This window comes from Hungatella sp. SB206 (genome assembly GCF_051132295.1).
In the GTDB taxonomy this organism is placed as follows: Bacteria; Bacillota; Clostridia; order Lachnospirales; family Lachnospiraceae; genus Hungatella; species Hungatella effluvii.
In genome coordinates this window covers 6457030-6514700 of the sequence record NZ_CP096603.1, presented here as the reverse complement: position 1 = coordinate 6514700, position 57671 = coordinate 6457030, and the positions used below count along the sequence as shown (strand labels likewise).

Genomic DNA, 57671 nt, shown 5'->3' with positions numbered 1-57671 from the left:
TCGGCGTCCCCGTCTATCACACGGACGGCATGGAGTATTATCCCGTGGAGATACAGCTTCGGACCATGTCCATGGACTTGTGGGCGAGCATGGAACACCGCATCTGCTATAAAGGCAGCCAGAAGCTGGAAGAGAAGGCGGCTCAGGAATTCAAGGAGTATGCAGAATATTTAAAGAACATGGAAGAAGAGATGGAAGCGTACTTATAAGGAGAGTCCCAGGACTTAAGTTCACAGTCATAACCCCCGCCGGCGGTGTACTGCCGGCGGGGGTTATGAAGTATATAGATAATATGAGGGAAAGCGTGATTATTTATCGATCCGGAATCCGGAGTATGCGGTCATGCCGTGCTCATGCATATCCAGTCCGTCCAGCTGTTCCTGATCGGATACCCGCAGGCCGATGGTCAGGCGGATCACTGTGAAGATAAGGAATGCCAGCACCGCCGCGTACACAAGCACGGATACGACTCCGGTCAGCTGTGTGACGAAGCTGCAGCCTTCGCCGAATACACCAGTCAGCAGAGTTCCCACCAGACCGCAGCAGCCATGTACGCCTACGGCGCCTACCGGATCATCCACACGGACCACCTTGTCGATGAACTCGATGGCGAGTACGACGACAAATCCGGCGATGACGCCGATGATGATGGCCTCATAGGGAGTGACGACATCGCAGCCGGCGGTGATGGCCACGAGACCGGCCAGCGCTCCGTTCAGAGTCATGGAGACATCGGGCTTGCCGTAACGGGCCCAGGTGAATAAAAGGGTAACGAGAGTGGAGGCGGCAGCCGCCAGATTCGTAGTTATGGCGATATCTCCCAGGGAGGTGGAGGCGGCGGTGGTGGAACCGCAGTTGAATCCGAACCAGCAGAACCAGAGGATGAACACGCCCAGGAAGCCCAGGGGAATGTTATGGCCGGGAATTGCGTTCGGTGTCCCGTCACTGTTGTATTTCCCGAGCCGGGGACCGACGATTTTTGCTCCGACAAATGCACATACGCCGCCAACCATGTGAACGGCCGTGGAACCGGCAAAATCGTGAAAGCCTATCTCTGCCAGCCATCCGCCGCCCCAGATCCAATGGCCGGTCACCGGATAGATGAAGATACTGATCGCTGCCGAATAGACGAGGTAGGAAGAGAATTTCGTCCGTTCCGCCATGGCGCCAGAGACGATGGTCGCGGCAGTGGCACAGAACACCGTATGGAAAATCATGAATACGCCGATGGGGAGTCCGTTGATCATCCCGTTTGCATCCGCCAGGGAATAGGGATTTAGAAAACCGGATCCGCCGATGATGCCGGCGATATTCTTTCCGAACATGAGAGGGAAGCCGAGAATGAAGAAAAAGAGGGAGCCGAGAACGAAGTCCATCATATTCTTCATACAGATGTTTCCCGCGTTTTTTGCCCTGGTGAAGCCCGTTTCCACCATGGCAAAGCCTGCCTGCATGAAATAAACGAGAAAAGCGCCGAGCATGGTCCACATAATATTCATCAATAAGGTTGTTTCTTCCATAATTTTACTCCTCCTGAACTGTTTTGGTAAACGCCGCCAGAATCCCGGGAATGGATGCAGGAAGGGGATAACCGCTTACCGGCCGGTAAGCAATTATCCCCTTTGATAATTTTATATGTTGGATTCTGTATGGAGTTTAAAGTGGTACGGTTAAACCGCGGCCGCATGGCCGGTGATACGGGATAGCAGGGGGCTAAAGAGCCTCGCGTCCGTGCTCTCCGGTACGGATCCGGATGGCGTCCTGAACGTCGTAGACGAAGATCTTTCCGTCACCGTAATTTCCCGTGTTGATCTCATCGACGACCGCATCGATGATGGGATCCGCCAGTTCCTTTGGAATCACGGTTTCCACCTTTACCTTTGGAAGCAGGTTCACATTGTATTTGGTACCCCGGTACATCTGCGTATACCCCTTCTGATTGCCGTAGCCCATGACATTGCTGATCATGATGCCGTTGACCTTGCAGCCTTCCAGAATCGCTTTTAAATTCTCCAGCTTTTCCGGTCTGATGATGATTTCCAGCTTTTTCATACCGCATATCCTCCTTGTTATGAGCACTTAGAGACCGTATTTTGGTCTCTTACGTGCGATACATGTCATCTCCACTTAGTGAGGTCTTCCACGAACTTAGTGGAGTGACTTTATGGTGTTGACAACAAAAACGAGGGCCATTCCTTAAGTGGAACGCCCTCGTTCGATATTAAACATTATACATTTCTGAAAATAAATGTCAAATACATTTTGTAACGGAATAATTAGAAAAAATTGTGAAATATTGACAAAAATGAGCGGCCACAAAACGTAGAAAAGACTTGTGCTTTTTCCTCTTTCGTACTATACTTAATACTGTATACAAAATAACGAAAAAGTACAATCTGAAGAGATTAAGAAAATGCGAGGTATTTATGCCTATGATAAGACATCTTGGACTTAAGGCCTATGGGAAGATTAATCTGGGGCTCGACGTTCTTAAGAAGAGAGAGGATGGATACCATGAGGTCCGTATGATTATGCAGACAGTCGGACTTTATGATAAGATTGATCTTTACTTAAAGGAGACGCCGGGGATTACCGTCCAGACCAATTTATACTATCTTCCGGTAAACGAGAATAACCTGGTGTACAAGGCGGCGAAGCTTTTGATGGATGAGTTCCACATCAACCACGGAGTCACCATTCATTTAAAGAAGTTTATTCCGGTATCCGCCGGGATGGCGGGGGGCAGCAGCGATGCCGCGGCCGTGCTGTTCGGAGTGAACAAGATGTTTAACTTAGGGCTTTCCATGGAATCGTTAATGGAACGCGGCGTGAAGATCGGGGCCGATGTTCCCTACTGCGTGATGCGGGGGACGGCGCTATCGGAGGGAATCGGTGAGATTTTAACGCCTCTGCCGCCTATTCCCCAGTGCCAGGTTCTGATTGCTAAACCGGGCATCAGCGTCTCCACTAAATTCGTATATGAGCATCTGGATGCCGCGTCCCTGCGTCCGTCGGACCATCCGGACATTGACGGCATGATAGCAGCTATCCGGGAACGCGACATTTACGGGGCTGCCTCCCTGCTGGGCAATGTGCTGGAGACGGTCACAATACCGGAATACCCTGTGATTGCGGAGATCAAGGACCGGTTAAAATCACTGGGAGCCGTAAATGCCCTGATGAGCGGAAGCGGACCCACGGTTTTTGGAATATTTACAAGCCCGAAGGCGGCGGAAGAGGCCTACGAGGAAATGCGTTACGGCAAGTCGGCCAATCTGGCGAAATCTGTATATCTGACTAATTTTTACAATACAAAGGAGGTTTCCCATGGGAAATGATCTGAAGGTGAACATGAATGAATATCTGCCGCTGCGCGATGTGGTTTTCAATACGCTGCGCCAGGCTATCTTAAAAGGAGAACTGGCTCCGGGCGAACGTTTAATGGAGATTCAGCTGGCGGAGCGTCTGGGTGTTTCCAGAACACCGATCCGTGAGGCGATCAGAAAGCTGGAGCTGGAAGGTCTGGTGCTGATGATTCCGAGAAAGGGCGCCGAGGTCGCGAAGATCTCCGAGAAGAGCCTTCGTGATGTCCTGGAGGTGAGACGTTCCCTGGAGGAACTGGCGATAGAACTGGCCTGTCAGAGAATGACTGAGGAAGAGGTAGATGCCCTGGAACAGACCCAGGAGGAATTTAAGGCTGCGGTGGCCTGCGGAGATGCCATGAAGATCGCGGAGAACGATGAGACGTATCACGATGTCATCTATAAAGGCACCGGCAACGACAGGCTTGTACAGATTCTCAACAATCTAAGGGAGCAGATGTACCGTTACCGTCTGGAATACATTAAGGACGAGGATAAGCGTCAGATTCTCCTTCTTGAGCACGACAAGATCTTAAAGGCTGTGAAGCTGCGCCGGGTGGAGGAAGCCAAGGAGGCCATGAGGGAGCACATCGATAACCAGGAAATCACGGTTTCCAGAAATATAAAGGAGCAGGAGGGCTAAAGATATATGATGACGTTTAAGGACCGGTATTTGGCAGGTGAAGTCGAATTTGAGGCGATTGACGATTACGTGGAAGAGTGGAACGGCAGCGACGATCCCCGTACTCTGGCCCGGTTTCTGGGGCTTAATGAGGAAGAAGAAGACATCTGGATTGAGGAAAGTGATGAAGCTCTGAAAGAGCTTCTTGACAGCAAAAAATAAATGAGCATAAAATTTATAAAAAAAGTATAACCTTTATTGACAAGGTGACAACATGTCATTATAATAAGTGACAGGTTGTCACCTTTTGCGCTTAAAATTATGGCTGGCCGGAAAAAGGGTGAGAACGGATAAAGAGGGGTGAGAATATGCCGACAGAACGATTTAATAAGTTGCCGGAGGAGAAGAAAAAAGCGATACGTGACGCGGCCATGGAAGAATGCATCCGGGTTCCTTTTGAAAAGGTCTCCATCAATAAAATAATTCAGAATGCAGGAATATCCAGAGGAAGCTTTTACACTTATTTTGAAGATAAGCGGGATTTGGTGAGATACATATTCAGCGACACTGCGGATAAGCTGAAATTCTTCTGGACGAAGTCCGTGGTCACACACGGCGGGAACCTGTGGATTGCCTCGGAGGAACTGCTGGATCAGGCGATTATCTTTGCACAGAGGGGGAAGATGTTCCAGATGATGCAGAGCATCGTTCTCTACCAGGACTTCGACAAGCTTTTTGCGGAAATCCATGGAAGCAATGGTGTGGGTGAAGAAAAGGGCAACGAAATCTTAGAGGCACTGTACGAGGTGACGGACAAGGAGAAGTTCTGCAAGAACGATATGGATTCCTTTGCAATTCTCGTGTCCATGATCATGGGATGTGTAATGGAAAGCATATGCTGGTATAACCGGCATATGGAGAGTGAGGAAAATATTAAGAAAATTTTCCGTGAAAAATTAGAAATACTGCAACATGGAATTTGTAAACAGTAACTAGAATAATCTTTGTAACGAAGTGAGGAGTTCAGCATGAGTAAGAAGAAAGTAATTACAATCGCAGTCAGCGTAGTGTTGGTGGCTGCTGTGGCAACCTTAATCGTAACCAATGTTGCCGGAGGAAAGAAAGAGGAGGTCGTGGCGGAGGTGCCGCCGGTGGTAGCCGCAGAGAATCCGGAACTTCGTTCGATCGAGGTGAGCACAGAGCTGATCGGTACGATTGAACCGGACAGCATCGTGTATGTAACACCGAAGGGAGCCGGAGAAATCATAAGCGTCAACGTGCAGACCGGCGATCAGGTGACGGCGGGCCAGCTGTTATGCGAGATTGATACGAAGCAGGTGGAAGCGGCAAGACTTACCATGGAGACGGCCCGGGTATCGTATGAGGATGCGAAGAGCAATCTGGACCGCTATTCCGTGCTGCATGCGGCAGGGGATATGGCTGAAGCTGATTTCCAGAAGCTGGCCGATAATGTAGAACTGGCAAGACTGCAGTATGAGAGTGCAAAACTGGGGTATAACCTTCAGCTTGAGAGCAGCCAGGTTACATCCCCGATCGCAGGACGTGTGGAGAGCTATAATGTAAAGCTTCACGATATGGTTTCCCAGCAGAGCCAGATCTGTGTCATCGCCGGAGCGGGCGACGGCAAGGCGGTTACCTTCTACGCTTCAGAACGGATCGTAGGGGGCCTGAAGGCTGGAGATCCTGTCACAGTTGAGAAAAATGGAACAGACCATGTGGCGTCGATCATGGAGGTGAGTTCCATGGTTGATCCGCAGAGCGGCTTATTTAAAGTAAAGGCATCCATTCCGGATGGAGGCGCCCTGGCTACAGGAACCTCCGTAAAGCTTCGTGTGATTTCCGAGAAGGCCGAAAATGTGCTCACTGTGCCGGTTGACGCAGTCTACTATGAAGGCGGCAGTCCCTATATTTACACATACGGAGACGGTGTTCTCCACAAAAATGCGGTTACGGTTGGAATTGCTGATAACAGCTTCATCGAAATAAAAGATGGAATTAACGCAGGCGATCTGGTTGTTACCACATGGACAACAGAGTTTTATGACGGATCCAAAGTCACCTTAAGTGAAAATCAGACATCAGAAGACGGGACACCTGACGCTCAGACCGAAAGTTTCAGTCAGACAGAGCCGGCTGATGCGAATCAGTAAGGGGGCGGAAGAATGGGAATTACAAAAAGTGTTTTAAAGAGACCCATCACCACCGTTTTGGCCGTTCTATGCCTTCTGGTCTTCGGTTTGTCTTCCGTGTTCTCCTCCAAGATGGAGCTGACACCGGAGATGAATTTCCCGATGATGATGATCACCGCCGTATACGCGGGAGCCAGCCCGGATGATGTCAATGAGCTGATTACAAAGCCCATCGAGGAATCAGTTGGAACCCTGTCCGGCATTAAGAATATTCAGTCCATGTCCCAGGAAAATATCTCTATTGTCATGATGGAGTATGAATACGGCACGGACATGGATAAAGCGTATTCCGATTTGAAGAAAAAGATGGACAGCATCACCATGCCGGATGATGTGGATTCGCCAAGTATCTTCGAATTTAACATGAATGACATGCCGAGTATCACACTGTCAGTCAATGATCCCTCGGCGGATAACTTATACAATTACGTGAGCGATGAGATCGTTCCGGAATTTGAGAAAATATCATCCGTAGCCAGCGTGGATTTAAGCGGCGGCCAGGAGGGCTATATCAGAGTCCGCCTGATCCCTGAGAAGATGAATCAGTATCATCTGAATATGAATTCCATCAGCCAGGCCATTAAAAGCGCGGATTTCACCTACCCGGCAGGAAGCACAGGGGTAGGCAAACAGGATTTATCGGTCAGCACCTCCGTGAAATTCGATACAGTGGAGAGCTTAAAGAGAATTCCGATCGTAGCCGGAAGCGGAAAGACCATCTATTTAGAGGATGTGGCTGATGTGTCCGAGACAACCGGAAAAGATACCAGTATCGGCCGTTATAACGGAGAAGATACCGTGTCCCTGTCCATCAACAAGCAGCAGAAGAGCAGTGCGGTAGACGTATCGAAGTCGGTAAAACGGACGATCGAGACGCTGAAGGCAGAGCATCCGCAGCTGGAGATGATCGTTGTCAATGATACCAGCGAGCAGATTACCTCCGCGCTGAGTTCTGTGACGACCACCATGGTTATGGCGGTTATCATTTCCATGGTTATCATCTTCCTGTTCTTCGGAGATATCAAGGCGTCCCTGATCGTCGGAAGCTCCATTCCGGTATCGATCCTGGCGGCTCTGATCCTGATGTCGGTTATGGGATTTTCCCTGAACGTTGTTACTATGGGAAGCCTGGTTCTCGGCGTCGGTATGATGGTCGATAACTCCATCGTTGTGCTGGAAAGCTGTTTCCGTTCCCACAAGGGGCAGGGCTTCCGGGAATACATGGAGGCGGCGTTGGAAGGAACCGGTAAGGTTATCCAGTCGATCTTCGGCGGAACCGTTACCACCTGTGTCGTATTTATCCCGCTTGCACTCTTAAAGGGTATGTCGGGACAGATGTTCGCACCGCTTGGTTTCACCATCGTATTCTGTATGGCGGCCTCACTGATCTCCGCTATGACCATTGTTCCGCTGTGCTACAGCCGGTTCCGTCCGGTGGAGAAGAAGAATTCTCCAGCCTCCGGTATGGTTCGCTGGCTGCAGGAGGGCTACCGGAATATCATCGGAAAGCTGCTGAATAAGAAAAAGACGGTTATGGCGGTTTCCGTACTGCTTCTGGTGGTATCCTTTGTGATCGCCGGCCGGCTGGGATTCGCCCTGATGCCTGATGTAGACCAGGGAACCGTAGCAGTGACGGTAGAGGTTCGCCCCGGTCTCAAGATAGAAGAGGTAGATAAGATTTTAAGCAAGGTGGAGGCGATTGTCAAAGCCGAGCCTGACAGGAAGTCCTACATGGTTACATACGGCGGCAGCGGATTGTCCCTGGGCGGAAGCAGCGCTTCTCTGACCGCATATTTGAAGGATGACAGAGAACTCACCACAAAACAGGTCGTGGATAAATGGAAGAAAGAGATGCGGGATATCCCGGACTGCAACATAACCGTGGAATCCAGCTCCATGATGAGCTCCTTCAGCAGTTCCAACGATTTACAGGTTATTTTACAAAGTTCCCAGTTAGATGACTTGAAAGAGGCCTCCGACAATCTGGTCGATGAGCTCACACAGTATCCGGGCCTTATCAAGGTGCATTCCGATCTGGAAAACGCAGCTCCGGTAATTAAGGTTCATGTGGACCCGATTGAAGCTGCTGCGGACGGCGTCGCTCCGGCCTCTGTCGGAGGATTGCTTAACAACATGTTAAGCGGTGTGAAGGCGATGACCATGGACGTGGACGGCAACAACGTGGACGTTAAGGTCGAATATCCGGATGGCGAGTATGATACGCTGGATAAGGTAAAGGGAATCACGATTCCGACACAGACAGGCGGTTCTGTGGCGCTTACCGATATCGCTGATATCGTTTATGAAGACAGCCCGGCCGGAATCACACGTAAGAATAAACAGTACCAGGCGACCATCACGGGCTCCTTTACCGACGAGGTGTCCAGCGACAAGGAAAAGACGGAAGCCCTGAAGAAGATCAATGAACAGGTGGTAAACAAATACTTGAACAGCTCGGTTACAAGAGCGAAAAACAGCGTTGACGAGTCCATGTATGAGGAATTCAGCGCCCTGTTTAAGGCCATTGCCATCGCAATCTTCCTGGTATTCGTGGTTATGGCGGCTCAGTTCGAGTCACCGAAGTTCTCACTGATGGTCATGACGACCATTCCGTTCAGCCTGATCGGTTCCTTCGGTCTGTTGGCGGCAGCGGATGTCATGATTACCATGCCTTCCTTATTAGGCTTCCTGATGTTAATCGGTACGGTTGTGAACGCCGGTATTCTTTATGTCGATACAGTCAACCAGTACCGCTCCACAATGGATAAGCGAACGGCCATGATAGAGGCGGGCGCGACGAGACTTCGTCCTATCCTCATGACGACTCTGACCACCATCGTGTCCATGATCCCGATGGCGATCGGATACGGAAGCAACGGAGAACTGATGCAGGGGCTTGCCCTTGTCAACGTCGGCGGCCTGACGGCTTCGACCATTCTGTCCCTCCTGATGCTGCCGGTTTACTACTCGATCATGAGCGGAAAAGTGGATACGGAGCCAATGCCGGACTAAGTTATATGAAAACTGGAATAATGTGTCTTTGAACTTATTGCAGTTATATGGTAAGATAAGGATACGAAAAAAGAGCAGAGGATTCAGACTGTAACATAAAATCCATCCGGTACAAGGTTAGGAGGACCAATTGATGAAAAAATGGAAACAGATTAGTGCCTGCTGTCTGGCAGCAGTTCTGGCGGCTGCGGCTCCGACAGGGACTGCCTGGGCCGGAAGCCCGGAATTCGCCAGAAGCGCCGAGGAGTGGGCAAAGCTTCGCGATAATGTTATGGAGTATGACGAACTGGCGGGGCTGATACATGAATATAATGTGACGGTACAGAATAATCAGCGTGATTATAACGAGAAAAAGAATAAAACAAGCGATGAAATCGCACAGGATTACCGGGATGCGGCTGACGCGGTCCGGAGCAGCATGTCTGGGGACGACAGTCCCCAGGCTATCATGCAGGACAGCATGGCGGAAGCGCAGGCTTTAAGCCTGGAGCAGCAGGCCGATGACAATGTGGAGGACAGCGAGATTTTCAAGATGACCTATGATCAGACAGAGGCCACGCTTGTATCCAACGCTCAGACCAATATGATCTCCTACCACCAGAAGGCCCGGGACCTGGATTTGAAGAAAAAGAACAGGGAACTGCTGGCCGCGACCTATGACTCAGTGGTGCTTAAGATGAATCACGGCATGGCCACGCAGATGGAAGTGCTGACTGCCCAGGAGAATTTACAGAACGCGGATGCGGCGATCTTAACCGCCGAGTCCGATCTGGAGAATACACGGCAGAAGCTCTGTGTTATGCTGGGCTGGAGATACGACGCTTCCCCGGAGATTCGGGAGATCCCAGCCGTGGATTTAAACAGAATCCAGTCCATGGATCCGGCGGCAGACAAGGCCAAGGCCCTGGAGAACAACTACACGCTTCGCATCAACAAAAAGAAACTGGCAAACTCCTCGAATAATTCGAAAAAAGAGAGCCTTCAGATGACCATAGACGATAACATCCAGAGAATCGGATCGTCCGTGGATTCGGCATATAAGAATGTCATTCAGAGCCAGACCGCCTATCAGCAGGCAGCGGTATCCTTAGAGGTGGCCTCCAAGAACATGGAAGCGGCTGAGAGGAAGATGCAGATCGGTACGCTCAGCCGGCTGGATTACTTAACCCAGCAGTATGCGTATCTCCAGGCTCAGGCAGCCATGGAAGACGCGAGTATGGCGCTGTTCCAGGCTGTGGAATCTTATGACTGGAACATTAATGGCCTGGCGAGTGCCAGCGCAGGCATGTAACCGGTGGAGGGGATAGCTTACAGCCGGAAGGAGTAAAGGCATGAAAAAATGGAAAATGATAATGTGTATGGTTCTGGCCGGTACACTTTTAGCCGGAGGAAGTTTCTCTTCCTGGGCAAAGCTGTCGGATTACGATGCGGAGACGGCGGCGCGGCTTCAGGACGATAAAATGGAGTACGACGAACTGGAGAATCTGATCAGGGAGTACAATCCCGAGATCAGCTACGCGTATAAGCAGCTGGATTTCTCGGATGATGATACGGCTTCGACAGTCAGAAATCTGAAAGATTCGATAGAGAAAAATGATTATAAAGATACGGCTAAGGCGCTGAAGGAACAGAAGAAACAGCTGGAAGCGATGCCGGATTTCGAGGGCAAGGATGCCGCCCTACAGGAATTGAAGACGACAATTATGGGGCTGGAGTCCATGCTGGACGCCCCGTCGACCACGACGAAAGCAACGGATAAACAGCTGGACAAGGCGAGAAAACAGATTGACACGGGAGTGAGATCTGCGTTAAAGGGCATACAGACCCTGATGATCACGTATGACAATCTCCGCGCCCAGGTGCAGACCCTGGAAAAGGTGGAAGAGCTTCAGAAGGAAGCGCTGGAAGCCGCGAAGCTGCAGGCAGGGCTGGGGATGGCCACGGACACTGGCGTATTGCAGGCCCAGAGCGATCTGCTGTCCAGTCAGTCCCAGCTTGACAATCTGCGCAATCTCTCTAATAATCTGCGCAGCCAGCTCTGCCTTTTAACGGGCTGGAAGGTGGACGCCACACCGGACATCGGTACGGTTCCCGCTGCGGACCCATCGAAGATCGACACCATCGATCTGACGGCCGATATTTTAAAGGCCATCGGTAATAACCAGACCCTGATATCACAGCGTCATGCGTCATCTACAAAGTCCACGGCCGCCATCGACAACCGTCTGAAGAATATCGACGTGTCGGAACAGCAGCTGACGGTGGAAATGCAGCGACTGTATTCGGTCATGCAGCAGAAAAAGGTGCTCTACGACGCGGCCAACACGGCGTATCAGAAGGCTCTTCTGGCCAAGGGCGCCGCAGAACGCCAGTATAACTTGAAGATGCTGAGCAGACTGCAGTATCTCGGTGCAGAGGCCCAGTTTTACCAGGCGGAAGGCGCGAGAAAATCGGCTGACACCGCGCTGCTTCAGGCTATGCTTGACTATGACTGGGCAGTTCAGGGATATGTGTCCATACCACAGTAGGATTACAGAGCAGGGCGCGCATTTATGCCCAACAGTAGGATTACAGAGCAGTGGACGCATTTAAGCTCAGCAGTATTAATTATCCAGCAGCTCTAGGAATTTTGAACGAATCCGGATATGGACCTCCGGCTGCTTCTTAAGAAGCGCCTGATAGTCCGCGGCATCGAGGGATTCTCTTAATATTTCACGGGAAGAATCGGGAACGACCGCGTAGGTCGAATCAACAAAACAAAGCGGAGGATAGAGGACACACCACCAGTTGTGTCCTTTTCCTTTGCCTATTTCCACCCGCACCGCGTCGTAGGTACCACAGGGAAATACCATGTCGCCGTAGGTTTTTGTGGGGAAATAGCATTCTGTTACTTCCATATGTGCAGGATAATCATATCCTTCCGCTTTCATGTAATCTTCTGCCTCCTGCTCCAGGCTGTCCTTATTGGCAAGGACATACTCTTTCGTATCATCCAGTGATGCATTTTCCCCCAGTTTCTCATATATTGAATCGAGGAGCAGGGTTCGCACGCGCAGCTTCAGCTGCTGGTCTTCGTCGGAATCGCTGTTGGCCAGAACGTGGAAACGCAGAATTTCCGGGGCGATCCGGGCGGCCATGGCTTCGTCGCTCTGGCGCTGGCCGGCCATGGTGAATAAGAATGCCAGAAGAAGGCAGGTTAAGCACAGGAATAAATCACGTCTATATTTCATAAGGGACCTCCATTTTACAGTCAGGAATTATCTATTTGTTGTAATTGTAACCATATGTGCTATAATATAAACACTGTAAAAAGGAAATTCCTGCAGCAGCAATCCCGCGGGAAAAGGAAAGTATGAGGAGAAAGTAAAATGAACAGGAAAACAGCGGTTGTCTTATTTGGCGGCCAGTCATCTGAGCATGTGGTATCCTGCATGTCTGTGGTCAACGTCATCAATCATATGAATAGAGAGAAATACGACCTTCTTTTCATTGGAATCACGGAAGAGGGCCATTGGATCAAAGTGGAATCCGTGGAGGCGATCGAGTCAGGCAGCTGGAGAGAGGGGACGGTAAATGCAGTCATATCCCCCGATGCCACGAAGCAGTGCGTCATATTAACAGAGGGAGACCGTGTGGAGTTTGTGAAGGCGGATGTGGTATTTCCGGTGCTTCATGGGCTGTATGGGGAGGATGGCACCGTTCAGGGACTTCTGGAGTTGGCCAGAATCCCGTACGTGGGCTGCGGCGTGCTGGCATCTGCCGTATCCATGGATAAGTTGTATACAAAGATCGTGGTAGACGATTTAGGAGTGCGCCAGGCCGCCTACGTCCCTGTCATGCGGTCTGACTTAAACGATATGGCCTCCGTAGTCGGCAGAGTGGAAGCGAAGTTCTCCTACCCCGTATTCGTAAAGCCGTCGAATGCCGGTTCGTCGAAGGGCGTGGCACGTGCGGACGGCAGGGAGGAGCTGGAGGCAGCGCTTCGCGAGGCGGCAAACCACGACCGCAAGATTCTTGTGGAGGAAATGATCAAGGGCCGGGAGATCGAGTGCGCGGTATTTGGCGGCGGACTGATTCCGGTGGAAGCCTCCGGAGTCGGAGAGATTCTGGCGGCCGCGGAGTTCTACGATTTTGACGCGAAATATTACAATTCCGATTCCAGAACGGTTGTGAATCCGGACCTTCCGGGAGACGCAGTGAATCAGGTTCGGGAAGCGGCAAAGGCCATCTTCCAGGCGGTGGACGGCTACGGCCTCGCCCGTGTGGATTTCTTCGTTAAGGATGACGGAACCGTGGTATTTAATGAGATCAACACACTGCCTGGCTTCACGGCCATCAGCATGTATCCTATGCTCTGGGAAGCCGCAGGAGTCACCAAGGATCAGCTGGTAGACCGCCTGACGGAGCACGCATTTGACCGCTTCCGGCTTTAGAAAACGGATCAAAACTTAAGGAGAGACACTATGGCAGACAGGAATTCACCCATAGGGGTATTTGACTCCGGCGTCGGTGGTCTGACCGTTGCGCGGGAGATTATGAGACAGATGCCGACAGAGCGGATCGTCTATTTCGGCGATACCGCCAGAGTTCCATACGGCAACAAGTCCGGTAATACGGTAATCCGTTTCACGAGACAGATTATCCGCTTTCTTCTGACTCAGGATGTAAAAGCCATCGTTATCGCATGCAACACCGCGACAGCCTACGCGCTGGAAGCGGTGGAGGGGGAGTTGGATATTCCCATCATCGGTGTAATCCACGCCGGCGCCAGGACGGCGACCCAGGCCACGAAAAATGGAAAGATTGGCATTATCGGCACGGAAGGAACGATCCGCAGCGGCGTCTACACAAAGGTGATGAAGGGGATGCGCTCCGATATCGAGGTGACCGGCAAGTCCTGTCCCCTCCTGGTCCCGCTGGTAGAGGAAGGGCTGCTTCACGATTCCGTGACAGATGAGATTGCGTCCCGTTACTTAAGCGAACTGAAGGGCAAATATATAGACACTCTGGTTTTGGGCTGCACCCATTATCCGCTGCTGCGTTCGACGGTAGGGCGTCTGATGGGACCCGGGGTGACACTGGTGAATCCGGCGTATGAGACGGCCCTGGAACTGAAACAGGTTCTGGAGGATGCGGATCTATTATGCGGAGGTCCCCAGGACGGCCAGGAGCAGTATCGCTTTTATGTCAGCGATCTGGCAGAAAAATTCACCAGCTTTGCGGCGTCGATTCTTCCCGGAGAGGTGAAGGAAACGAGACAGATAAACATAGAGGAGTTTTGAGATGACAAGAGATGTACTGATTACCATAAGCGGCATTCAGCTGGCGGACGGTGACAGCAATGAAGTCGAGATGATCACCGCCGGCGATTATTTCCAGAAAAACGGCAGCCATTACATTCTGTATGATGAGGTAATGGAAGGCCAGAATGATATTATCAAAAACACAATCAAGATCCGTCCCGAGGGTCTTGACATCATAAAACGCGGAAGCTCCAGCGTCCACATGACATTTGAAAAGGACAAGAAAAACCTTTCCTGTTATGCGACGCCCTTCGGAGAGATGATGATCGGCATCAACACCAACGACATTCTTATCGCCGAGGACGAGGACAGCTTAAAGGTCCGCGTATCCTATTCGCTGGATATTAACTACCAGCATGTTTCTGAATGCAATATTAATCTGGATATTCACTCAAAATCTACCGCCAGTATTCATTTATAAGGTGCGTGACGCCCCATGCCTTCCGTGCGGTCCGGGGAACTGGGAGGGGAGGGGGCTGTGTACTGGCTGTGTGAGAAAAGCAAAACAAACCCCATCCCCAAAAAACTGATTTATAAATCCAATCAGAAAGCAACCGCTGTCTGAATATTACTATAGATTTACCAATTTCAATTCATATCTATTCACAGATGATGTCGCGTTGCGTTCATATCCACTAGCGGAGCCAATACACAGCCCCAGTACTTGCGGAGAGGCGGAGCCTGGCGGGGGAGGGATCGTGAACGGTTTCCTTTTCTGAGGTTCGCAGGAACTTAAGTGGGAAGAGATGAAAATGAGGGGGTGAAAGCTGGCCTCCAAGCCAGCTTTCAAGTGAACACGGAGGCGAAGTCCTTCAGGAGTTCGGCGGAGTTTTCGCGATCCCCCTCATTTTCGTCTCTTCCCGCTTTAGTTCCTGCCACCGAAGAAACAAGAAACCGATCGCGATCCCTCCCCCGCCAGGCTCCGCCTCTCCGCAAGTACTGGGGCGTAACTCCCACAATAAAAAAACCGCCCCATCAGCCCAAGGCCAATGAAGCGGTCTCCAATTTACTTTTTGTCGTTCTTTTCTTTTTTCCCTTTTTTGAACCTGTCCATAAATTTCTTCTTCTTCGGTGCAACCGGAACCGCACCGCCGCGAATGCTCTTGATCTCGGTTATGTAGATACCGCTCACTACGACCTTAGCCTCCGTCTTGACTGGAAGAACATCGAATACCTTCGCATCTGCGATCAGCGTCATGACCTTCGGACCAATCTTGGCCTTTACGATCGGTACCTTCGCACGCCTCATGTATTTCGGCGTCTGCTCGTAAACGATCTTTGGAAGTCCGGCGTCCTTCAGCTTCATCTTTTTCTTGTCGATGACCAGCATGGATACGGTCTGTGCTGCCGCTTCCAGAGCCTGCTGCTGTTCAACCTGGCGTTTTTCCAGCTTTCTTCCGAGAAAATAGAGAACAGCCAGTACTACCACTAAGATGAGAAGAATCACCAGTAATACGTTTAAAAATGTGCTCACGGGGAATACCTCCAATAGTTCATTTTGTAAATAAAGTCTATCTGTAATAGTATAGCATTATATTATGGAAAGTGCAAGCAAAAAATGCTTGACACCTTGACAGGGCTATGATATTATGGAATGTGCACTATTGTGGCATCATGTGCCTTGAGGGACATTTATGCCCAAAAACAGAACCAATAGAAAGAAAACAGGGGTGAAACGTCAATGGAAAAAAGCAGAATGCGTCCGGTCCCAGCCGGTAAAAGCCTGAGAATGAGCTTCTCGAGACAGAAAGAAGTCCTTGAGATGCCTAACCTGATCGAGATTCAGAAGAATTCCTATCAGTGGTTCCTTGATGAGGGATTGAAGGAAGTCTTCGAAGATATCTCTCCGATCGCAGACTTTGCGGGTCACTTGAGTCTGGAATTTGTTGACTTTACATTATGTAAAGACGACATCAAGTATACCATAGAAGAATGCAAGGAAAGAGATGCAACTTACGCAGCTCCTTTAAAAGTCAAGGTAAGGCTTTGCAATAAAGATAAAGATGAGATTAATGAACATGAGATCTTCATGGGTGATCTTCCGCTTATGACAGATACCGGTTCCTTCGTCATTAACGGTGCCGAACGTGTTATTGTCAGCCAGTTAGTACGTTCCCCAGGTATATATTATGGTATCGGACATGACAAGGTAGGTAAGGAGCTCTATACCTGTACAGTAATTCCTAACCGAGGTGCGTGGCTGGAGTATGAGACAGACTCCAACGACATTTTCTACGTACGTGTAGACAGAACCAGAAAGGTTCCGGTTACCGTGCTGATCCGTGCCCTTGGTTTCGGAACGAATGCCGAGATATTAGAGCTGTTTGGCGAGGAGCCAAAGCTTTTAGCCAGCTTCGGTAAGGATACGTCCGATAATTACCAGGATGGCTTATTAGAGTTATATAAGAAGATCCGCCCAGGTGAACCTTTATCTGTTGATAGTGCAGAAAGTTTATTAAACAGTATGTTCTTTGACCCGAGAAGATATGATCTTGCAAAGGTCGGAAGATATAAATTTAATAAGAAACTTCATTTCAAGAACCGTATCGTGGGCCACGTGCTTTCAGAGGATGTGGTGGATACCACAACCGGCGAGATTCTGGCGACTGCCGGCACGACTGTAGACAAGCAGCTTGCCGTAGATATCCAGAACGCAGCCGTACCTTACGTATGGGTGGAAGGTTTGGAGCGCAAGCAGAAAGTCTTATCCAACTTAATGGTAGATTTAGGCGCTTACGTATCCTTCGATCCGAAGGACGCAGGTGTTACGGAGTTAGTATTCTATCCGGTACTTGAAAAAATTCTGGAAGATGTTGGCACAGAAGACGAAGAAGTATTAAAGAGCGCGATTCACAGAAGTTTGGGCGAACTCATTCCGAAGCATGTCACAAAAGAAGATATTCTGGCATCCATCAATTACAACATGCATTTAGAGCAGCAGATAGGTAATGCCGACGATATCGACCATTTAGGAAACCGTAGAATCCGTGCGGTCGGCGAGCTGCTGCAGAACCAGTACCGGATCGGTCTTTCCAGAATGGAACGTGTGGTTCGTGAGAGAATGACAACACAGGATATGGAGGGTATTACTCCCCAGTCCTTAATCAACATTAAACCGGTAACTGCGGCTGTAAAGGAATTCTTTGGAAGTTCCCAGCTGTCCCAGTTCATGGATCAGAACAACCCGCTGGCTGAGCTGACTCATAAGAGACGTTTATCCGCATTGGGACCTGGCGGTCTGTCAAGAGACCGTGCCGGATTCGAGGTTCGAGACGTACACTACACCCATTACGGTCGTATGTGCCCGATCGAGACACCTGAAGGTCCTAACATCGGTCTGATCAACTCCCTGGCGACGTATGCGAGGGTAAACCAGTATGGATTTGTAGAAGCGCCTTACCGTCTTGTAGACAAGACCGATCCGGCCAATCCGATCGTTACCGACGAGGTCGTTTATCTGACTGCCGATGAAGAAGATAACTTCGTTGTCGCGCAGGCGAACGAACCGCTGGATGAAGAAGGCCACTTTATTCATAAGAATATTTCCGGACGTTTCCGCGAGGAGACATCCGAATTCCAGAGAAAGAGCATCGATTTGATGGACGTTTCCCCGAAGATGGTATTCTCCGTGGCGACAGCTATGATTCCTTTCCTGGAGAACGATGATGCCAACCGTGCGCTGATGGGATCCAACATGCAGCGTCAGGCCGTGCCGCTTCTGACAACGGAAGCGCCAGTCGTTGGAACCGGTATGGAAGCCAAGGCAGCCGTTGACTCGGGTGTCTGCGTTGTGGCGAGAAATGCCGGTGTGGTAGAGCGTTCCGCTTCCAACGAGATCATCATCAAGAGGGATGCTGACGGCGGAAGAGACGTTTACCACCTGACCAAATTCAAGAGAAGCAACCAGAGCAACTGCTACAACCAGAAGCCGATTGTATATAAGAATAATCATGTGGAAAAGGGAGAGGTCATCGCTGACGGCCCGTCCACACAGAATGGTGAGATCGCCCTTGGCAAGAACCCGCTCATCGGATTCATGACCTGGGAAGGCTACAACTACGAGGATGCTGTTCTGCTCAGTGAAAGACTGGTTCAGGAGGATGTTTACACCTCCGTTCATATTGAGGAATACGAGGCGGAAGCCCGTGATACCAAGCTGGGACCGGAAGAGATCACCCGTGACGTTCCTGGTGTCGGTGAAGATGCGTTAAAGGATCTGGATGAGAGAGGTATCATCCGAATCGGTACGGAAGTCCGTGCCGGAGATATCCTGGTCGGAAAGGTTACTCCAAAGGGAGAGACCGAGCTGACAGCCGAGGAGAGACTGCTTCGTGCAATTTTCGGTGAGAAGGCGAGAGAAGTCCGTGATACTTCCTTAAAGGTACCCCACGGCGCTTACGGTATTATCGTGGATGCCAAGGTATTTACCAGGGAGAATGGTGACGAGCTGTCTCCAGGTGTGAACCAGACAGTCCGTATCTACATTGCTCAGAAGAGAAAGATCTCTGTAGGTGATAAGATGGCCGGCCGTCATGGCAACAAGGGTGTTGTTTCCCGTGTACTTCCGGTTGAGGATATGCCATTCCTGCCGAATGGCCGTCCGCTGGATATCGTTTTGAACCCTCTGGGCGTACCTTCCCGTATGAATATCGGGCAGGTTCTGGAGATTCACTTAAGTCTTGCGGCCAGAGCCCTTGGATTTAATATTGCAACACCTGTATTCGACGGTGCAAACGAGATCGATATCATGGATACCCTCGATGTCGCCAATGACTACGTCAACATGACCTGGGAAGAATTCCAGGATAAATATAATGACACTTTGAAACCCGATGTGATCGAGTATCTGGGTGAGCATCTGGATCACAGAGAACTGTGGAAGGGGGTACCGCTCAGCCGTGACGGTAAAGTAAGACTCCGCGACGGACGTACCGGTGAGTATTTCGACAGTGCGGTTACGATCGGACACATGCATTATCTGAAGCTGCATCATCTGGTTGACGATAAGATTCATGCCCGTTCTACAGGACCATACTCCCTGGTTACACAGCAGCCTCTGGGTGGTAAAGCCCAGTTCGGCGGCCAGCGTTTCGGAGAGATGGAGGTTTGGGCTCTTGAGGCGTACGGTGCATCCTACACACTGCAGGAAATCATGACTGTGAAGTCGGATGATGTGGTAGGCCGTGTGAAGACGTATGAAGCGATTATCAAGGGCGAGAACATTCCTGAGCCGGGTATTCCCGAATCCTTCAAGGTACTGCTTAAAGAGCTTCAGTCACTGGCTCTCGATGTACGTGTACTGCGAGATGATAATACCGAGGTACAGATTGCAGAGGCAATGGATTACGAGGAGACAGATTTACGATCCATCATCGAAGGTGACAGAAAATTCAGGGAAGAGGAACCTCTTGCTGACTACGGTTTCCAGAAGCAGGAATTCCAGGATGATGAACTGGTTAGTATTGATGAAGAAGAGGATGCAGACGGTATCGACGATTCTTACGAGGATTTCGATGACGCCGAATTAGACGATTCAGACGAAGAATAGTTGTGTATGTTAGGAAGGAGAACCGCTCATGCCTGAGAATAATGAAACTTATCACCCAATGACGTTCGACGCTATCAAAATTGGGTTAGCGTCTCCGGAAAAGATTCTCGATTGGTCCCATGGCGAAGTTAAAAAGCCAGAGACGATCAATTACAGAACCTTAAAACCGGAAAAAGACGGTCTTTTTTGCGAGAGAATCTTCGGACCGAGCAAGGACTGGGAGTGTCATTGCGGTAAATACAAAAAGATCAGATACAAAGGCGTTATCTGTGACCGATGCGGTGTCGAAGTCACGAAGGCCAGCGTTCGTAGAGAGCGTATGGGCCATATTGCGCTTGCAGCTCCGGTTTCCCATATCTGGTATTTTAAGGGAATCCCGAGCCGTATGGGCCTGATTCTCGATATTTCACCGAGAACCCTTGAGAAAGTACTGTACTTCGCCTCCTATATCGTACTGGATGCGGCGGATACAGGACTTCAGTATAAGCAGGTGTTATCTGAGAAGGAATACCGTGAAGAGATTGACAAATACGGTTACGGCGCATTCCGTGTAGGAATGGGTGCAGAAGCAATCCTGGAACTCTTGCATGCGATCGATTTAGAGAAAGATTCCGAAGAGTTAAGAAAGGGACTGAAGGATGCCACCGGCCAGAAACGCGCCAGGATCATCAAGAGACTGGAAGTTGTAGAGGCGTTCCGTAACTCCGGCAATAAGCCGGAATGGATGATCATGACCGCGATCCCGGTTATCCCTCCGGATATCCGGCCGATGGTGCAGCTGGATGGCGGACGTTTTGCCACCTCCGATTTAAATGATTTATACAGAAGAATTATCAATAGAAATAACCGTCTGGCCCGTCTTTTAGAGCTGGGCGCGCCGGATATTATTGTCCGCAACGAGAAGCGTATGCTGCAGGAAGCCGTTGACGCCCTGATCGATAACGGCCGTAGAGGCAGACCTGTTACCGGACCTGGTAACCGTGCTCTTAAATCTCTTTCTGATATGTTAAAGGGTAAGCAGGGACGTTTCCGTCAGAACCTGTTAGGAAAGCGTGTTGACTATTCCGGACGTTCTGTTATCGTCGTAGGACCGGAACTGAAGATTTACCAGTGCGGTCTTCCGAAAGAGATGGCGATCGAGTTATTTAAGCCGTTTGTTATGAAGGAACTGGTTGCCAACGGCACCGCTCACAATATTAAGAATGCCAAGAAGATGGTGGAGAGACTGCAGACCGAGGTTTGGGATGTACTGGAGGACGTAATCAAGGAGCATCCGGTTATGTTAAACCGTGCGCCTACACTGCACAGGCTTGGTATCCAGGCATTTGAGCCGATTCTGGTGGAAGGTAAGGCGATCAAGCTGCATCCGTTGGTTTGTACCGCGTTCAACGCGGACTTCGATGGTGACCAGATGGCCGTTCATCTGCCTCTGTCCGTAGAAGCACAGGCGGAGTGCCGGTTCTTACTCCTCTCACCGAACAACTTACTGAAACCTTCCGACGGTGGCCCTGTGGCCGTTCCGTCTCAGGATATGGTCCTCGGAATCTATTACCTGACCCAGGAAAGACCTGGCGCCAAGGGCGAGGGCATGGTATTCCATAATGTAAACGAAGCGATTCTTGCCTATGAGAACGGAGCCGTAACCTTACACTCCAGAATCAAGGCGAGAGTGACAAAGAAAATGCCGGATGGTACCATGAAGACCGGTTCCGTAGAATCCACGGTGGGCCGTTTCATTTTCAATGAGATCGTTCCTCAGGACCTGGGCTTTGTGGACAGAAGCATTCCGGGCAACGAGCTTCTGATGGAGGTGGATTTCCACGTCGGCAAGAAGCAGTTAAAGCAGATTCTTGAAAAAGTTATCAACGTTCACGGTGCAGTTCAGACTGCTGAGACGTTAGACGATATCAAGGCGATCGGTTATAAGTATTCCACGAGAGCGGCCATGACCGTATCCATTTCCGATATGACCGTGCCGGAGAGCAAACCGAAGCTGATTGCGGACGCCCAGGCGACCGTTGACCAGATTGCCAAGAACTTCAGACGTGGTCTGATCACGGAGGAAGAGCGTTATAAAGAAGTTATCGATACCTGGAAAGAGACGGATGATCAGCTGACTCACGATCTGCTTACCGGCCTTGACAAATATAACAACATCTACATGATGGCGGACTCCGGAGCACGAGGTTCTGATAAACAGATTAAACAGCTGGCTGGTATGCGTGGACTTATGGCCGATACAACCGGTCATACCATCGAACTTCCTATTAAGTCCAACTTCCGTGAAGGTCTGGACGTACTGGAGTACTTCATCTCCGCTCACGGCGCCCGTAAGGGACTTTCCGATACGGCTCTGCGAACAGCCGACTCCGGTTATCTGACGAGACGACTTGTAGACGTTTCCCAGGATATGATTATCCGCGAGGTAGACTGCTGCGAAGGAAAGACAATTCCTGCCATGGAGATCAAGGCTTTCATGGATGGCCAGGAGACGATCGAGGGTCTCGAGGAGAGACTGACAGGCAGATATATCGCTGAAACCATTACCGACCCGGATACCGGAGAAGTAATTGTGAAGGCAAACCATATGTGTACACCGAAGCGTGCGGCTGCGGTTATGAAGACCTTACAGAAGATGGGACGCGATTCCGTCAAGATCCGTACCGTTCTTACCTGCAAATCCCATCTGGGTGTCTGTGCGAAATGCTACGGTGCCAACATGGCTACCGGACAGCCGGTACAGGTTGGTGAGGCAGTCGGTATTATTGCCGCTCAGTCCATCGGTGAGCCTGGTACACAGCTGACCATGCGTACGTTCCATACCGGCGGTGTTGCCGGCGGCGATATCACACAGGGTCTTCCCCGTGTCGAGGAGCTTTTTGAGGCGCGTAAGCCAAAGGGACTTGCGATCATCGCGGAGTTCGGCGGCGTAGCCACGATCAAGGATACGAAGAAGAAACGTGAGATCATCATTACAGATAATGAGACCGGCAACTCCAAGACGTATTTAATTCCTTACGGATCCAGAATCAAGATCCAGGATGGCGTCTATTTAGAGGCCGGCGACGAGCTGACAGAAGGTAGTATCAACCCGCATGATATCTTAAAGATCAAGGGTGTCCGCGCGGTACAGGATTACATGATCCAGGAAGTTCAGCGTGTTTACCGTCTGCAGGGTGTTGAGATCAATGATAAGCACGTTGAGATGATCGTCAGACAGATGCTTAAGAAGATCAAGATCGAGGAGAGCGGAGACAGCGATGTGCTTCCGGGTACCTCCATGGACGTTCTTGATTACAACGATATGAACGAGGCACTTCTTGCAGAAGGCAAGGAGCCGGCGGATGGAAAGCAGGTTATGCTGGGTATCACCAAGGCATCTCTGGCTACCGATTCCTTCTTATCAGCGGCTTCCTTCCAGGAGACCACCAAGGTTCTGACCGAGGCGGCGATCAACGGCAAGGTAGACCACTTAATTGGCTTAAAGGAGAACGTAATTATCGGTAAACCGATTCCGGCAGGTACTGGAATGAAGCGTTACCGTACTGTTAAGCTGAGCACGGACGGGGAAGAGATGAATGAAGATGAAATCATCCTTGGCGACGATCTTGCGATTCCCGTTACGGAAGAGTATTTAGAGGCTGAAGAAGTTCTGGACATCGATGATATTGATGAAGAGGACGTATAAAGCTGTCTGAGAATAATATAAGTCCCGGCGGACGGAGCCGGTTGGGCGTATGCTCAGCCGTCCGGCCCGCCGGGATTCTTATTTCTGCGGGCCACGAACCATGCGGAGCCTTCCGGCACATAGAAGAATACTTCAGAGGGGGAGATAAACAGAACAGGCTGAATTGATGAATCAACTGCATTCACAGGAGGTGGAGTTCATGGCAGATCTTATGATCGGAATCATTCTGATAGCAGCGGTCGGCGCGGTGATCTGGAAGAAAAGACGGGATAAAAAAATGGGGAAATCCGGCTGCGGAGGATGCTGCGGCAGCTGCGGGATGAACTGCCATCAGAGAAAAGACGATGGGAATGAGGAGACGGGGAACAGTAACTGACTGCCATATCGTTACAGTTCACTTTCCACCAGTGGCACCGCAGTCCGGTTCGGCCGGGCAGGCTTCCTCAGCCTTTCCCGTTCCGGTTTCGGGCATAAGAAGTTCTAAACGTGCAGAATTTTTCTAAAAACCAGGTGAAATTCCCAAACTCGCTGCGCTCAGACAAGTGAGAATCTCACCTGAACGAAAAATTTTACGCGTTAAGAACTTCTAATATCCTGCAAAGTCACAGGAAAGACTGAGGAAGCCTGCCCGTCCAAACCGGACTATGGTGCCATTGGTGGGGAGTGAACCAATGTCATTTAGTTACCTATCCAGGTTGAATTCTAACATAGGGTCTAACTCAATTTTTTAATATATTTTCCCAAAAAAGGTTGACACAGCGGCAAAAATGTGCGGCCGCTCTCGCTGCTGATTCGATTTTAAGTGGTAGCGAGAGCGGCCCTTGAAATTGTATATAGTAACATTATTTCAATTTCAAGGAGGTACTCTTATGTTATTTCCACAAAAAGTTAAGTCCACACTCTGGGCAATCGTGGACTCCATGTCTTTCAACCTCTCCCCTTTTGTAAAAAGGCCTGGGAAGGATTTTTCCCGAGAACGAAAGTTCGGCTTCGTTCGCATGATTCGTTTCTGTATCTCTATGCAAAGCGGCTGCATGAACCACGAACTGCTTAAATATTTTTACTTCAACCCGGACGAGGTGCCTACTGCTTCTGCTTTTATTCAGCAACGGGCAAAACTTTTGCCGGAAGCTTTCCTATATCTTCTCAGTCAGTTTAACCAGCGGTTTCCCACCAAACTTTTTATGGGGAAGTATTCTCTGATCGCCGCTGATGGTTGTGAATTTAATATCGCACGCAACCCCGATGACCCTTCTACCTTTCATCCGTCTAATGGAAAGTCGAAAAGAGGGTTTAACATGATCCATACCATCTCTCTTTTCGACCTCATTTCAAAGCGGTATCTCGATATCGTTGTACAGCCGGGCCGCAGGAAAAATGAATTCGCCGCTTTGTGCCAGCTTATAGACCGCTATTCCTACGGCGGCTTCCCCATTCTGGTCGCTGACAGAGGGGTTTCCTGTTACAATGTGTTCGCTCATGCTCTGGAAACAGGCTTTTATTTTGTAATCAGGGCAAAAGACATCAACACAAAACGCCTTCTTGTCGCGGCTTCCCTGCCGGACCGGCTGGATCAATGGACCGATGTGATACTAACCCGGTCTAATTCCAAAAAGAAAAGGGCGCATCCGGAGTTGGCAGCCATGTACCGTTACATATGTAAGGCAGTTTCTTTTGATTTTATAACAGACAATCAGCCGGAATATCATATGCGGCTGCGGGTTGTCCGTTTTAAAATTGCGGAAGGGATATACGAAAACATCATCACAAACCTTCCGGACAATGAGTTCCATACAGAACACCTCAAGGATATTTATTATCTGCGCTGGGGGATCGAAACCGCCTACCGTGACTTAAAGCATACACTCGGAACTACAAATTTCCATTCCAAATCCCCGAAATATATCGAATATGAAATTCTCTGCAGGATAATTTTATACAATTTCTGTACGATAATAACAATGGAGGTTCCTATAAAGAAGCAAACAGGAAAATGGGAATATCAGGTGAATCTGTCAATGGCAATCAAGATATGCGTTGCTTTCCTGCGGGACGAAGCAGCCCCAGGTAATGTAAATGGCCTGATCAGCCAATACATACTGCCAATCAGGCCGGATAGAACCTATGCCCGCCAGCTGAGGTTCCAGGTACCAACCAGTTTCGCTTACCGTTTCGTATAAAGCGAGACTGTCAATCATAATATAGCACATTTTGAGACAGATGAGCAATCTGTCTGTTTGTTATCCCCTGAATTTTCCATTTCCTCCTATTCTCTGCATGTCCCGCATAGGAAACTGTTTATACCCTCTCTTAAGCCTGTTACGCAACTATCTGACAATGAATAGTCTCTGTTGACCCTCATAAACTAAATGACATTGGGAGTGAACTGTAACGCCATATCCATATAAGAACGACAAAACAGCTTGAGTTTCCGCAAATTGTAATTGAAAAATGAATATAGTAATCAAAGGTGCCAATCTGCCGTTTTTTGAAATGCTGGCGAGTGGCAGAATAATGAGTAGAGGCACTTTAACAAGCCCCGCCGGAACCGGACTTTGGGAGATTTATTCTTTTATCTATTTAAGCGGTCAGCTTAAGGCTGAGTTGACGGTATGCAGGACGTTTTGTCCTGAACCAGAGTCTGACGCCCTCTTTTGCATACGACAGTATGCCGGAGATCCCTTTTGCCAGCCGATAATAGCAGAAATGCACTTTTTCTTTCACCGGATCTGCTGTCTTTATAATGGAAACCTTAAGGGCATTCGTCTCTGATTTCATGGTGATCTGTGCAAGGAATGCCATGCATAAGGTAATATAAAAATTTAATGCGTTTATGGCTTTGAGTTTTCTTACCCTGAAATTTTCAAACTGGAACATCTGTTTTTTACACCGGAAATATTCTTCGATCCGCCACCTGGAAAAGTATTGCTTTGCTACAGCGATCACATCCTCTTTTGAACGGATTGGTTTATTTGTGGCAAGCATCATAGGATGCTCTGTGATACCATAAACCAGCACCAGATAAATGTCCTTTCTGGAGGCGGTGATCTGTACCTTCACATGGGAAAGATAAGCTTCGTGTTCTTTTCCTTTATAAAATAGAGGGAGTTTTACTTTTCCTTTCCTACGGTTACGCAGCTCCGTTGCAAAAGTCCATTTATTATGGTAGAGCAGCTTACGTTTGGCAGTAAGGCGTATGACATAGTCCTGTCCCATGGAATCCAGCTTGAGAAACATCTTGTTATCATCATAGCCACGGTCCATGACAAAAGTCGCTTTTCCAAACAGGGAATTGGCCCGCTCCATAGCGGAGAATGTGACATCGTTAATGGAGGTAAAGTTTTTTTCACTGGAAGAATGGATCTCGGAAAAGAGACTAAGCGGATGATTGTTGTTGGTGAGGACCGTGGCTTCGGTAACATGATAGCCCTTTTTATAGAGATTTTTTGTGGCAGTGCTTTCGGAACCATCACGTACCCATCCAAGCGATTCAAATTTGTAACCATCAGGCTTGACAACATCACTGTCGTCGATATGGATAACGGGCTGAGCAGGACACCATTTTTTAACCTGTGTGAGGTAAGCTTTCAGAGCTTCCCCGGGAGTCCCCTTGGCAAGGTGGTGTGAAAGGCGGTCAACAATGTTGATTTTTTTGGAAGTTTCATGGAGCTGGTCAACAATATCCGTAAGCAGGCAGCTTTTGGAAGCGAGGATACCATAATTCATTTCAGCAATAAATTTGCGTTCCGGTTTAGGAAGCTTTCTTGAAAATTTATTTGAAAAAGTTAAAATTTCCCGTTTCATTTGGTAAGTATTTGATGTAAAATAAGCCATAAGGAATCCCCTTTCTTTTTGTTTAGTAAGATTTTTGTTTGGTAGCTTAATTTTACATCAAAAAGGGATAGGATTCCTTATATTTTGGGCATTTTTTTAAAGTTGTGTATAAGTATAAACAGTAATGGTGCTTCTGTGGACAGAACTGCGGAAACTCGAGCAAAACAGAGATTGCGTCTTTCCAGAAAATATGATATCCTTATAATACGGTTTAAGAAACAGCGGTTCCGCTGACTTGCCAGGTCCGGTCATTTCGACAGAAGTTCCAGAATAAACCTGTACTATGATAACTGTATATCGATGGACTTTGCCTGTTTTTCATGTTATGATAAAAGACGAAAACTTGCCTGTCAATTAGTGAAAGGGGAGGGATAGAATGGCAGATCAGGAAACATTAGATGCGATTGCCGTCATGCTTGACGGACTGGAGACGCGGCTGTACCAGAAGCTGGACGAAAAGTTAGAAGAAAAGTTAGAATTGAAATTAAAGCCGATCCGTACCGACATACTGACTTTGTATGGAGAGGTACATGGTCTGAAGAACGAGATGGCTGATGTGCGTGATGATATCTGTGAACTTCGGAAGGATATGGATATTGTAAAGAAGCAGACTGTATACAATTATGATAAGATTATCGACAATTACGCCGCCATACGGGAATTGCAGACTGTAGTGGAAGGAAAAGTGGATAAACCGAGACTCGTTCAATAGGACGAATGGTATAAATTGAGAAAAAAGGCAAAGTCCGGACGGGCCGGAGCTGCCTTTTCTCGTTTTTTAGAATGTTTTAAAGAATTTCCTTGACAGAAAAATGCAAAGTGTATATAATAATTAGGCGTGCATAAACGCGTCATGTTTTTGTGCAAGCAATCAGGCTGAAAGAAATACAGCAACCACAGACAATATCACAGGAGGTGAAAAGAATGCCAACATTTAACCAGTTAGTTAGAAAGGGAAGACAGACATCCGTAAAGAAATCCACAGCTCCGGCTCTGCAGAAGGGTTATAACTCTTTACAGAAGAGAGCTACAGATGTTTCCGCTCCTCAGAAGAGAGGTGTCTGCACAGCAGTTAAGACTGCTACACCTAAGAAGCCTAACTCAGCGCTCAGAAAGATCGCCAGAGTACGTCTGTCTAACGGGATCGAAGTAACAAGCTACATTCCAGGTGAGGGTCACAACTTACAGGAGCATAGCGTTGTTTTAATCCGTGGCGGAAGAGTAAAAGACTTACCAGGTACCAGATATCATATCGTTAGAGGTACACTGGATACCGCAGGCGTAGCCAACAGAAAGCAGGCTCGTTCCAAATACGGTGCTAAGAGACCAAAAGACAAAAAATAATAATTAGAACCACATGATTGAATTTCTAGTGCCGGATTGATGATATTGAACCTGTAGGTTGCAGGATAATATATAAGAGAACCGAGCGCGAACGCAACTTCAATGTTTGTGAGTACCTAAGATCTAATGAAAAGCTGTGGAACCTGCATCATGCAGGCTCGGGCGGCGATATTAAGGAGGGAAGTAACGTGCCACGTAAAGGACATACTCAGAAGAGAGATGTATTAGCAGACCCGCTTTACAATAACAAGGTTGTTACCAAGTTAATCAACAACATCATGTTAGATGGTAAAAAGGGCGTTGCTCAGAAGATTGTATACGGCGCATTCGGCCGAGTAGAAGAAAAGATGGGCAAACCGGCTGTCGAAGTATTCGAAGAAGCGATGAACAACATCATGCCTGTACTGGAAGTAAAGGCAAAACGTATCGGTGGTGCTACCTATCAGGTGCCGATCGAAGTTAAGGCTGAGAGAAGACAGGCATTAGCACTCAGATGGATCACTCTGTACTCCCGTAAGAGAGGCGAGAAGACCCAGGAAGAAAGACTTGCTAATGAGATTATGGATGCTGCCAACAACACTGGTGCTTCTGTAAAGAAGAAAGAAGACATGCACAAGATGGCAGAGGCAAACAAGGCATTTGCTCATTACAGATTCTAATAGGAGGAAAAAGCTTTGGCTGGAAGAGAATATCCATTGGAAAGAACCAGAAATATTGGTATTATGGCCCATATCGATGCTGGTAAAACAACATTGACAGAGCGTATCCTCTATTATACTGGTGTAAACTATAAAATCGGTGATACTCATGAAGGTACTGCTACCATGGACTGGATGGAGCAGGAGCAGGAAAGAGGAATCACAATCACTTCAGCTGCTACAACCTGCCACTGGACCCAGCAGGAACACTGCAAGGTAAAGCCGGGTGCTCAGGAACACCGTATCAATATTATTGATACTCCAGGCCACGTTGACTTTACAGTAGAGGTTGAGCGTTCCCTTCGTGTACTGGACGGCGCTGTGGGCGTGTTCTGTGCAAAGGGTGGAGTTGAGCCGCAGTCTGAGAACGTATGGCGTCAGGCGGATACCTACAATGTACCACGTATGGCATTCATCAACAAGATGGATATCATGGGTGCTAACTTCTATGGTGCCGTTGATCAGATCAGAACCAGACTTGGCAAAAACGCAATCTGTCTTCAGCTGCCAATCGGCGCAGAAGATGAATTTAAAGGTATTATTGATCTGTTCGAGATGCAGGCTTACATCTACAATGACGAGAAGGGTGAGGATATTTCCATCGTTGAGATCCCTGAGGATATGCAAGTCGATGCCGAGCTTTACCACACCGAATTAGTAGAGAAAATCTGCGAACTTGATGATGATCTGATGATGCAGTATTTAGAGGGAGAAGAGCCTTCTGTAGAGGAACTGAAGAAAGCACTGAGAAAAGCGACATGCGAATGTACTGCGATTCCGGTATGCTGCGGTACCGCTTACAGAAACAAAGGTGTTCAGAAACTTCTTGATGCAATTGTAGAATTTATGCCTGCTCCAACAGATATCCCGTCCATTAAGGGTGTGGATATGGATGGCAACGAAGTTGAGAGACATTCTTCCGACGACGAGCCATTCTCAGCGCTGGCATTTAAGATTATGACAGACCCATTCGTGGGTAAGTTAGCATTCTTCCGTGTATACTCCGGAAGCATGAACTCCGGTTCTTACGTTCTCAATGCCACCAAAGGCAAAAAAGAGCGTGTTGGACGTATTCTTCAGATGCATGCCAACAAGAGACAGGAGTTAGATAAGGTTTATGCAGGAGATATTGCTGCTGCTGTAGGTTTCAAGACCACAACAACTGGCGATACTATCTGTGACGACCAGCATCCGGTAATCCTGGAATCCATGGAGTTCCCGGAGCCTGTTATCGATATCGCGATCGAGCCGAAGACCAAAGCTGGTCAGGGCAAGATGGGCGAGGCACTTGCAAAGCTTGCAGAAGAAGATCCGACCTTCAGAGCGAAGACAAACCAGGAGACCGGCCAGGTTATTATTTCCGGTATGGGCGAGCTTCATCTGGAGATCATTGTAGACCGTCTGCTGCGTGAGTTCAACGTAGAAGCCAACGTAGGTGCTCCTCAGGTTGCTTACAAGGAGACATTTACAAAGGCTGTTGACGTAGACAGCAAGTATGCGAAGCAGTCCGGCGGACGTGGACAATACGGACACTGTAAGGTTCACTTTGAGCCGATGGATGCCAACGCAGAAGAACTGTTTAAGTTTGACTCCTCCGTTGTCGGCGGTGCTATTCCGAAGGAATATATCCCGGCAGTCGGTGAAGGTATTGAGGAAGCTTCCAAGTGTGGTATTCTTGGCGGATTCCCTGTACTGGGTGTTCATGCAACCGTATATGACGGTTCCTACCATGAGGTAGACTCCAGTGAAATGGCATTCCACATCGCTGGTTCCATGGCGTTCAAGGATGCGATGCACAAAGCCGGAGCTATCTTACTTGAGCCGATTATGAAGGTTGAAGTAACCATGCCGGAAGACTACATGGGTGATGTTATCGGTGATATCAACTCCCGTCGTGGCCGTATTGAAGGTATGGACGATTTAGGCGGCGGTAAGATTGTTCGCGCATTCGTTCCGCTGGCAGAGATGTTTGGATACTCCACAGATTTACGTTCCAAAACACAGGGACGTGGTAACTACTCTATGTTCTTCGAGAAATACGAGCCAGTTCCAAAATCTGTACAGGAGAAGGTACTTGCTGAGAAGAACGGTAAATAATCCGTCACTCCCAAAAGGGACTTCAGCAGACCAGAAAATCCGGGTACTAAATGGACTCCGAGCGGCCTAAAACCGCCCGGAATCCATCAAATAGGCTTGAAAATAGTGCATAAATAGCATATAATAAAAGACAGCCTAACATAAAAATTAAAGCTCAAAAGAGCACAAATTAAGGAGGACGTTATAAAATGGGCAAAGCTAAATTTGAAAGAAACAAACCACATTGTAACATCGGTACCATTGGCCACGTTGACCATGGTAAAACAACTTTAACAGCTGCTATCACAAAGACTCTTCATGAAAGATTAGGTACCGGTGAGTCCGTAGCTTTCGAGAATATCGATAAGGCTCCGGAAGAGAGAGAGCGTGGTATCACTATTTCTACTTCTCACGTTGAGTATGAGACAGAGAAGAGACATTATGCTCACGTTGACTGCCCAGGCCATGCTGACTATGTAAAGAACATGATCACTGGTGCTGCTCAGATGGACGGCGCTATCCTTGTTGTTGCTGCTACTGATGGTGTTATGGCTCAGACAAGAGAGCACATCCTGCTTTCTCGTCAGGTAGGCGTTCCTTACATCGTAGTATTCATGAACAAGTGCGATATGGTTGACGACGAAGAATTACTTGAATTAGTAGACATGGAAATTCGTGAACTGTTAAATGAATATGAATTCCCGGGCGATGATACACCAATCATCCAGGGTTCCGCTTTAAAGGCTCTTGAGGATCCGTCCAGCGAGTGGGGCGATAAGGTTCTTGAATTAATGAAGGCTGTTGACGAGTGGGTTCCAGATCCAGTTCGTGAAACAGACAAGCCTTTCTTAATGCCAGTAGAGGACGTTTTCTCCATCACAGGTCGTGGTACTGTTGCTACAGGTAGAGTAGAGCGTGGTACATTACACGTATCTGACGAAGTTGAAATCGTTGGTATCCATGAAGAGACCCGTAAGGTAGTTGTTACAGGTATCGAGATGTTCCGTAAGCTGTTAGACGAGGCTCAGGCTGGTGATAACATCGGTGCATTACTTCGTGGTGTTCAGAGAACTGAAATCGAAAGAGGACAGTGTCTTGTTAAACCAGGTTCTGTAAAGTGCCACAAGAAATTTACAGCTCAGGTTTACGTTTTAACAAAAGATGAAGGTGGACGTCATACTCCTTTCTTCAACAACTACAGACCTCAGTTCTACTTCAGAACAACTGATGTAACTGGCGTATGTGATCTTCCAGAAGGCGTAGAAATGTGTATGCCTGGCGATAACGTAGAGATGACTGTAGAACTGATTCACCCAGTAGCTATGGAGCAGGGTCTTCGTTTCGCTATCCGTGAAGGCGGCAGAACTGTTGGATCAGGAAAAGTTGCTACAATCATTGAGTAATCATGCGTAAGCAATGAGCAGTGCAAATAATGCGCAAGCATTGAGCAGTGCAAAAATAAATGTGAAAGTGCCCAGAGGAGAGCTAGCTCTTCGCTGGGCACTTTTGCATTTATTTTTATAGGGCGAAAGCCCGGAGCTTCTTGTCCGCCGAATTTGCGGGCAAGAAGATGCACTGCGGAGTAGCGGGAGGCCAAGGGAGAGCTAGCTCTTCGCTGGGCACTTTTGCATTTATTTTTATAGGGCGAAAGCCCGGAGCTTCTTGTCCGCCGAATTTGCGGGCAAGAAGATGCACTGCGGAGTAGCGGGAGGCCAAGGGAGAGCTAGCTCTTCGCTGGGCACTTTTGCATTTATTTTTATAGGGCGAAAGCCCGGAGCTTCTTGTCCGCCGAATTTGCGGGCAAGAAGATGCACTGCGGAGTAGCGGGAGGCCAAGGGAGAGCTAGCTCTTCGCTGGGCACTTTTGCATTTATTTTTATAGGGCGAAAGCCCGGAGCTTCTTGTCCGCCGAATTTGCGGACAAGAAGATGCACTGCGGAGTAGCGGGAGGCCAAGGGAGAGCTAGCTCTTCGCTGGGCACTTTTGCATTTATTTTTATAGGGCGAAAGCCCGGAGCTTCTTGTCCGCCGAATTTGCGGACAAGAAGATGCACTGCGGAGTAGCGGGAGGCCAAGGGAGAGCTAGCTCTTCGCTGGGCACTTTTGCATTTATTTTTATAGGGCGAAAGCCCGGAACAGGAGAAACACTATGAAAATATTCATCAGCGCAGACATTGAAGGCTGCGCCGGACTAAGTTTCACCGATGAGACTCATAAAAATGAGTCTGTTTACCAGAGGTATGCAGAGGAGATGACAAACGAAGTCGTCGCAGTCTGCGAGGCGGCTCATGCCGCCGGAGCGACCGCTATTGTCGTAAAGGATGGCCATGGCGATGCATCTAATATTAATCCTCTCGCGATGCCGGAATATGTAACGCTGATCCGGGGAAAGAGCGGACATCCGTATAACATGATGTTCGGCCTTGACGAAACCTTTGACGGAGTATTTTTTCTTGGGTATCATGCGGCCGCCGGCAATCCGGAGTTTGCCATCAGCCACACCTCCACAGGAAACAGCCAGTACATTCGCCTCAATGGCCGCTATATGAGCGAGTTTATGCTCAATACATACACCGCGTCTTCACTCGGAATACCAGTTCTTTTTCTCTCTGGTGACGAGGCCGTGTGTCGGGATGCCAGAGAACTGGCACCGCATATTTCGACTGCCGAGATCAAGCGCGGTGTAGGCGGTGCCACCTTCTGCACTCCGCAGAAGCTCGCAATAGAACGTCTCTGTGAAGCTGCCAAAACCGCTGTAGAAAACCGGAGAAAATCATCAATCCCTATAGTGGATTTACCGGAAGAGTTTATTTACGAAGTGACCTACAAGGACTGGAAGAAGGCGTATCAGATGTCTTTTTATCCAGGTATGGAGCAGGTGGACCGTTTTACAAACCGTCTCAAAGCAAAATGCTGGACGGAGGTTATTACTGCCCACAGTTTTGTTGTTTATTAGTCATAATATCCACAAAGCGACCTTTGATTGAGGTGCTCGTGGAGTTCCAGATGGTACCAATATTGTAAGTAATTTTAGAATTCCGTAATAAAAACTTTATTGCAAATGGTATTGCAATTAGGTATCATGGTAGAGTACATAAAGTTAGACATCACGGAGGGAAACAGGAATGGATAGTAAGATGATAAGAAGAGGAGCGGCAGGCATTCTGGCTACAGTGTTGTTGTGCTTTACCGGTGTGTTTGCTTCATTCGCCAGCGTGGACACTGAGACTTCTGAAAACGCTGAGACACAGGGACCCAAGGTGGAATCATCGATCACCTCCTGCCTGATCAATCCGGATAAGAAAAGTGTGACGGTCAAGGTCACCAGCAGCGGAGACATGACCGGTACGGACGGAGTTCTCTATCTGGTGGAACAGAAGCCGTATCAGAAGAATCTGGAAGGACGCCTTGATTACGCGGGGGCCGCTTCATTTGGAACGGAGGTAACGTATCAGTTCCCGTTGAATGAAGGCACTGCGGAGGACCGGTTATACAGCAGATTTGTGGTAGCGGTCTGGGATGGTGCGAAATACATCGAGGTCAGCGACCCGCACTATATCACAAATCCGGAGGCGGTAGCTCCGAACACAGCGGCATTTAACGATCCTTTGACAAAAAAAGGGCTTAATATCGAGCTTAATATGCTGGCAGACGCATTTGATCTGGGTGTCAAACATGTGGGAACGAATATTGCCTTTCATCAGATTTTAGGTCAGGGTATTGACTATCAGTATGACGGTAAGACGTATCATTTCGACAAGCGGGTCATTGAAGATTACGACAGAACCATCAGTGCGCTTTCCGGTAAAGGTATGACGGTTACGGCTATCATCCTGAATGGATGGAATGATGCTACGCCGGATCTGATCTATCCCGGTACGAAGAAGTCTTCAAAAGCATTCTATTATTTATTTAACGCGGCAACAGAAGCCGGTTTTGAGCAGACTAAGGCTATCGCTTCATTCCTTGCAGAGCGTTATAATGGAACGAATCCGGATCATGGAAAGATTTCTAACTGGATCATTGGCAATGAGATTAATAACCAGCAGTGGAATTACACTGGAGCCTGGGATTTAAACAGCTACGTTCAGGCGTATCAGGATGCATTCCGCGTGTTCTATACGGCAATCAAGAGCACCAGTGCAAATGACAGGGTCTATTTCTCCCTCGATTATAACTGGAATGCGGAGATCGACAACAAGTTAAAATACGGCGGAAAAAATATTGTGGATACATTTAATTCTATCGCCAACACGCAGGGACAGATGGACTGGGGATTGTCTTACCATCCGTATCCGGCGCCTATGACGGAACCGGAATTCTGGGATGATGCGCAGACCGGATGGATTACCAATGACTTTAACTCCCCTGTCATCAACTTTGCGAATTTAAGTGTTCTTACAGACTACATGGCACAGGCTGCATTCCGTTCACCGACTGGAGATGTCCGCCATATTATCCTTACAGAGGAAGGATTTACGGCGAAGAGCCCGACAAGAGGAGACATTCCTCAGATTCAGGCGGCGGCATTTGCCTATTCCTATTACCTGGTAGATAGTAATCCATATATCGACGCCTATATCTTAAGCCGTCAGGTGGACGCGCCGTTGGAGGTGCGCAGCGGATTGGCATTTGGTCTGTGGGAGTGTGATATGAATCAGGGAGATACCATTGTGGCCACGAAGCGCCGTAAGATCTGGCAGGTGTTCCGTGACATTGATAAGAAGAAGTATACGCTGGAAGCTACGGAATTTGCAAAGCCGATTATCGGTGTCAACAAGTGGTCTGATCTAATTCCGAATTTCAGATGGCGTTCCATGGAGTAGAAGAGACGAAAGTGAATGAATAAGAAGTGGAAGTGCTTCCCGGGAAGACATGTGCTTCCCGGGTTATTTTTATGGAAAGACAGGAGCAGATTATGAAGAATCGATCAGAACAAGAGGAATCAACCCTAAGAAATAGTATACAGGAAAAACAGAATCAACAGAATCGGGAGTTCCATCGGGAAAATCGGCCAAAGGCTGTAAATCAGGCAGAAATATTTTTGCAGGAAGTACGAAGCGATGAGTTGATCGATCGGCTGACAGAAGTATGGAGGCGCTCTGTCAAGAAAACCCATCTTTTTCTGTCTGATCAGGAAATCGGAGAAATAGAGAAGTATGTCCCGGCCGCGCTTCTTGAAGTTCCCACTCTGGTGACAGCTGTAAATACAGAGGGTGAACCCATTGCCTTTATGGGTACAGCGGGAGAGCGTTTGGAGATGCTTTTCCTTGAACCGGAAATGCGTGGATCTGGTTTGGGCAGGCGGCTTCTTACCTATGGTATAGAGGAGTTGGGAGTACGTGAATTGTGCGTAAATGAGCACAACCCGTTGGCGAAAGGGTTTTATGAGCACATGGGATTTGAATGTTTCAAACGGACGGAGCTGGACGAGCAGGGAAATCCATATCCGCTGTTATACATGCGTTTGACGGCTATGACGGCAGGCGAATCAGGCAATGAGGCTATCGATCGTCTGAAGATTGAGGAGTAAGTTCGATAAAAACATGTAGTTTATAAATAGGCCTTTTGAAAGTCTCATCAAATACATTATAAAATATAGTATGAAAAAGTATAAAAGCAACATGAAGTTCAAATAAAACCGAACATAAAACCACATAAAGCCCAACGCGAAACTCCACATACCTCCCCCATAAACTCCAACCTGCCTCAACATAAAAGGACGCCCCCGCCAAATACCTGACAGGAACGTCCTTTATATAATTGTTCTTAAAATCTAAATTTCTCACTGAATACTGAAATTCAACATCTCCCACCACTGACTCCCATCTTAATATTACTGGTAACTCAGCGCCGCATATGCATCCAGCATTCCGCCGCTCACCATTTTCCCGCTTAACTGGTCCATCTTTCGGCTGGAGTTCAGCAGAATATTCTTCACGTCGGACAGTGAGATCTCGGGGCGGTAGGAGTAGAGCATGGCGGCGACTCCGGTCACCATAGGGGCGGCCATGGAAGTGCCGCTCATAAAACCGTAATTATTGCCCGGCAATGTGCTGACAATATAGGTTCCGGGGGCTGCGATATCCACGCTGGCGGCTCCGTAGTTGGAGTCACGGCTCAAACTTCCGTCGAATAACAAGTTGGCAACGGAGATTACGTTGTCAAATGGGAATGACGCGGGATAGACCGGGTAAATGTCGGTGTCGTATCCCTTTCCGGCAATGCCCCCGTTGCCGCAGGCCACGATGAACAGCATCTTCGAATTCTGCATGGTCTGGGCCAGCGCCTCGTTATAAGCGGAGGTTCCCATGCTTAAGTTACAGATGGCGGCGCCGTTGGCTTCCGCGTAGCGAATGGCCTGGATGACAGAGTCGGGCGAACCCGTTCCGTCACTGCCGCCTAATGCCTTTAAGGACATAATCTTTACGTAATTGTTGTCAGTGATGCCGGCGATTCCGTAGGAACCGCGGACTGCGGCGATGGTGCCTGCGGCGTGGGTGCCGTGGCTGTCTTCTTCGCCGACAAAGATCTGGCTGCTGCCGGAATAGAAGTTCCAGCCGTGAACATCGTCCACGTAACCATTTCCATCATTGTCAATTCCATCACCGGGGATTTCTCCGGGATTCGTCCACATGGCGCCTGAAAATTCCTGATGGTTATAATCGACGCCTGTGTCGATGATGGCTACGACCACGGACCGCTTATTTTCTGACTGGTCATAGAGATCCCAGGCTGGGCGGATATTGATATCGACACCCATTACCGCGTCGGTAACCGTGGACTCGAAGTCACCGGGGCCAAGGCCCGGAAGGCCGAAACCGCCTTTGCCGCCGGAATAGATATTGTCAGCGGCCTGGAACTTTGCTTTTATCTCAACGAGCTGAAATTCCCCGTCATTCTTTAATCCCCATTGATAGGTGGCAAACTGGTCTGCCGGGGATAAATTGACAAGGCCTGGCCCCAATGCGAAGGTCTGCAGGGACTGGCCGCTCTGGCTGACGGACAGCATGTCTCCCTGTGTTGTTTTCCAGGAGGCCGTTCTATCACTTCCCAAATCGGAAATGGATCTGGAATCGGAAGTGGATGCAAAAGTCCATGGGATCACTGCAGACACAGCGATGGCAAGGGCTAAAGAAAGACTGACTGCGCGCGTTCTTTTCTTCATTCTGATGATTCTCCTTATGCGAGGAACATTTTTCTTTAGTATACCATAATCCCGGAGCAAAGGAGTGGAAAAATATGTGAAAATTCCCTTAATATTTTCTCAGCAGGCTGGGAACTGCAACCTCACCAGACCCGCCAGTGCGGTGGCAAGCGCCTCGTGGCCCTCTTTTGTAAGGTGCATATAATCGATTTTATTGTTTTCTTTTACGACGGTATTGGCGTCGAAATAGTGGCAGCCCATCAACTCTGCGATTTTTCTGTATTCTTCGGCGAGCCCTTCTGACTTTTCCGCACAGCCGCGGCCCATAGTACCGCCTACCGCTGTGGCCTCGTACTCTTTCTCGATGTTCTTGGGAGCGATCACAAGGATACCCGGCTTCTTATCCCGCCAGCAGTCGGTGGTGGCGATGGCCTTTGCGATGAGACGCTTGAGGCCCAGCGCAATGCAGGCGGCGGATGCGCCGAAGCGTTCCTTGGTATCATTGGTTCCCAGCATGATGATCAGCAAATCTACGGGTTCGTGGCTCATGAGGCATGGGTAAATATAATCCAGCCCGGACAAGCCCTCGTGGATCGGATCGTTAAAACAGGTGGTCCGGCCAGACAGGCCTTCCTCGAGAACGAGATAATCTTCCCCCAGCTTCTGTTCCAGGAGACGCGGCCAGCGCTCATTTTCATCAAAACGGCCGTCGTTCGCAGCACAGTACCCGTGGGTATTGGAATCTCCGTAGCATACAATGTGTTTTTTCATGATGTCCTCCTTCTAAAAAAGAGAGGATGCAGCCTGCAAGCAGGTACATCCTCTCAGACTGATTCTTAAAGTTTTTATAAATCTTTCGTATCCTCGACAGCTTTTCTGATATCGTGGTAAAGCTCTACCAGCTTCGGATCATCCAATGCAACCGGAAGGAATGGAAGTCTCGGATCGCCCATCGGACAGCCGTCCAAGGAGATGATTCCCTTTACTGCACCGTGCATGGACGGGAAGGAGCAGAGACGGTAAATAAGCGGGGTAACCAGATTCTGCACTTCTCTGGCCTTTTCCCATTCGCCGCGGTTAACCAGTTCATCCATTTTTAAGTATAACTCCGGCATGGCACCGTATGTACCGCCAATACCGGCATCAGCGCCCATCAGGCGTCCTGCGATGAACTGCTCGTCCGGTCCGTTGAATACGATGAAATCCTTTCCGCCGGCCAGTTTAAAGCGAAGGATATCCTGTGCCGGGTCAGAGGAGCATTTTACGCCGGCAACGCGCTCGTTTTCCAGCATGCGGCCGAACAGCCCCATGGACAGATTGAATCCGGTTAGCTGCGGGATATTATAAATGAAGAAAGGAAGATCGGCAGCCTCGGTAATTTTTGTCCAGTGCTGGTATACACTTTCCTCGCCCATGTGGTAATATACACAGGGAACCGCGGATGTAGCATCGGCGCCTACAGCCTCCGCATGTTTGGCGAGTTCGGCGGAATGTCTCGTATCAGGACAGCCTACATGGACGATGATATTCATGCGTCCTGCCGCTTCCTTTACAACAGTCTCCGTCACGGCCTTTCTTTCTTCCGTATCCAGAAGGAAGCCTTCGCCTGTACTGCCGCAGACATACATCTGCTTAATACCTTTGTTACAGAAATAGTTTACAACGGCCCTCGTCGCCTCTAAATCAACATCGCCGTTTTTGTCGAACGGAGTGTTGAGCGCAACAGTAACGTTTTTGAATTTGTTGACATCATACTTGGACATAATACATACCTGCCTTTTCAATTATTATAATAATTCAACAGTATCTGTGTGTATCATATCATCATTACTGGCAGAAATCAATAAAAATAAAAACTTTTTTTTATTTAATGTTTGTATTGAAAATATTTTTTATACGTGCTATGATTAAAACAGTTAAAAATCCCAAAAATCAGTAAAAAATACAAGAGGGGGTATCTAATATGGATTATTCAGTACTGGAACGGGTCAGAGGTGGTCTGATCGTATCCTGCCAGGCATTAAAGGAAGAACCGCTGTACAGTTCTTACATTATGTCCAGAATGGCATATGCGGCCAAAGAGGGCGGCGCGGTCGGCATCAGAGCTAACACGGTCGCAGATATTGTGGAAATTAAGAAAACGGTAGATCTTCCGGTAATCGGCATTATTAAGGAAGTTTACGGGGACTGTGACGTATATATCACACCGACCATGAAGGAAGTTGACGCGCTTGTGGAGTGCGGCGTGGATATTATTGCCACGGACTGCACCAACCGCATCAGACCGGATGGAAAGACTCTGGACGAGTTCTTCGCAGAAGTACGCGCGAAATATCCGGATCAGCTTTTTATGGCAGACTGTTCCTGTTATGAAGAAGGTCTTCATGCCGCACAGATCGGACTTGATCTGGTTGGTACAACGATGAACGGCTATACGGATTATACAAAGGGAGCCAGGCTTCCTGATTTTGATTTGATGAAGCATCTCGTTGAGACCTGCGGCAAGCCGGTTATCGCGGAAGGCGGAATCTGGACGCCGGAGCAGTTAAAGGCGGCTCTCGATACCGGTGTGCTGGCGGCAGTTGTAGGTACTGCGATCACGAGACCGAGGGATATCACAAGACATTTTGTGGCTGCGATACAGTAAAGAATAGTTAGGTATGACGGACAAAGAGGCCAGAAAAGTTAGTTTCTTTGTCCTTTTTCTATCAGGAGGAGATTGTTATGAGGATTGCGGCACTGGATATCGGAGGCACCTCCATCAAGTCTGGAATCTGGAACGGACAGGACATTGTGGGGGTGAAGGAGCATGCCACCAATGCCAGGAACGGCGGAAGGTATGTGATGGAGCGGGCTGTGGAGATTCTCCGTCAGTACGATGACTTTGAGGCCATCGGGATCAGCACTGCCGGCCAGGTGAATTCTGCGGAAGGCTATATCCGATACGCCAATGAAAACATACCCGGTTATACGGGGATGAAGGTGCGGGAGATCATGGAGCGCGAGTTTCGTGTGCCTGTCGCTGTAGAGAATGACGTCAACGCGGCAGCCATCGGGGAAGGCCAGTTTGGAGCGGGAAGAGACTTTCAGGATTTTCTCTGTATCACCTACGGGACCGGAGTCGGCGGCGCCATTGTCATGAATAAGGGAATCTATACGGGAAGTGCCTGCTCGGCGGGAGAGTTCGGCGGTATTATGATCCACCCGGAGGACAGCGTGTACGGGGAACCTTTCTGTGGCTGCTACGAGAAATACGCTTCCACCACGGCGCTGGTGCGGAGGGCCATGGCCTACAACCGGGACCTGGACAATGGAAGAAAGATATTTGCCAGACTGGACGATCCGAAGGTGAGAGACATTGTGAACAGCTGGATCGATGAGATTGTGTACGGGCTGATTTCTGTTATTCATATTTTTAACCCGTCCTGTATCGTCTTAGGGGGCGGTGTCATGGCGCAGCCCTATATTCTGAAAGAGGTGAAGCAGAAGGCTTCTGCGAGAATCATGAGCAGCTTCCGCAATGTGGAACTGCGCCAGGCGGAACTGGGCAACCGTGCCGGGTTGATGGGCGCGGCGTATCTGGCCGGTGCACTCTTAAAAAAGAACGGCCGGACTGAAGTGCAATAAGCAGAACTGAAGTAAGCAAAAGCGAAATTAGCATAATTGTTTCGAAAACAAATGCAATACTACAAAACTGTATACAATATCACGAAGGAATCTTTTGGATATTTGTAAACCGGATAAAAGATACATAAAATAAAAAATGAAAAAAATTTTCTTCTATCCAATGTTGACAAAATAAATTTTCGGTAATATAATGTGTTTATCAACAACAAGGGCGTGACGGATGAAGGACAAATGATCCATTGCGCCTTTTTATTTTAAAAAGGAGGAAGTATTGCATGAAATTGAAAAAAATCTTTTCTTTAGGACTGGCTGCGGCGATGACGGCATCTTTGCTGGCAGGCTGTGGATCCGGTAACCCAACGAGTTCCACTACAGCTGCCACCGCGGGGGGACAGGCAGATACGACAGCCGCACCGGCAGAGCCGGCAGCAGCGGGGGAATCGGGTGTTCTCTACAGCAACGGCGGCCCTACTGAGTTCTTCGAGACACCGTGGCTCAATCCTGGTACATACACATATAACAAAACCCTGTACGCACATCTGATCTTTGCCGATGAGAACCTGGCGCCGGTAACCGGTGAAGGCGATCTGGCTAAATCTTACGAGATGTCCGACGATGGAATGACACTGACCTTTGAGTTAAGAGATAATATTTTCTGGCACGACGGCGAAGCGATTACAGCAGACGATATTCAGTGGAGTATCGAGTATGCGCTTAAGACAACGGTGTTAAACTCCGTATTCCGTTCCACATTTGAAGCATTAAAGGGTGCGGCTGCCTATGAGGACGGCAGCGCCGAGCACATCGAAGGAATTGCCGTGGACGGCAGCAAGATTACACTGACCTTTGAGAAAGTCGCACCGGATGCACTGCTGACATTTACGCAGTTTGCTCCTCTGCCTAAGAAGTATTTGGCGGATACAGATCCGATCTCCTTACAGCAGGCCAAGTATTTCCAGAGCCCGATCGGTTCCGGCCCATTCATGGTAGATGAAGTTCAGATGAATAACTACACCACATTGAAGCCGTTTGACAAGTACTACGGCGGAACCGCGAACTTCACTATTCACCTAAATCCGAGTGCAGGCGACAGCGATGCGAACTTCGTAACGAATGCGAAGGCAGGCAAGCTGGATTACGCTTACACCAAGAACATTGCCGATGTCAAGGCGCTGGAGGGAACACCTGGACTTACCATCGACACTGTAAACGTGCGTTATACCCGTCTTCTGTATTTAAACAAGTTTGACAAAAAGGACGGCAAAAAGGCGCCTTTGGCAGACGAGAAAGTACGCCAGGCCATCGCTTATGCACTTGACATGAAATCCATCTTAGACGGCGTTTTCGAGGGAGCAGCACTTCCTGCAAACAGCCTGACACCAGATGGAGCGGACAAGGCAGACGGACTGAACAATTACGACTACAATCCGGAAAAAGCAAAAGAACTGTTAAAGGAAGCAAACTGGGATCCGAATACAGAGCTTGATGTTGTTTATTACTATACCGATCAGATGACACAGGATCTTATGGCTATCATTCAGCAGTACCTTGCAGAAGTAGGTATTAAGATGAACGCAAGACTGGTAGAAGGCGATCTGGCAACCATTCTCTGGAAAGCTCCGGAAGATCCGGTCAACGGACCGAGCGCAGTAGACTGGGATATGTGCTACGCAGCCAATGCAGCGTTATCCTTACATGAGTACTATGACAGATATCAGACCGGTTATTCCATCAACTCTCATACACCGAGCGATCCGAAGTTAGACGAACTCATCGCAGCCACCAACGCTTCCGTAGATGCAGAGGTACAGAGAAAGGCATTCTTCGAATTACAGAAGTACGAGAATGAGACATTATTCGAGCTTCCGCTTTACTATCAGCCAATCTTCCTGCTTCAGAGCGACAAGATTGTAAAGGGTGCAAAGCTTGGCAACCCGCAGTTTAACTATAACTGGGATATTCAGAACTGGGAAATCAAGTAACACTTAGGAGGTGCTGTTAAGGGATTGTATATCATGTACAGTCCCTTAACTTTTAAGAAAGGTGATAAAATGGCAAAATACACAATTAAAAAAATTCTTGGTATGATTCCCATGCTGTTGATCATTACGTTTATCATTTACTGGCTTCTGGATTTGACACCAGGCGATCCCGTTTCGTACCTGATGGACCCGGAGGCGCTTGCGAGACTGACCGCCGAGCAGGTAGCGGCGCTGCGCGCACAGTATGGACTTGATGATCCTTTTTTTGTTCGCTATTTTAAATGGCTGGGCCGCCTGCTGACCGGAGACTTTGGCTACAGTTCTTCCAGCGGTGTGCCTGTAATCCAGATTATGGCGGAACGGCTTCCGGCCACTCTTGAACTGGCCGTGGCGGCACTCTGCATCTCCACCGTATTAGGAAGTGTTCTCGGTGTTCTCGGCGCAATCTACAAGGGAACCATCGGCGACAACGTTCTGACCGTAGCCGGTATGATCGGCGTATCCATCCCTCAGTTCTTCTTCGGTGTCTGTGCAATCTTAATCTTCGCATTAAATTTAGGATGGCTGCCGGTTGGCGGCCGGACGGATCCGACCGTGGTCAATTTTGCAGGGCGAATCAAGTACCTCGTCATGCCGGCTCTCGTTCTGGGAATCTCCATGACGGCAGGTGTCATGCGTTACGCCCGAAGCAGCATGCTGGATACCATGAACAAGGACTACATAAAGACGGCCCGCAGCAAAGGGCTCTCTGAATTCAGAGTGAATTTAGTACACGGCTTCCGTGTATCGCTGACGCCTGTTATCGTCCTGGTGGGCTTCCGCCTTCCGACCCTGATCGCAGGTTCCGTAGTTATCGAGACCGTATTCCAGTGGCCTGGAATCGGAAGTGCATTCAATACGGCGGTTCGTTCGCAGAACTACAATCTGGTCATGATGCTGGCGCTGTTATTCGTCTTCATGACACTGTTTGCCAGTACTCTGGTCGACATCCTGACTGCCGCGTTAGACCCGCGTATTAAGCTGGAACGATAGGAGGGACGGAAGATGAGTATAAAATCAAAACAGCTGCATTTAAACCGGAAGTTTGACCAGATCCGACAGATGGAGGAATCCGGAGAACTGAAGAACAAGAAGTCCGGCAACCGGGCGTTGCGAAAGCTTTTGAACAACCGTCTTGCCATCGTGGGCGGCGTAATTTTCCTGATCATTCTTCTGGCCTGTATCTTCGCACCGCTTTTAACCGGCTATTCGCCGAAGGCCGTGGATATGAAATCTATTCTGAAGCCGCCGTCAGGCGAGCACTGGTTTGGGACGGATAAGATCGGCCGGGATGTATTTGCGCGAGTCCTGTACGGCGGCCGCATGTCCATCGCGATCGGATTCGGAAGCGCCCTGGGCTGTGCATTTATCGGCGTACTCTTAGGATGCTACAGCGGATACCGCGGCGGCTGGTTCGACAGCCTTATGGTCCGGATCTCCGAGGTGTTCATGTCCATTCCACAGCTGATTCTCGTTATGATGCTGGTTGCGATCATGGGACAGAGCGCGAAAAATATCGTGATTATCTTTATCATCTGCGGATGGGGGTCCTGTTTCCGTATGGCCAGATCCCAGGTGCTCTCCATAAGAGAAGAGGAATACGTACAGTCCTTAAAGGTGTTCGGACTCAATCCGTTTATCATCTGCTATAAGCATATTTTACCGAATGCGTTAAGCCCGATTATTGTCAATGTTACACTGAGTACAGCCATGTTTATCCTGGAGGAGGCTTCCTTAAGCTTCTTAGGCCTGGGCGTTCCGCTGGAGGTCCCGACCTGGGGCAATATTTTAAATGCGGCTCAGGATATGTTCACGCTTCAGAATAACTGGTGGATGTGGCTCCCAACCGGTATTGTGGTTTCCTTATTCGTCATGAGCATCAACTTCATGGGCGACGGCATCAGAGATACCACAGATCCGACACAGCAGGGCTAGGAGGCAGGATATGAGCGATAATGCAGTAATTTCCGTTAAAAATTTAAAGACGTATTTCTATACAAATGAGCGCTGCAACAGGGCGATCAACGGCGTTTCCATGGATATTAAAAGCGGCAAGACACTCTGTATCGTAGGAGAGTCGGGCTGCGGCAAGAGCGTGACGGCTACTTCCATCATGCAGCTGCTTCCCAAGCTTTCCAGGATCGAGGAAGGGGAAATCATCTATCACAGCGGAGACAAGCGCGGTGATATTAAGATCCACGAACTGGAAAGAAACGGAAAAGAGATGAGGGATATCCGCGGCAAGGATATCGCCATGATTTTCCAGGATCCCATGACGGCGCTGAACCCGGTCTACACGATCGGATGGCAGATTGAGGAGATGATCCGCTCCCATAACAAGAACGTATCCAAGAAGGAGGCCAGGGAAACCGCCTTAAAGCTTCTGACCGACATGGGAATCCCCAATCCTCAGAAGAGAATCGACCAGTATCCCCACGAATTCTCCGGCGGTATGAGACAGCGTGCCATGATCGCCATGGCCATGAGCTGTAATCCGAAGGTCCTGATCGCCGATGAACCGACTACGGCTCTCGATGTGACCATACAGGCCCAGATTTTCGAACTGATGGATCATTTAAAGAAGAATTACAACACAGCTATCATGCTGATTACCCACGACATGGGAGTTGTCTGCGAGCTGGCCGACGATGTCGCCGTCATGTACATGGGCAATATCATCGAAAGCGGCTCTGCGGAGGAGGTGCTGGATCACCCCACGCATCCGTACACGAGAGCGCTGTTAAAGTCCATCCCTGTTCTGGGAAGGGGCGCCGAACAGGACATCAACCCGATCAAGGGTTCCACGCCGGATCCGTACAACAGGCCGCCCGGATGCCAGTTCGCGCCGCGGTGCGACTACGCCTGCCCGGAATGCGACAAATGCATGCCTGAAGAGGTACAGCTTGGCGGAACTCACATGGTACGATGTGCACGGTATCAGGAGGTGACAAACGATGGCAGATAAGAATCATGATAAGAATAAAGAAGCGCTGCTTACAATCAAAGGCTTAAAAACGTATTTTCCGGTCAAGGGCGGCTTCATGGGAAAGACCCAGAGCTACGTCCAGGCCGTCAACGATATTGATTTGACCATCTATAAAGGGGAGACCCTGGGGCTGGTAGGAGAGTCCGGATGCGGAAAGACGACGCTGGGCAAAACCATCCTTCAGCTCTATAAGCCGACCGAAGGAGAGATGGTCTACGAATTTGAGAACGGCCCCCGCAATCTGGAGAAGCTGACCAGTAAGGAGATGGATGAGGCCAGAAAGAAGATTCAGATCGTTTTTCAGGATCCTCAGTCTTCCTTAAACCCGTCCTTTACGATCTACCAGTCCCTGTCCGATCCGCTGAAGAAATTCGGCATCAAGACGAAAGAGGAGAGAAGGAAGATCATCGGCGATCTGCTGGAAGCCGTAAATATGCGGCGGGAATACATGGACCGTTATCCCCATGAGTTCTCCGGCGGCCAGAGACAGCGTATCGGCATCGCCAGGGCGCTGTGCATCAACCCTGAGCTTGTGATCTGTGACGAGGCGGTCAGCGCGCTCGACGTATCCATACAGGCTCAGGTATTAAACCTGTTAAAGAAACTGAAGGAAGAGCGCAATCTGACCTATATTTTCATCACCCACGATTTGAGCGTGGTGGAGTATATCAGCGACAGAATCGCAGTCATGTATCTTGGCAGAATCGTGGAGCTGGCTGAGGCGGATGAGCTGTACCGCAATACCGTTCATCCATACACCCAGGCCCTTCTCTCCGCGATTCCGGTTGCGGATATTCATCATAAGAAAAAGAGGATCATTCTGGAGGGCGATGTGCCTTCCCCGATGAATCCGCCCAGCGGCTGCCATTTCCACGGAAGATGCAGCCAGTGTCAGGAAATCTGTAAGAACCAGAGGCCGGAACTTAAGAAATATGACATTGACGGGCGTGAACACTACGTCGCCTGCCATTTTGCAGAGGAAAATATCAAACATGCGGCTGAAAAACGAAATAAAATGTGATGTGCTTGTCATGGGGGCCGGGATCGCGGGCATTATGGCTGCGATCTCAGCCGCCGAAGCGGGGGCAGATGTCTGTATCGTAAGCGGTACGCGCATCTGCTCCGGCTCCAGTTTTTATCCGGGGACATGGGGCCTGGGGCTCGTGGGACCCGAGAGTGAAGCGGATGAGGAAGACCTAAAGTCCGTGATTTTAAAGGTCGGTGAAGGCATGGCAGACCCGGAGCTGGTCTCCGTCCTGGTCAGCCATATCCGCAGGGGGACGGACCGGTTAAAGGCATTTGGAATCCAGCTGAAGGAAGCTGAAAACAAAGGGGAGAAGGAGTTCATCCCCTGTTTTGATTATAAGAACAGAGACTGGCACGGTATTGTAAAAGACAGCGCCCGGGAGGTGTTCCTGGCCCGGTTAGAGGAACTGGGGGTCAGATGCTTTCCGTCCACCCGGATCTTACAGTTTATCATGACGGACGGACGGGTAAGCGGCGCGGCGGCCTTGACGGAGAATGGAGGACTGACCGCGTTTTCCTGCAAAAGTCTGGTTGTGGCTTCCGGAGGCCTGGGCGGACTGTTCCAGTACCGTCTGAACACGGATGACGTCACCGGATGCGGCCAGTATCTGGCGCTCCGTGCCGGTGCGAAGCTGGTAAATATCGAGTTCATGCAGATGATGCCAGGGTATCTGTCTCCGGCACCGAAGACGATCTATAACGAAAAGGTGTTCAAATACAGCAATTTCTGCCGCCAGGAGACGGGGCGTTCCATCTTTGAGGACTGGCGGAAGGCGGATTTGGAAGAGCGGATGGAGGTGCGTTCCACCCACGGTCCGTTTACCACCAGACTTCCGTCCGCGCCGGTAGATATCAGGCTGTTCACGGAATTTTTGAGGAATCCCAAGGGTGTCACGGTGACATACCGGGAATCCTTAAGGGAAAATCAGCCGGAATTCATCAGGACCTACTTTGAATGGCTGAAAGAAGAGAAGCATTTGACGATCGACGATCCCATCCAGCTGGGGATTTTTGCCCACGCGTCCAACGGGGGAATCAGGATCGGACCGGACGGAAGTACGGGAGTTCCCGGCCTGTATGCCTGCGGGGAGGCGACGGGAGGAATGCATGGGGCGGACCGGCTGGGCGGCTTATCGACGGCCAATGGCCTGGTGTTCGGAGAGATCGCGGGGAAAGCCGCGGCCGGCTGGAGCAGCAGCATCTCCGGATCGGAGGAGGAATGGGCGGAGGTACTGCTCTCTGTCATTCCTAATGCCGCTTCCTATTTAAAACAGATTCAGGAAATGAATTTCGAATGCGCCATGGTGATTCGCAATGGCGCGCGGGCAGAGCTTGCATTAAACCGATTGGAACGGATCAGGGAGCTGTGCAGATGTGAAGCGGGATACCTGGAAACGGGAGACGGCACGGCGGGACTTGCGGTATCCTGCCGTCTTACCGCAGCGCTGTATTTATCTGAGTGTCTGATGAAGGCGATTCTGCTGCGAAAGGAAAGCCGTGGTTCCCATTATCGCTGGGATTATCCGGAGAAAAAAGAAAATCTTTCCAAAAGGATTTTATCGGTGTGGGATGATGGGGTGAGAACCGGCTGGGAATAATTTGTCAGTTAAAAAGAAAATTTAAAATTATATAATAAAAAAACTTTTTTTTATTAATTGACAAACGACTGTTCCCTGGTATATTCTAGTAGCAGAGGCGGCGTAGGCGCGACGGAAACGGCATGATGCGGTGCCGTTTCCGGCGTGCCTTTTCTTATTACGGTGATCCGTGCATCATGCATGGGCTTCGTCGTAGGATGGCCGTTGGAAACATAAAGGGGGATTAAACATGCAAGGAGACTTTTTAACAAAAATCAGAGCAGAGTACAATCAATTTACGAAGGCGGAAAAGAAGGTGGCCGATTATATCCTGCAGAATCCGAGAGAAGTGCTTTTTATGTCGATTACGGATCTGGCGGAGGTATGTGAGGTTGGAGATACGAGTGTATTCCGCTTTTGTAAGACCATGAATTTGAAGGGATATCAGGAGTTTAAGATGATGCTGTCCTTAAGCCTTCACGATGGGAAATCGGGGCTTGGTCAGCTGGATGGCGACATCAGCCAGGAGGACAGCTTCTCGGAGATGGCTCAGAAGGTGCTGAACACAAATGTAAATGCGCTGAAGGAGACCTTTTCACTGTTGAATGAGGAGAACTTCGATAAGGTGATCAGATACCTTCATGATGCGGACAGGATCTGCTTCTATGGAGTGGGTGCCAGTATGCTTACGGCCATGAAGGCGGCCAACAAGTTTCTGCGCATCGAACCGAAGGTGTACTGTGTTCAGGATTCTCACATGCAGGCCATGGTAGCCTCCATGATGAGAGCCAATGAGGTGGCGGTGGTCTTTTCCTATTCAGGAGCCACAAAGGACACCATCCATGTGGCGGAACTGGCAAAACGTGCCGGGGCGACGGTGATCTGCGTGACCAGATTCGTCAAATCGCCGTTGACATCATTTTCCGATGTGACGCTGCTGTGCGGAGCCAATGAAGGACCGCTTCAGGGAGGTTCTACTTCGGCGGAGATCAGCCAGCTGTTCCTGATTGATTTAATGTATACGGAATACTATCGTCGATATTTCGAAAAATGCAGCAAAAATAACGAAAAGACCTCTTCGTCTGTCATTGAAAAACTTTACTGACCAAAGATTATTCCTAAAAAAAAGAAAAAAAGAAAAATTTTTTTATTTCAGATTGACAAAAAGAAAATTCCGATATATAATAAATTCATAAACGAGAAAGGCGCTTAATTGCAAAAAGTATACAGATTGACCAAATGCCTTTGGCGTTAAATTGACTTATTATAAGGAGGAGTAGTAATGAAGAAAATTTTATCTCTTGGTTTGGCAGCGGCTATGGTAGTTGGTACGCTGGCAGGATGTGGTGGAAACAAACCGGCAGAGACAACGGCAGCTCCAGAGACGACGACAGCGGCGGCAACAGATGCAAGCAAGGCACCGGAAACAACCGCAGCAGACGGCACCACGGATATCGTATGGTGGGCATTCCCGACATTCGGCGTAGACACTGGATACGAGCAGGAAGTCGTTGATGCATTTACTGCGAAAAATCCTGACATTAACGTTAAGGTAGAGTACATCGACTTTACGTCCGGCCCGGATAAGCTGACAGCAGCTCTGACCTCCGGTACAGCACCTGACATTCTCTTCGATGCACCAGGCCGTATCATTGAGTTTGGAGAAGCCGGCTATCTGGTTCCTTTAGATGATATGTTAGACGAACTGAAGAGCGATTTAACCAGCCAGTCTCTGATTGAGACCTGCGTAGGCGCAGACGGTACCGCCTGGATGTATCCGATTTCCTCCTCTCCATTCTATATGGGTCTGAACAAAGAGGCTCTGGAAAAGGCAGATGCACTCCAGTATGTAAACCTGGAAGGCGACCGTACATGGACGACTGAGAACTTCGTAAAGATGTGTGAAGCGCTTCGTGACGCAGCTCCCACACAGGTTCCCGGCATTGTATACTGCGGAGGACAGGGCGGCGATCAGGGTACCCGCGCTCTTGTAAATAACTTATATGGCGCTTCCATCGTCGGCGATGACGGCAAATGGAATATCAGCGAAAATGGCGTAAAAGCTCTCACTCTGTTAAAGAGCATGTATGACAGCAAGGCAATCGATGCAGGCTTTGACATGGCAGCAGCAGATGAGCTTCAGAAGTTCCAGCAGGAGACTGCAGCGATGACATTCTGCTTTGGTACTTCCAGTGAAATTACATATGCATCAGATGACTTTACACAGCTTTCCGTTCCATTCCCATCAGAGAGCGGCAAACCTTCCTTAGAGTATCTGGTTAATGGCTTCGCTATCTTTGACAACAAAGATGAAGCACGCGCTGAGGCATCGAAAAAGTTTGTGAAATTTATCTGTGATGATGCAGAATGGGGTCCGAAGAGTGTTGTTAAGACCAATGCATTCCCGGTACGTACTTCCTTTGGCGATCTGTATCCTGGAGATGAGCACAAAGCGATGCTGGCTTCCTGGAGCCAGTACTATGGCCCATACTACAATACACGTGCAGGCTTTGCAGCCATGCGTCCGCTGTGGTTCAATATGCTTCAGCAGGTATTCAACGGTACCGACCCACAGGCCGCTGCTGACGAGTTCAACGCGAGTGCAAACAGCAACTAATAAACACTAATTTATGAACAGCAACATTTACATGGCTTCCTTCTTCTGCCGGGTGCAGAGGGAGGAAGCCAATCTTTAGGGAGGGAGTGTAAAACACATGGCAAATACAACTGTTTCCACACAGAAACCCGGGCGTCCAAAAAACAAAAAAGAAAAAATGCCTGCACGAAGTAAGGTGCTTCAGCGTAGAGAGACATTTGTTTCATATATGTTCCTGCTTCCGGCGCTGATTTTCTTTGTAGGCTTTGTTATTTTCCCTATGGCGTCAGGGGTTATCACCAGCTTTACCAATGCCAGTTTTTCAGATCCGAAGGGAACTGCCGTAGGATTTGCCAATTACATACGGCTTTTTCAGGATAAAATTTTCTTAAAATCGGCGGTGAATACCGTTATTATCGTGGTGGTATCGGTTCCTGTTGTAACCGCATTCTCCCTGTGGGTCGGAACAGCCATCTATAAGATGCGTTCCGGTATCCGTTCCTTTTTCCGCTGTGTATTCTATCTTCCGGTAGTTACCGGTTCCGTCGCAGTCGTTGTAGTATGGAAATGGATGTTCGATAAGTATGACGGCCTTTTTAACTATATCATCAGGAGCTTTGGCGGTCAGCCGCTTCCCTGGACTTCCGGTGAGTCCATGGCCCTGTGGTGTATTATCCTGATCCTGTTTACGACCTCCATCGGCCAGCCGATCGTTCTTTATGTAGCTGCACTGGGTAATGTGGATGCCTCTATGGAGGAGGCTGCCAAGGTGGATGGAGCCAATAATTTCCAGGTGTTCTGGAATATTAAGTGGCCGTCTATCATGCCGACGACACTGTATGTGGCGGTTATTACCACCATCAACAGCTTCCAGTGTTTTGCACTGATCCAGCTTCTGACCTCCGGCGGTCCGAATTACAGCACCAGTACGGTTATGTATCTGCTGTATGAGATCGCATTTAAGACCACCAAGGAGTTTGGTTATGCCAACGCCATGGGGGTGGTTCTGGCAATTGTAATTGCGCTGTTCAGTGCCTTGCAGTTTAAGGTTATGAATGGTGGAACATCAGAATAGGAGGGGCGAAAGATATGGGAAATAAAAAGAAAGCAATAAGTCCGTATTATGTGATTACACTTATCCTCCTGGCGGCTATGGCCGTGTTCTTTCTCTTTCCTCTGTACTGGATTATCACCGGTTCCGTGAAGGAGAAGAGCGACATTATTATAAAGTCCGGTGAAATGGTAAAGTGGTTTCCTACAACGATTACATGGGATAACTACAGCCGGCTCTTTAAGAGCGGGACGAAGCTTTTCGGCATAGGCATGCCGATGGCAATCCGCTGGCTGTTTAACAGTGTGTTCATCTCCGTAGTGGCGATGGGACTTACCTGTATTACCTCTTCTCTGGCAGGATACGCACTGGCGAAGAAACGTTTCTGGGGCAAGAGCCTGATCTTCGGTCTGTTCGTATGTGCCATGGCACTCCCGAAGCAGGTTATTCTGATTCCTTTGATGAGACAGATGTCAGCTATGGGATTTTTGAAATCTGTATGGGGCTCCATGTTTGCAGTAATCTTCCCGGTTGTCGGATGGCCATTCGGTGTATTCATGATGAAGCAGTTCTCTGAGAATATTCCGACCTCTCTTCTGGAAGCCTGCCGGATTGACGGGGCAGGAGAGCTGACAACCTTTGTGAATGTGGCATTTCCAATCATCAAACCTGGTTTTGGTGCGCTGGCGATCTTCACATTCATTAACTCCTGGAATGAATATCCGCTGCAGTTGGTTATGCTGACTCAGAATGAATCTAAGACCATTGCTTTAGGTATTGCCAGTAAGCTGAGCGAAATGTCCAACGATTTCGGATTAATTATGGCAGGTGCGGCTCTGGCCTCCGTTCCGATTATCATTGTGTTCCTCTGCTTCCAGAGATACTTTACGCAGGGAATTACGATGGGGGCGGTAAAAGGCTGAGTGTGGATTGAAATAAAACTTCTTCATATAATAAGAAGAGGCTGACCGGAATGAATTCGGCCGCCTCTTCTTTTTTTGGCAGCAGAGTCAAACCAGACGGCAGAGCTTTGGGCTGGGAGGAAACAGTAACTGTCTGGAGGTTTGCTGTGAGGATTATGCTAAATATATTGCCTGTTCTTTTCCGGGTGTGATAGAATAAAATAAGTATCAGGACGGAGAGGGAGGTGCGGTTTCCATGGCAGAGAAAACATTCAGAAATAAAATATACTGGTTTACCTTCCTGTTCAGCGTGCTGGTTATCTGGGTCCACTCCTATAACGCCGTACTGTTCCTGGGAAATACCGGGGCGGCGGCCTCCCTGGTGCGGCTGGAGCGCTTTTTCGGCGACAAAATCGCTCAGATCGCGGTTCCCGGCTTCTTTATGATTTCTTCTTATCTCTTTTTCCGCGGATATAAACCGGAGATTTTAATGCGCAAATGGAACTCCCGTATCAGAAGCGTTCTGGTTCCGTATATCGTGTGGAACAGTCTGTACTATTTGGGCTATGTGATCGGAAGCAGGCTTCCCTACATTTCTGATGTGATCGGTAAGGGAAAGATTCCGTTTGGCCTTTTGGAAACGGTTGATGCGATTCTGAATTATACCTATAATTATGTGTTCTGGTATCTCTACCAGTTGATTCTCCTCATTCTCCTGGCTCCTCTCATCTATCTCGCGGTAAAACGGATCTGGCCCGGAATCGTGTTTCTGGCGATCCTGCTGACAGGGGTCTATCTGGGAATCAATCTGCCGTTTCTGAACCTGGACGCGCTGTTTTACTATTCCTTTGCGGCCTTCGCGGCGGTACACAAAAAAGCGGTGGTGGAAGGCGTCTGGTCACGGAAACGCCTGATTGCGGGTTTGGTGCTTCTGGCGGCCGGCTGCATCTCCCTGCGGACGGATCTGCCTGGCAGCAGCCTGGGGGAGACTGCGTCTGTTACGGTGGTCTACCGGCTTCTGGTCCCGGTTGGCCTGTGGCTCATGGTGCCGGAGGAAAGGCTTTTCGAAGCCAGAGATTTCATGAAGAATAACTTTTTTTTGTATGCGGTTCACTTTGCACTTGTCCGTCTGATCAACAAAACGGGAGCATTGCTGCTCCCGCCTGTACCAGTTCTTGCTTTTCTTCTGTTCTTTCTTATGCCTCTGTTCGCCGTTGTCATCAGCTGGCTGGCAAGCCGTCTGATCCGGCGCTTTGCGCCTGCCGTATGGAGGCTGTTAAACGGGGGTCGATGACCACCGGCCTGAGGCTCCGCACGGAAGTACAAGGCCTGTCCTGGTAACCGGAAGACCCACCTCCTCCGACTGAACGAAGCCGCCGTGTTTGCTGGCCACCTCGATGGACAGCATATAGGTTAAGACGGCGGGAGCCAGTCCCGTGGTGTAGGAGTTGATGAGATAGAAGAGCGGATCATCCGAGAGAAGCTGGGCACAGAGCCTGACCAGCGGATGAATGGATTCCTCGATCTTCCAGATCTCCCCTTTAGGACCGCGGCCATAGGATGGCGGATCCATAATGATTCCGTCATAGTGATTACCGCGCCGGATTTCCCGCTCCACGAACTTGACACAGTCGTCCACGATCCAGCGGATAGGCGCCGATTCGAGTCCGGAGGACCTGGCGTTTTCCCTGGCCCAGCCCACCATGCCCTTGGAGGCGTCCACATGGGTGACCGAGGCGCCGGCGGCTGCGGCTGCCAGTGTGGCGCCGCCCGTGTAGGCAAACAGGTTTAAGACTCTGACTGGCCGTCCTGCCTCCCGGATCTTACTGCCGAACCAGTCCCAGTTGGCCGCCTGCTCCGGAAACAGTCCGGTATGTTTGAAACTGAAGGGCTTCAGCTGAAATGTCAGCTCCTTATATTGAATACTCCACTGCTGAGGCAGATCGAAGAATTCCCATTCTCCGCCTCCCTTAGCGCTGCGGTGGTAATGTCCGTTCCTGTGTTTCCAGCCTTTCTCCGTCTTTGGGGTAGACCAGATGACCTGCGGGTCCGGGCGAACCAGCGTGTAGTTACCCCAACGCTCCAGTTTTTCTCCCTCTGAACAGTCTATCACTTCATAATCCTTCCAACCGTCTGCAATCCACATGCCACTTATCCCTGACCTTTCTGTATTTACCGTATAATGCGTTGTATGATTCTATGATTATACTGGATAAAGGGAAAAGCGTCAAGGGAACAGAGTTCTGAAGGGCAGACGTTTTTTTACATAGTTACGGAGCTGTGCATTATCCATAATTTACTTAAAAATTGTAATAGAATTGAAAGATAATAACAGTTGAATAATTTCAGATAAATTGCTACAATGAATAGAGTAAAAAGGAGAATCCTGTAAGGAGTGACAATATGAAGAAAAAAGGTTTCGTTGTGCTGGCGGTTGCTGCGGTACTGGCTTTAGGAACTGCCACCATGAGCGCATGGGCAGCTGAAGGGTGGGCGCAGTCCGGAAACACCTGGTCATACTATGATTCCAACGGATATAAAGTGACCAATGTGTGGAAAAAAGGCGCGGACAACTTATGGAGATATTTGAACGGCAATGGCGAGATGGCCGTCAATACATGGGTAGATAATACTTATTATATGGATTCTAACGGGATTCTGGTAACGGATAAGTGGATGAAGTTTCAGGAGTCCGGCAGCTCCGAGTATAAGTGGTATTACTTCGGAAGCAGCGGAAAAGCGATTATGGACAACTGGTCCAAGATTAATAATAAATGGTATTATTTTGATTCTAACGGTGAGATGCAGACCGGATGGGTTCTGGATAACATGTACTACTGTGGTACGGATGGAGTAATGAGGACAGGCTGGCAGAAGCTGTTTCCGCCGGACAGTGATTACGATCCGGACCGTGTGTCTCCTGGAGACGAGGATGACGACGGAAAGCACTGGTATTACTTCAGCGACAGCGGCAAAAAGTATATGCCGAAGGAAACCAGCGGAGACTACGGTACTTATAAGATTGACGGCGTAGCATACTGCT

General features: G+C 49.1%; 47 protein-coding genes (2 of these 47 only partly in view). 38 read left to right on the top strand and 9 right to left on the bottom strand.

The annotated features are described in order from the left end of the window. On the top strand, positions 1–209 hold the 3' end of the coding sequence (locus tag M1L66_RS28990) for a GTP pyrophosphokinase (protein ID WP_002604752.1). It extends 376 nt beyond the left edge of the window; only the last 209 of its 585 coding nucleotides appear in the window; the start codon falls outside the window, past its left edge; the stop codon is at positions 207–209. Between the two features lie 99 nt (positions 210–308). Here the strand turns inward: M1L66_RS28990 and M1L66_RS28985 are convergent, their stop codons facing one another. After that, complete coding sequence (locus M1L66_RS28985; RefSeq protein WP_187020122.1) at positions 309–1520, bottom strand: ammonium transporter; 1212 nt, start codon at positions 1518–1520, stop codon at positions 309–311. Positions 1521–1713: 193 nt separating this feature from the next. Beyond that, entirely contained in the window at positions 1714–2052 is a 339-nt protein-coding gene (locus tag M1L66_RS28980) for a P-II family nitrogen regulator (RefSeq protein WP_055653476.1), read from the bottom strand. A 380-nt stretch (positions 2053–2432) separates the two neighbouring features. On the opposite strand from M1L66_RS28980, the gene ispE reads away from it, so the two are divergent. The 8 genes from ispE to M1L66_RS28940 all read left to right on the top strand — a co-directional run bounded on the left by ispE (position 2433) and on the right by M1L66_RS28940 (position 11734). Next, positions 2433–3338, top strand: a complete 906-nt coding sequence (gene ispE / locus M1L66_RS28975; RefSeq protein WP_187020120.1) for a 4-(cytidine 5'-diphospho)-2-C-methyl-D-erythritol kinase — start codon at positions 2433–2435, stop codon at positions 3336–3338. Further along, on the top strand, positions 3328–4005 hold the full coding sequence (locus M1L66_RS28970; RefSeq protein WP_187020118.1) for a GntR family transcriptional regulator: 678 nt from the start codon (positions 3328–3330) through the stop codon (positions 4003–4005). The genes ispE and M1L66_RS28970 overlap by 11 nt, the downstream gene beginning before the upstream one ends. 6 nt (positions 4006–4011) lie before the next feature. Then, positions 4012–4206: a hypothetical protein gene (locus tag M1L66_RS28965; protein ID WP_002604747.1), complete on the top strand. Its 195-nt coding sequence runs from the start codon at positions 4012–4014 to the stop codon at positions 4204–4206. A 146-nt stretch (positions 4207–4352) separates the two neighbouring features. Then, the gene (locus M1L66_RS28960) at positions 4353–4976 is read left to right on the top strand and encodes a TetR family transcriptional regulator (protein ID WP_187020117.1); all 624 of its coding nucleotides are present in this window, start codon (positions 4353–4355) and stop codon (positions 4974–4976) included. 36 nt (positions 4977–5012) lie between these two features. Continuing rightward, positions 5013–6155 carry an efflux RND transporter periplasmic adaptor subunit gene (locus M1L66_RS28955; protein WP_187020115.1) on the top strand — a complete coding sequence of 381 codons (1143 nt, stop codon included), beginning with the start codon at positions 5013–5015 and terminating at the stop codon, positions 6153–6155. A gap of 12 nt (positions 6156–6167) precedes the next feature. Next, a complete protein-coding gene (locus M1L66_RS28950; RefSeq protein WP_187020113.1) occupies positions 6168–9206 on the top strand; it encodes an efflux RND transporter permease subunit in 3039 nt (1012 codons plus the stop codon). Between the two features lie 133 nt (positions 9207–9339). Beyond that, entirely contained in the window at positions 9340–10497 is a 1158-nt protein-coding gene (locus M1L66_RS28945; protein ID WP_434689055.1) for a TolC family protein, read from the top strand. A gap of 40 nt (positions 10498–10537) precedes the next feature. Continuing rightward, entirely contained in the window at positions 10538–11734 is a 1197-nt protein-coding gene (locus M1L66_RS28940) for a TolC family protein (protein WP_434689053.1), read from the top strand. Positions 11735–11809: 75 nt separating this feature from the next. On the opposite strand, the gene spoIIR is transcribed toward M1L66_RS28940, so the two are convergent. Next, the gene (gene spoIIR, locus M1L66_RS28935) at positions 11810–12436 is read right to left on the bottom strand and encodes a stage II sporulation protein R (RefSeq protein WP_187020108.1); all 627 of its coding nucleotides are present in this window, start codon (positions 12434–12436) and stop codon (positions 11810–11812) included. Positions 12437–12574: 138 nt separating this feature from the next. On the opposite strand from spoIIR, the gene M1L66_RS28930 reads away from it, so the two are divergent. The 3 genes from M1L66_RS28930 to M1L66_RS28920 are packed head-to-tail and all read left to right on the top strand — an operon-like array spanning position 12575 to position 14930. Next, positions 12575–13639, top strand: a complete 1065-nt coding sequence (locus M1L66_RS28930) for a D-alanine--D-alanine ligase family protein (protein ID WP_434689050.1) — start codon at positions 12575–12577, stop codon at positions 13637–13639. 30 nt (positions 13640–13669) lie between these two features. Further along, positions 13670–14488, top strand: a complete 819-nt coding sequence (gene murI, locus M1L66_RS28925) for a glutamate racemase (protein ID WP_187020105.1) — start codon at positions 13670–13672, stop codon at positions 14486–14488. 1 nt (position 14489) lies between these two features. Further along, positions 14490–14930, top strand: coding sequence for a DUF1934 domain-containing protein (locus M1L66_RS28920; RefSeq protein ID WP_434689048.1), 441 nt, complete (start codon positions 14490–14492; stop codon positions 14928–14930). 585 nt (positions 14931–15515) lie between these two features. On the opposite strand, the gene M1L66_RS28915 is transcribed toward M1L66_RS28920, so the two are convergent. Then, positions 15516–15983 (bottom strand): hypothetical protein, encoded by a 468-nt coding sequence (locus M1L66_RS28915; RefSeq protein ID WP_002604737.1) that lies wholly within the window; start codon positions 15981–15983, stop codon positions 15516–15518. 207 nt (positions 15984–16190) lie between these two features. Between M1L66_RS28915 and M1L66_RS28910 the strand changes: the two genes are divergently transcribed. From M1L66_RS28910 to M1L66_RS28895, 4 genes are all read left to right on the top strand, one after another. Then, entirely contained in the window at positions 16191–20057 is a 3867-nt protein-coding gene (locus M1L66_RS28910; protein ID WP_434689046.1) for a DNA-directed RNA polymerase subunit beta, read from the top strand. Between the two features lie 28 nt (positions 20058–20085). Next, positions 20086–23745: a DNA-directed RNA polymerase subunit beta' gene (rpoC, locus tag M1L66_RS28905; protein ID WP_434689045.1), complete on the top strand. Its 3660-nt coding sequence runs from the start codon at positions 20086–20088 to the stop codon at positions 23743–23745. 199 nt (positions 23746–23944) lie between these two features. Next, positions 23945–24121, top strand: a complete 177-nt coding sequence (locus M1L66_RS28900) for a FeoB-associated Cys-rich membrane protein (protein ID WP_002604734.1) — start codon at positions 23945–23947, stop codon at positions 24119–24121. 493 nt (positions 24122–24614) lie between these two features. After that, positions 24615–25925: an IS4 family transposase gene (locus tag M1L66_RS28895; protein WP_434689043.1), complete on the top strand. Its 1311-nt coding sequence runs from the start codon at positions 24615–24617 to the stop codon at positions 25923–25925. 400 nt (positions 25926–26325) lie between these two features. Here M1L66_RS28895 and M1L66_RS28890 read toward each other — a convergent pair whose 3' ends face one another. After that, complete coding sequence (locus M1L66_RS28890) at positions 26326–27579, bottom strand: transposase (RefSeq protein ID WP_434689041.1); 1254 nt, start codon at positions 27577–27579, stop codon at positions 26326–26328. Positions 27580–27955: 376 nt separating this feature from the next. Between M1L66_RS28890 and M1L66_RS28885 the strand changes: the two genes are divergently transcribed. The 8 genes from M1L66_RS28885 to M1L66_RS28850 all read left to right on the top strand — a co-directional run bounded on the left by M1L66_RS28885 (position 27956) and on the right by M1L66_RS28850 (position 37228). Further along, the gene (locus tag M1L66_RS28885) at positions 27956–28291 is read left to right on the top strand and encodes a hypothetical protein (RefSeq protein ID WP_117622358.1); all 336 of its coding nucleotides are present in this window, start codon (positions 27956–27958) and stop codon (positions 28289–28291) included. Positions 28292–28503: 212 nt separating this feature from the next. Then, positions 28504–28923 carry a 30S ribosomal protein S12 gene (rpsL, locus tag M1L66_RS28880; protein WP_002604732.1) on the top strand — a complete coding sequence of 140 codons (420 nt, stop codon included), beginning with the start codon at positions 28504–28506 and terminating at the stop codon, positions 28921–28923. 188 nt (positions 28924–29111) lie between these two features. Further along, positions 29112–29582 (top strand): 30S ribosomal protein S7, encoded by a 471-nt coding sequence (gene rpsG, locus M1L66_RS28875; RefSeq protein ID WP_002604731.1) that lies wholly within the window; start codon positions 29112–29114, stop codon positions 29580–29582. Positions 29583–29597: 15 nt separating this feature from the next. Beyond that, on the top strand, positions 29598–31718 hold the full coding sequence (fusA, locus tag M1L66_RS28870) for an elongation factor G (protein ID WP_187020098.1): 2121 nt from the start codon (positions 29598–29600) through the stop codon (positions 31716–31718). A gap of 188 nt (positions 31719–31906) precedes the next feature. After that, positions 31907–33100 (top strand): elongation factor Tu, encoded by a 1194-nt coding sequence (gene tuf / locus M1L66_RS28865; RefSeq protein WP_002604729.1) that lies wholly within the window; start codon positions 31907–31909, stop codon positions 33098–33100. Positions 33101–33844: 744 nt separating this feature from the next. Further along, the gene (locus M1L66_RS28860) at positions 33845–34651 is read left to right on the top strand and encodes a M55 family metallopeptidase (RefSeq protein WP_434689037.1); all 807 of its coding nucleotides are present in this window, start codon (positions 33845–33847) and stop codon (positions 34649–34651) included. A gap of 169 nt (positions 34652–34820) precedes the next feature. Then, entirely contained in the window at positions 34821–36521 is a 1701-nt protein-coding gene (locus tag M1L66_RS28855) for a DUF5722 domain-containing protein (protein ID WP_434689035.1), read from the top strand. 92 nt (positions 36522–36613) lie between these two features. Then, a complete protein-coding gene (locus M1L66_RS28850; protein ID WP_434689033.1) occupies positions 36614–37228 on the top strand; it encodes a GNAT family N-acetyltransferase in 615 nt (204 codons plus the stop codon). A 303-nt stretch (positions 37229–37531) separates the two neighbouring features. Here the strand turns inward: M1L66_RS28850 and M1L66_RS28845 are convergent, their stop codons facing one another. From M1L66_RS28845 to M1L66_RS28835, 3 genes are all read right to left on the bottom strand, one after another. Beyond that, positions 37532–38863, bottom strand: coding sequence for a S8 family peptidase (locus tag M1L66_RS28845; protein WP_434689031.1), 1332 nt, complete (start codon positions 38861–38863; stop codon positions 37532–37534). 99 nt (positions 38864–38962) lie between these two features. Next, a complete protein-coding gene (locus tag M1L66_RS28840) occupies positions 38963–39613 on the bottom strand; it encodes an SGNH/GDSL hydrolase family protein (RefSeq protein WP_434689029.1) in 651 nt (216 codons plus the stop codon). Positions 39614–39687: 74 nt separating this feature from the next. Beyond that, positions 39688–40605 carry a dihydrodipicolinate synthase family protein gene (locus M1L66_RS28835; RefSeq protein ID WP_187020088.1) on the bottom strand — a complete coding sequence of 306 codons (918 nt, stop codon included), beginning with the start codon at positions 40603–40605 and terminating at the stop codon, positions 39688–39690. A 200-nt stretch (positions 40606–40805) separates the two neighbouring features. Here M1L66_RS28835 and M1L66_RS28830 point away from each other — a divergent pair, with 200 nt between their 5' ends. From M1L66_RS28830 to M1L66_RS28770, 13 genes are all read left to right on the top strand, one after another. Next, a complete protein-coding gene (locus tag M1L66_RS28830) occupies positions 40806–41489 on the top strand; it encodes an N-acetylmannosamine-6-phosphate 2-epimerase (RefSeq protein WP_156833463.1) in 684 nt (227 codons plus the stop codon). A 77-nt stretch (positions 41490–41566) separates the two neighbouring features. Continuing rightward, the gene (locus tag M1L66_RS28825) at positions 41567–42469 is read left to right on the top strand and encodes an ROK family protein (RefSeq protein WP_434689027.1); all 903 of its coding nucleotides are present in this window, start codon (positions 41567–41569) and stop codon (positions 42467–42469) included. A 275-nt stretch (positions 42470–42744) separates the two neighbouring features. Beyond that, positions 42745–44451: an ABC transporter substrate-binding protein gene (locus M1L66_RS28820; RefSeq protein ID WP_187020085.1), complete on the top strand. Its 1707-nt coding sequence runs from the start codon at positions 42745–42747 to the stop codon at positions 44449–44451. 69 nt (positions 44452–44520) lie between these two features. Then, positions 44521–45483 carry an ABC transporter permease gene (locus tag M1L66_RS28815; protein WP_025530777.1) on the top strand — a complete coding sequence of 321 codons (963 nt, stop codon included), beginning with the start codon at positions 44521–44523 and terminating at the stop codon, positions 45481–45483. Between the two features lie 12 nt (positions 45484–45495). Continuing rightward, on the top strand, positions 45496–46425 hold the full coding sequence (locus M1L66_RS28810) for an ABC transporter permease (RefSeq protein WP_002604718.1): 930 nt from the start codon (positions 45496–45498) through the stop codon (positions 46423–46425). Positions 46426–46435: 10 nt separating this feature from the next. Next, positions 46436–47455 (top strand): ABC transporter ATP-binding protein, encoded by a 1020-nt coding sequence (locus M1L66_RS28805; RefSeq protein WP_002604717.1) that lies wholly within the window; start codon positions 46436–46438, stop codon positions 47453–47455. Then, positions 47445–48497 carry an ABC transporter ATP-binding protein gene (locus M1L66_RS28800; RefSeq protein WP_029467286.1) on the top strand — a complete coding sequence of 351 codons (1053 nt, stop codon included), beginning with the start codon at positions 47445–47447 and terminating at the stop codon, positions 48495–48497. The genes M1L66_RS28805 and M1L66_RS28800 overlap by 11 nt, the downstream gene beginning before the upstream one ends. Then, positions 48469–50100, top strand: a complete 1632-nt coding sequence (locus M1L66_RS28795; protein WP_434689023.1) for an FAD-binding protein — start codon at positions 48469–48471, stop codon at positions 50098–50100. Before M1L66_RS28800 ends, M1L66_RS28795 begins: the two co-directional genes overlap by 29 nt. A gap of 229 nt (positions 50101–50329) precedes the next feature. Beyond that, complete coding sequence (locus tag M1L66_RS28790; RefSeq protein WP_055653517.1) at positions 50330–51184, top strand: MurR/RpiR family transcriptional regulator; 855 nt, start codon at positions 50330–50332, stop codon at positions 51182–51184. A gap of 177 nt (positions 51185–51361) precedes the next feature. Then, positions 51362–52696, top strand: coding sequence for an ABC transporter substrate-binding protein (locus M1L66_RS28785; RefSeq protein WP_434689022.1), 1335 nt, complete (start codon positions 51362–51364; stop codon positions 52694–52696). Between the two features lie 97 nt (positions 52697–52793). Then, complete coding sequence (locus M1L66_RS28780; RefSeq protein ID WP_002604712.1) at positions 52794–53750, top strand: carbohydrate ABC transporter permease; 957 nt, start codon at positions 52794–52796, stop codon at positions 53748–53750. A gap of 14 nt (positions 53751–53764) precedes the next feature. Beyond that, a complete protein-coding gene (locus M1L66_RS28775) occupies positions 53765–54649 on the top strand; it encodes a carbohydrate ABC transporter permease (RefSeq protein WP_002604711.1) in 885 nt (294 codons plus the stop codon). 235 nt (positions 54650–54884) lie between these two features. Next, positions 54885–55922: an acyltransferase family protein gene (locus tag M1L66_RS28770; protein ID WP_434689019.1), complete on the top strand. Its 1038-nt coding sequence runs from the start codon at positions 54885–54887 to the stop codon at positions 55920–55922. Here M1L66_RS28770 and M1L66_RS28765 read toward each other — a convergent pair. Further along, complete coding sequence (locus M1L66_RS28765) at positions 55905–56774, bottom strand: class I SAM-dependent methyltransferase (protein WP_187020076.1); 870 nt, start codon at positions 56772–56774, stop codon at positions 55905–55907. The genes M1L66_RS28770 and M1L66_RS28765 overlap by 18 nt on opposite strands. Before the next feature lie 257 nt (positions 56775–57031). Between M1L66_RS28765 and M1L66_RS28760 the strand changes: the two genes are divergently transcribed. Further along, positions 57032–57671 carry the start of a cell wall-binding protein gene (locus tag M1L66_RS28760; protein ID WP_187020074.1) on the top strand. 719 nt of this gene lie beyond the right edge of the window, so only the first 640 of its 1359 coding nucleotides appear in the window; it begins with the start codon at positions 57032–57034; the stop codon falls past the right edge of the window.

Excerpts from the sequence above, each read along its gene's own strand:
- M1L66_RS28985 (WP_187020122.1), bottom strand. The coding sequence starts at position 1,520 with ATGGAAGAAACAACCTTATTGATGAATATTATGTGGACCATGCTCGGC.
- M1L66_RS28980 (WP_055653476.1), bottom strand. The coding sequence starts at position 2,052 with ATGAAAAAGCTGGAAATCATCATCAGACCGGAAAAGCTGGAGAATTTA.
- ispE (WP_187020120.1), top strand. The coding sequence starts at position 2,433 with ATGATAAGACATCTTGGACTTAAGGCCTATGGGAAGATTAATCTGGGG.
- M1L66_RS28970 (WP_187020118.1), top strand. The coding sequence starts at position 3,328 with ATGGGAAATGATCTGAAGGTGAACATGAATGAATATCTGCCGCTGCGC.
- M1L66_RS28965 (WP_002604747.1), top strand. The coding sequence starts at position 4,012 with ATGATGACGTTTAAGGACCGGTATTTGGCAGGTGAAGTCGAATTTGAG.
- M1L66_RS28960 (WP_187020117.1), top strand. The coding sequence starts at position 4,353 with ATGCCGACAGAACGATTTAATAAGTTGCCGGAGGAGAAGAAAAAAGCG.
- M1L66_RS28955 (WP_187020115.1), top strand. The coding sequence starts at position 5,013 with ATGAGTAAGAAGAAAGTAATTACAATCGCAGTCAGCGTAGTGTTGGTG.
- M1L66_RS28950 (WP_187020113.1), top strand. The coding sequence starts at position 6,168 with ATGGGAATTACAAAAAGTGTTTTAAAGAGACCCATCACCACCGTTTTG.
- M1L66_RS28945 (WP_434689055.1), top strand. The coding sequence starts at position 9,340 with ATGAAAAAATGGAAACAGATTAGTGCCTGCTGTCTGGCAGCAGTTCTG.
- M1L66_RS28940 (WP_434689053.1), top strand. The coding sequence starts at position 10,538 with ATGAAAAAATGGAAAATGATAATGTGTATGGTTCTGGCCGGTACACTT.
- spoIIR (WP_187020108.1), bottom strand. The coding sequence starts at position 12,436 with ATGAAATATAGACGTGATTTATTCCTGTGCTTAACCTGCCTTCTTCTG.
- M1L66_RS28930 (WP_434689050.1), top strand. The coding sequence starts at position 12,575 with ATGAACAGGAAAACAGCGGTTGTCTTATTTGGCGGCCAGTCATCTGAG.
- murI (WP_187020105.1), top strand. The coding sequence starts at position 13,670 with ATGGCAGACAGGAATTCACCCATAGGGGTATTTGACTCCGGCGTCGGT.
- M1L66_RS28920 (WP_434689048.1), top strand. The coding sequence starts at position 14,490 with ATGACAAGAGATGTACTGATTACCATAAGCGGCATTCAGCTGGCGGAC.
- M1L66_RS28910 (WP_434689046.1), top strand. The coding sequence starts at position 16,191 with ATGGAAAAAAGCAGAATGCGTCCGGTCCCAGCCGGTAAAAGCCTGAGA.
- rpoC (WP_434689045.1), top strand. The coding sequence starts at position 20,086 with ATGCCTGAGAATAATGAAACTTATCACCCAATGACGTTCGACGCTATC.
- M1L66_RS28900 (WP_002604734.1), top strand. The coding sequence starts at position 23,945 with ATGGCAGATCTTATGATCGGAATCATTCTGATAGCAGCGGTCGGCGCG.
- M1L66_RS28895 (WP_434689043.1), top strand. The coding sequence starts at position 24,615 with ATGTTATTTCCACAAAAAGTTAAGTCCACACTCTGGGCAATCGTGGAC.
- M1L66_RS28890 (WP_434689041.1), bottom strand. The coding sequence starts at position 27,579 with ATGGCTTATTTTACATCAAATACTTACCAAATGAAACGGGAAATTTTA.
- M1L66_RS28885 (WP_117622358.1), top strand. The coding sequence starts at position 27,956 with ATGGCAGATCAGGAAACATTAGATGCGATTGCCGTCATGCTTGACGGA.
- rpsL (WP_002604732.1), top strand. The coding sequence starts at position 28,504 with ATGCCAACATTTAACCAGTTAGTTAGAAAGGGAAGACAGACATCCGTA.
- tuf (WP_002604729.1), top strand. The coding sequence starts at position 31,907 with ATGGGCAAAGCTAAATTTGAAAGAAACAAACCACATTGTAACATCGGT.
- M1L66_RS28860 (WP_434689037.1), top strand. The coding sequence starts at position 33,845 with ATGAAAATATTCATCAGCGCAGACATTGAAGGCTGCGCCGGACTAAGT.
- M1L66_RS28855 (WP_434689035.1), top strand. The coding sequence starts at position 34,821 with ATGGATAGTAAGATGATAAGAAGAGGAGCGGCAGGCATTCTGGCTACA.
- M1L66_RS28850 (WP_434689033.1), top strand. The coding sequence starts at position 36,614 with ATGAAGAATCGATCAGAACAAGAGGAATCAACCCTAAGAAATAGTATA.
- M1L66_RS28845 (WP_434689031.1), bottom strand. The coding sequence starts at position 38,863 with ATGAAGAAAAGAACGCGCGCAGTCAGTCTTTCTTTAGCCCTTGCCATC.
- M1L66_RS28840 (WP_434689029.1), bottom strand. The coding sequence starts at position 39,613 with ATGAAAAAACACATTGTATGCTACGGAGATTCCAATACCCACGGGTAC.
- M1L66_RS28835 (WP_187020088.1), bottom strand. The coding sequence starts at position 40,605 with ATGTCCAAGTATGATGTCAACAAATTCAAAAACGTTACTGTTGCGCTC.
- M1L66_RS28830 (WP_156833463.1), top strand. The coding sequence starts at position 40,806 with ATGGATTATTCAGTACTGGAACGGGTCAGAGGTGGTCTGATCGTATCC.
- M1L66_RS28825 (WP_434689027.1), top strand. The coding sequence starts at position 41,567 with ATGAGGATTGCGGCACTGGATATCGGAGGCACCTCCATCAAGTCTGGA.
- M1L66_RS28820 (WP_187020085.1), top strand. The coding sequence starts at position 42,745 with ATGAAATTGAAAAAAATCTTTTCTTTAGGACTGGCTGCGGCGATGACG.
- M1L66_RS28815 (WP_025530777.1), top strand. The coding sequence starts at position 44,521 with ATGGCAAAATACACAATTAAAAAAATTCTTGGTATGATTCCCATGCTG.
- M1L66_RS28810 (WP_002604718.1), top strand. The coding sequence starts at position 45,496 with ATGAGTATAAAATCAAAACAGCTGCATTTAAACCGGAAGTTTGACCAG.
- M1L66_RS28805 (WP_002604717.1), top strand. The coding sequence starts at position 46,436 with ATGAGCGATAATGCAGTAATTTCCGTTAAAAATTTAAAGACGTATTTC.
- M1L66_RS28800 (WP_029467286.1), top strand. The coding sequence starts at position 47,445 with ATGGCAGATAAGAATCATGATAAGAATAAAGAAGCGCTGCTTACAATC.
- M1L66_RS28795 (WP_434689023.1), top strand. The coding sequence starts at position 48,469 with ATGCGGCTGAAAAACGAAATAAAATGTGATGTGCTTGTCATGGGGGCC.
- M1L66_RS28790 (WP_055653517.1), top strand. The coding sequence starts at position 50,330 with ATGCAAGGAGACTTTTTAACAAAAATCAGAGCAGAGTACAATCAATTT.
- M1L66_RS28785 (WP_434689022.1), top strand. The coding sequence starts at position 51,362 with ATGAAGAAAATTTTATCTCTTGGTTTGGCAGCGGCTATGGTAGTTGGT.
- M1L66_RS28780 (WP_002604712.1), top strand. The coding sequence starts at position 52,794 with ATGGCAAATACAACTGTTTCCACACAGAAACCCGGGCGTCCAAAAAAC.
- M1L66_RS28775 (WP_002604711.1), top strand. The coding sequence starts at position 53,765 with ATGGGAAATAAAAAGAAAGCAATAAGTCCGTATTATGTGATTACACTT.
- M1L66_RS28770 (WP_434689019.1), top strand. The coding sequence starts at position 54,885 with ATGGCAGAGAAAACATTCAGAAATAAAATATACTGGTTTACCTTCCTG.
- M1L66_RS28765 (WP_187020076.1), bottom strand. The coding sequence starts at position 56,774 with ATGTGGATTGCAGACGGTTGGAAGGATTATGAAGTGATAGACTGTTCA.